Source organism: Sutcliffiella horikoshii (assembly GCF_021991925.1).
GTDB classification, from domain to species: domain Bacteria; phylum Bacillota; class Bacilli; order Bacillales; family Bacillaceae_I; genus Sutcliffiella_A; species Sutcliffiella_A horikoshii_F.
Window position 1 is genome coordinate 112,462 of sequence record NZ_RXZI01000007.1, and the last position, 57,671, is coordinate 170,132.

The following is a 57,671-nucleotide window of genomic DNA, read 5'->3' on the forward strand; positions in this document are numbered from 1 at the left end:
CTTTTAAGTGGCTGACATAGATGAGGGACTCTGGGTTGTTTGATTTCGGCAGTGCGATGTCAGAGCTTGTACATGCGGATAATACAGCTACCAATAATGCCGCCATTATAATAAAAGGATTCTTCATCCGTGACACTCCTAAACAGAAATAGTAACCCTTATTTTACTCCAAAATTGTGAATAAAGTGTGAGTAAAGGAAGGTTATTGTAGTTTTTTAAAAGCCAATTTTCGGTGGTATGCTGAATGTAATTGATGTGGTAGGTGTTGCTTTGGAAGGTCTGGTCCAAATGTCCGAAGATTTTGGGGTTTTGACCGAAGATTCTGCTTACTTTTCCAAAGATTTTCATAAGTTGTCCATAGTTTCGCGATCTTTGTCCGAACCTAAATTTACAATGTCCAAACACCTGTTAAAAGTTGTCCGGAACCCTCCCTTACTTTGTCCGAATCCCTCTTGATTACATCGTTATTATATCCGAAGAACGAAGAAATGTGTCCGAACCATATTTTCACCAGCAAAAATACAGGATAATCCCCTTAATAAACCTCAAAAAAGTGATCCTATCATTAGAATCACCATGTAGATGTCTGTCATTCAACTGTATCACGAATATAAATGAAAACCCTCCTTTCAACTACCATATTTATTCCGATAATTCCCCAAAGTTTGCAGAGGCCATATATACTTATAGCTATGATAATGGATATAGTATCCGCCGGGAATCGCAGCGCCTGTGGGATATTCGGTTCTCCAATCAGATGCTTCCATCAAACCTGTTAATGCATGTATCCCTTTTTCTATCTGGGGAGTTGGTTTTTCCGAACTGGCAATCAATGCATCCAATGCCCAGGCTGTTTGAGAAGGGGTGCTATGATGAAGTGGGACATAATGATTCCGAATATCACTTGAGCAGGATTCTCCCCAGCCGCCATCTCTATTCTGAATGGAGAGGAGCCAGTTTACCGCATTGCCGACCATTGGATCTGTACTTGGCACACCTACTGCCTTCAATCCGGTCACAGCCGCCCAAGTCCCATAGATATAACAGTTTCCCCAACGGCCGTACCAGGAGCCATCTTCTTGTTGATGATGTTCTAGCCACTTAATTGCTTCTCTGATCTTTTCGGAATCCTTTGACATGGTGGTGTACTTACCAAGGAAGTATAGGGTTCTGCCAGTTAGGTCTGCGGTGGATGGATCAAAAAGCACTCTATCCTCGTAGCGGAATGGAATAAGGGAGAGGAGGTAGTTATCTGTATTCTTTTCAAATGCCGACCAGCCTCCGTCATCATTTTGCATGGAAAGGAGCCACCGCACTCCCTTGTTCCAGGCTTCTCTATACCGTCCATCAGATTGCGCTAAGACTGTGACAACCCTTAAAGCCGCCGTTGTATCATCTATATCTGGAACGATGGTGTTGATATCGGAGAATCCCCATCCACCTGGTGGGACATCGGGATTATTCACCGCCCAGTCTCCATACTTATCATGTTGCCTGGAAAGAAGATATGCACCGGCTTTGGTGATGGCATCATTATGTACCGGAACTCCGGCATTGATTATTGCTCCTGTCAAAAGTGCTGTATCCCAAACAGTGGAAGGGGAATTCTGAACAAAGATGGGGTCGCCGGCGCCGGATAGATTTCTACATAGATAGGACTTCATTCCCCAAAAAGCATTTTTAATTATCGGGTGGTCCTTATCGTAACCAAGTGCCATTAAGGAATAAATCATAAAAAAGCTTGCACTAAAATAACTGTACAGGGTACCATTTTCCTCGATTCTATCCAACATGTAGTTCTCGGCATTTTTGAAGGCTTTTCTTTGAAGTTCTCTAGGAGTGGAGGCAAGTTTCTTTACGCTATTTTTTACATAGTGATGGAGGATTTTCAAACCATCTAGCAACCGATGATCCTCTTCTTTCTCTTCCCTTGATGGAAGATGAGACAGTTTCGGAGTCTGTTCATGCACAACGGATGTGTCCAAATTACTGCAAACGATGATAGGTATCCAGTGTGCCCTTGCATAACCAACAAGGTTATAGATATTGATGGGAGCCCATTTGGGGATGATCATAATTTCTATCGGTATGCTCTTCACAATCGTAGGCCATTTTATCTGCCCATTCAATGCCAGCATCATTTTTGTCAGCCAATCACTTTTAGCAAGTCCACCATGATCCAAGATGAAACGTTCCGCCTTAAGCATATTGGCATCGTCTTTTGTAACGTAGCCTGAATACAATAAGGAAAAATACGCCTCTATTGTGGCACTTAGATTGCTTTCCTTTTCATCTGTGTAAACCTTCCACGATCCATTTGGCGCTTGCTTGGATCTGATTCGTTCGACAAGAGCCATGACAAGCTTTTCCTCATTTGTCCATTTAAGCGTTCTTATCAAGATGATCATATAAGCATCTGTCATGATGCTGCTTCCCTCAAAGCAAAATTCCCATGAACCATTATCCGATTGCTTCCTAAGAAGGTCACCTATACAGTCATTTAGCGAGGCGTTTACTTTATCAATCGTCTTCATATTCCCCTCCAGATGTATACGTTTTTATACACCATATGTAGGTTTAAAGAATTTAGAAGGGTATTCAAAAGGCTATATTAACGGGAAACTTCCACGAATTTTTCCTGTACTCTTATTTGCTTCTAGAATCAGTTGGTCGATTTCCCTATTTATCGTTATCAGTCTCTCATGTAATCTGTGGATATCTTCTCCCCTTTTTAAATTTTCAAGCCTTTTCATTTCTCTTTCCAAATGTACCATTTTCAATTTCGTATCAGATATCGAATTTTTAAAGTTCATTTTCCGTCCCCTCCTGTTATTACCAACTTTGCTCCTAATTTGTTCGGAAAACAACTTTTAATGTGTTGTGGGTATTTAAGAAAAATACGATTGAAATGAGTCACCCATTCCGTTATAATTTGTTTGGGAAATTGAATAATAAAATGTTACATGTGGATTTTTCTAGAGATCACTCTATTTTCGCCACACGACTGTCTTCGGACAGTCGTGTGGCTTTTTTGTATGTAGACATCATGAAAGCGGGAGTGAGGAAACAGTATGAAGACTTGGCATTATGCGTTGATTGTATTTTTAGGTGGCTGTTGCCTGGGGATCCTGTCTACATTTGTGAAGCTTGCATATGCTGCAGGTTATTCCATGGTCGAGGTCACAGGTAGCCAGGTGTTGGTGGGTACCATCATTATTTGGGTTGTCAGTTTCTTAAGTCGAAAGAAAAAACTCCATGTCATACAAACACTTAAGCTTGTGTTGGCAGGGATACCGATGGGACTAACAGGATTGCTTTACTATCAATCCTTGCAAACACTTGAAGCTTCCCTGGCTATCATTTGTTTGTTTCAATTTATTTGGATTGGGACATTGATTGAGTGGATCTTTTATAAGAAGCGTCCTTCATCAGGGAAGGTTTTCTCTATTATGATCTTACTTTCAGGATCTGTTTTAGCAGCCGGAGTTTTTTGGGGAAGTGTTGTATCCATTTCATGGCAGGGAGTTTTGTGGGGAGTATTTGCTGCATTGACTTTTGCCATATTTATCTTTTTGAGCGGGATCATAGGCAAAGATACCCCTGCGATTCAAAAAAGTGCCCTTCTTTCCACCGGAGGCTTGATGGTTACTTTTACCTTGTTTCCCCCTTTATTTTTATTAGATTTACAAACTGTAATAGGAATGGCTCCTTATGGATTAATTCTGGGTATATTTGGGGTGGTACTTCCCCCATTACTATTTTCCATCGGGATGCCGCATGTGGGACCAGGACTTGGAACGATCCTTACAGCCTCTGAACTCCCTGTAGCAGTGACCATGTCGGCCCTTGTATTATCCGAACATATTAGTGGGTATCAATGGTTGGGAGTTATGCTTATTCTAGGCGGGATCATGATTGGGAATATGAAACAGAAGCTCCCTCAAACAAATATGTCTTATGTAAGGCGCGATTAAATTATGTGGAAGGAACAATAACAGATGACACCTGGTAACAGGTAGTTCATTGAACTCCTCCTGGTGTTTGCTTTTGTTTTTCAAGTAGCGATTTCTCGAGACTTACAATGTATTTGTAGAATCGTAATAGAATCAAAAGCAAGATTACATCTTCCACCATTGAATAATGCAACTTCCACCAACCATAGTTAAAATATCCATATGGTTCAGGTAGCAAAGCAATAATTTCATAAATAATAATGGCGAAAACCCAGGCACAGAAATAGAGAATTTGTTTGGAAACCTTCTCTTTAAAAGGAAAAAAGTTAAGGAACAAGATATTTACCGGGGGAATTAATACGATATGAGCCAATAGCCCTGCCCAATCAATTCCCTTATTGAAATACCAATATCCCCCCAACTTAAATTCCACAATCAAATCATGTACTAACTGAAAAGAAATCGTAAACAACCAAATGTGTACCATTTGGTTCCGAGATAATTTCTTATTTACTTTCCATGCAATAAAATTAAATAATAAAATGGCGAGAATTAGTCCTATCATGATTTGTCCTTTTCATGGAAACTTAGTATGGATGTATGAAAAAAAATAGTCCTTATATGTATTTTCTTGGTTCCTCCTTGAAATTATTCATACGACAAACAAAAATCAAAAAAAAGAAACTTATCATTATCCGGATAAGTTTCTTTTTAGATGAGACTTGGAGTATTAATCACCACTATCTCTGGTTGACCTCTGGTAAATAGGCGATTTGTTGAATAACCCCTTCTGACCTGTTGTTTCTATTTCAATATCTACTTTTACATTAAATAAGGCTTCTTTAAACCCTTTTTCATTCCATTCCAACGATTCAAAAAAGGGTTGATCTTTTATCCATATCCTATGTCCTAACAACCATGGTTCCACATTTGCCTTCTTCATTTTCTCAATCGTTTGTTCTATATCCGTTTTTATTTCTTGATTTAATTGAGCTTCTAGCTTTTCAATAAAATCTTTAGATGTTTCCCCTGCGGAAAGCTCAACAATGTTTCCCTCTCCTGTTACATGAATGTCGAATGAAACAGGAGAGGTCATTGTTAACTCTACATCACTTTCCAGCATGATCCTAGATAATGAAACTGATACCTCTTTTTCACTAGATTCCAGATGAGTGATATAGTTCATTTCTTCTACTTTCTCACCTTTTATCAACTGGCTTGCCGCAACCTCATTCCCCAGTAATTTTTCTACCAATTTATCTTCCTTTAATACGCCCATGTCCGCAATGATTATTTCACTGTCTATGGTTTGAGCAAGGGGTATCACCGCGGCTGCTGAGACCGTGTTTCGATCCCTTCTATATTGGAAAACCTTAATTGGCTGTGTACGAGAAAGCTTTTTATCAGCGAGGAAGAATCGGTTAACATATAGTGCCGGTAACTTAATCAGTGAGGACTCTGATTTTAAAAATTTGCTAGCATCCTCGTCCTTGCTTATGATAAGAAAGACCTTGTTCCCTATGTCGGGTATTCTGTCCACCAAGTCCAACGAACCGTTGATACTTGATGCCGCAATCTTCTCTGAAATCACAATAACCTTTAGGTGGCCAAAAAATAATACATTGGGTGTCTTGGATTCCAAATTGGTGAGTGCTTCCCATACAGTATCTCCTTCACTCCTCAACACCTCAAACTGCCCTGACTTAGCAGGACCTCCCCCTCCGTTTTCCCCTTCCCCTAGAATAGGTAACTGGATGCTGATTTTATACTTTTTTTGCTCTCCTTGATCAATAGATATCCCTAATACCATTCCTCTTTGGTCAATTTCACGCATATCATTGCAACCGCTCAGACATAACATTAACAGGATGGCCAACCATAATGAATTTTTCCCCTTCATGAAACCATCTCCCGAGAGTTTCGATGTCTTAGGATGACAAAGAGCAATAGTAGACTAGGAACTAGCAAAGAAGCTACTAAGACATTAACATTATAAATTTGCCATCCTTCCATGAAGTGAAAAGGGACCCAATTCGCATATAAAAAAAATAAAGGAGTAATGGATGCTATTAATAGCCACCTCTTCACCTTTGGAAATAATTGCTCTAACAAATAGATCGAAAACCAAAATAGGATGCAGGAGACCTTTATAAAAGAGATGACCCAAAATCCTAAAAATAAGAGGTCCATCCGTTCTAGCAACCCAGTACTGGGTGTAATCGATTGAACCAACGTAATGATAGGTGAGATGAGATGGATTGCTTCTTCATAACCGAAAACTCCTAATACAACCAAACTCAGAGATACATAAATTAACATGATACATAATAATCCTGCACTCATTGCACGTAACGCTTTTTCCTCCCGTTTTACATATTGAATAAAGCCAAGGAGGGTAACTATTCCTCCGTACCGAGCAGCATCTGATATAGAACTCTTTAGAAAAATAGGTAATTCTACATTCATAACCGGTGGAATGAGTATCCAATTGAAATATTCACTAAAAAACCCCCAAGTCAAAAATGTCCCAAGTAATATTATTTCTGCGACTACAAAAAACGAAACAAACCTAACGATTGTCAATAATCCATAATGAACAGCAATAGAGATAAGCAGAATAAAAGGTAATATGATAAAAAATGTAGGGGTGGTTTTTAACATAAATGTTCGTACCAGAAAAGTTAGATCTTGAGTTACTTTCATCGTGCTGAAAATGGAACTGAGTATCAAGTAGGGCAAACTGATGAAATATACGAGAGAGCCTGCTTGTTTTCTCAATATCTTGAAAAAGTCGCTATTATCATATAACCGGAAGTATCTGGATATCAGCCATATCAAAAAAAAGTAGGGGATGGATGTAAGAATCAGCTTTAACCAGGCACTTCTGATTTCCCCATCTGCCACGTAAGGTAAAAAGGCTACTCCCATCGTTACGGTGGATGAAAACGTAAAGGCAAACAAATCAAAGGCTCGAAATTGATGAATAGTACCACGCAAAACTACCATCCTCCTTTCACTTTGTTTTAGAGAATTGGTTATTTCTTAATCTAGAAAAAATATTCAATAATTCTTTCGGATTAAGAGGGGTTGCTGGAGATAAATAGGGTTTACCAAAAGAACTAAGGTTACAAAGATGAAATGTAAGATACGCTATACCAATGGTCAAGCCGAATATTCCTAATAATGCAGACAGGATTAGTAATAGATACCTGGATATCCTCCACGAAGAAATCAGGTGCCAAGTTGGAAGTGTAAACGATGTTATGGCAGTGGAGGCACTGACGATAATCATTGTTGTACTAACTAAGCCAGCATCTACAGCTGCCTGACCAACAACAAGCCCCCCTACAATACCAATGGTTTGTCCTACAAAACTAGGTAGCCTAAGACTTGCCTCTACTAAAACATCCAATGCAAAGATCATCATGATCGCTTCCAAGTAAATAGGAAATGGAATGTTATTTCTGGAATCAGCGATTGTTAAGGCCAGTGTGGTTGGAAGTAGTTCTGGATGATATCCGACTAATGACACATATAGCGCTGGAAGAATGGTCGCTACTAGTATGGACACGATCCTTAGCATGCGGATAAAGGTATTATCCAATGCCATTCGGAAGTTATCTGGACTTATTTCAATTAGATTAAATAAGGTAGCTGGCAGTACGACACTGAAGGTAGAATTATCCACTACCAACACAATCTTTCCCTGTCCTAATGCAATGGAGATATAATCTGGGCGCTCTGTTTCATATACCTGTGGGAACACAGACATAGGATGATCCACTATCTTTTTGGCAAGCTCCCCACCATCATTCAATTGCTCCATTTTTACATTTTCCAATCTGCTAGTTACCATTTCCAACAGTTCAGGGTCTACATATTCATCTAAATATAATAATCCAACGTGGGTGTGACTTAAGGATCCCACTGTAAATTCTTTTAACTTCAGCCTTGGATCCTTAATCAGCTTACGAATTAAGGATATATTTGTTCTGCTATCTTCAATAAAACCGATTTTGGGTCCATATACTTGAAACTGCGTCGTCGGTTCTGTTAAGTTCCGTTGTTCTTTTTTTTCATAGTTCAGCAAGAAAGGTGCTTCACCGGGGAAATGAAGGATTACATGCCCTTCCAAGCATCCTTGAATACATGACTTCCAAGATTGCGCCTGATAGTAATCATAGTTTTCTATATTACCTTTCACTTCTTCCACTTTAAATTTATCTATAAGTAGAAGCTGTTCTTCCAATTTTGTAACATCCGTTATTCCTGATATGTAATAAACATATATACCGGATTGTTCGTTAGCAGGGATAAATCTAGTTTGAAAATCACCTACATCTTCAAAAACAAGTTCTATTGTTTCCCGAAAAGACTTTTGGTCTCTTGAATGGCTGAAATCATCTACTTGTATTTTCTTTTTTAAGTACTCATCATAGTTTGGTGAGTTTGAATGCTGTTTATTGTTCTTGGATGGTCTGCTATTAAACACATGATTACCTCATTTTTTGTAAGGGCTACAGGTTAGATTTTCCGATTAAATGTTCTAAGCAGTATTATTTTACTTATCTCTTTTTTTATTCAGGTAAAGAATATATTAAAAGGGGAATACCCAATGGAAGGAAATTGCTTAGGGAAGGTTAATTGGAATGAAAGCACCACAATAATAGTGCCTTTAACTAAAAAACAGAAGGGCTGGTCCCTTCTGTCCGTGGCTAGACAAAGTAAAATTCATAGCAGTTTTTAAGTTGATCGTAGTGGAAGGCGCGAAGAAAATATTCTACTAATTCTTCACAACTATATCCTTTGTAAATCATCCCTTATTTCCACTATTTTTATGATCTCCTGAATTACTTCTTCCTCCTGACTATTATCCTTTATGATAAATAGTCGATCTCCTTCCCTTTCTTCTGGATCCGTCACCTCTTCAAGAAGGGATTCTTCTTGTTGTCGAATGAGTACTTGCTTGAAATGAGAAGCTCCTCTGAATATATTGGTGTTTCTAGTGCTTTTCTCTACGCGTTCGTGGAGGACTTCATCGGGGATATCAAAATGAACTAGAATACGGTAAAATTCCTTCTCTGGAAAGAACTTTGCAAGGAGATCCTTGCGACCTTTTCTATTTCTATTTGCATTGGAAATGATTAGATGCAGGTTTGTCTGTTCTATCGAGTATCTTACAATCAATTCTGAAACGGCATGCTTGAGTGTATTCGGGCCATCTGTGGGCTGCAGTTTTTGATAGTGGGTGTTGATGAATGCAGCATGGTTATCCTGATCCATTACCATGGAGTTTTGCAAGGCTTGCTCAAGTTTCTTGGCAAAGGTTGTCTTTCCGCTATGTGTTTTTCCCACCGTCATGATCAGTAGTCTTTTGGATGTTCCCATTCCCTGATTCATTATTTAAAATTACCCCATCTCAAACTCTCTACATCCTCTAAACCCCTTACTTCCTTCCTAAACCACTCCATATTCCCTGCAAACCTCTCCGAACACTCAAACTCTATTTTCGCCGCTTTCTGACCTTGAACACAGCGCACGCTCGCAATGAACTTTTGCTTTCCCTTGGGCTTGTCAAGACTTACAGAAATATAGGGAAGTATCTCATAGTGATACTCTGCATTTAGGCTATCGAAATGATTCTTTTTTATAATATCTTTAATATTTATATAATCTACCTCATCGAGCCCCCATCTGATCATACATTTCCCATCTGGAAGGGTGACTTCAAGTTGAAGATGGCTTCCAAGCGTGTCCCTTGAAGCCTTTAAGACCTTCATATTCTCATGGTTAACAATCATGTCCGCATCCATATCAGTTTGACCCTCCACTATCGCTTCCGCCACCGTGGTTATTGAATTGATTAAACTGATACCTGGTTGTTTCCGCTTCAATATTTTGATTGCCTCTGTTCACATCTGGAGGTTGATTCATGCCTTTGTTCTTTTTATCCATATAGACGGTGATTCCGATAAGCAGCAAGATAGGTATGATGACAAATAGCCAGATCATTTAAACTCCCCCTAATAAATATAGTCGTATATATCTTTCTTATTGACTTACCTCTTACTCTTCATCCAGCACTTTGCTTCTATACTTGAAAACACTGTATAAGATATACAGGAACAACCCAACAAATAATAGGAGTCCATACAAGCCATTAAATATGGTCGACATCAACACAATCGAAATGAAGAAGAAGCCGATAACAGATGCAAAACGGGTTAACCACAGTGCCTCATCTGTAAAATCAGGTTCGTCCTTGTACTTCCACCTTTGACCAAACAACATTCCTTCTCTCGGGTTGAAATAGGTCCAAATTAATACAATATATAATGGCACTGCAATGATAACCCCTATTGCTTGATCCATGGAATCCCTCCTAGATTGCTTTCAACTAATATATACGAGTCTAGTGAGTTAAAGTTTCACATAATTCAGTTAATTTTACTTTTTCTTGAAACTTCTTATTCTTTTCAACGTAAGTAAACTAAGGGGGGCGTTCAAAATGAAAAATTACGAAAAGCGGCATTATTTTATGGTGGCTGCCATGGCTTTGGTTATTTTTTCTCCATTGATCATATGGCTATTACCATATATGATTCACAAAGTTCTCCATGATGGCAGTACTGTTTGGATAGTAGAAACTCCTTTGATGACATATATTTACTTCGCCGTTGCGCTCTTGGTGCTCATTACCGGTGCTGTATTATCCTTTTTCTATTACCGATTAAAAGTCGCAGTGAGTTTGATTTGCTTCTTTGTAGCCATTTCAACAATGTTTATAGGAATAAAGCCGGTCACTGTCGTCGACTTTGGAGGGATGGCCACGGTAGCTGGTGTTTTTTCCGATGAACAACGATACGGATGGGAAGATATCGAAAAAGTATATTTGGTGATAAATGATGAAACAAAAGAGCAGAGCTTGGAAATTCATTTCAAAGATAAAGAGATAAAAACGTTTGACCGCAGAGACGAAGTGCAAAATTTAAGAATTCAGATGTTGGAGTTAAGTAGAACGTATGGATTTGAGTTTACGAGTAAAGAGTAGGTCTGTGCTCTCCCTAAAAGAGACAGAGGCGATTCCAATAAGGAATGCCCCTTTATTAATTTTTGTTTCTATTAACCAGTTCAACAAGTTTCATGGCGATTTGGGTTTAAAGAGCTAGCCAGCCTTTCTAAGCATTAACCCCAAAGAGTACTGACACACCAAAAATCCCCTAAGTAACTATTTCCCATTGCTCCTTTGGGACAGGGTATGTTTTACTCTTCCATGATAACTATAAGGTGCTGTCATTATGGGGAATCCCTTAACTCCCTCTGGTAAGTTTAAATACTTTTCAGCCTCTTGGACATCCATCCAAACGACCTCTTCAATCTCTTCAGGTAAGGTTATCTCTATTTCTCCACCAATCACTTCACCTTTGAAAACAAAAAAAATAGCGTGATGCCCCTTCACCTCAAAGAATGCTTCCATGACTGACTGGATGCCGTTCACCTCCACATCCAGTCCAGTTTCCTCTTTCACTTCACGAACAGCCGCCTGCTGTAAGGTTTCACCCGGCTCCACCGCTCCACCTGGCAACGTATAATAGGACCCTATTGGACCAGTATTTTTCACCATAAGGATTTTTTCATTAACTTCATCGAACAGTAAAACGTATGAAACGTCCACTCTTTTCATATAGATGCCACCTTTATAGAAAGATACTCAATTCGTCTATTCCAATTCACCCGACTGCACTGGCCCCATAAAGATGACATAATTCCCCGAGTAGGAGCCACCGCCACCGCTACGATGTGTATGTTCTAGACGTATCTCTTCGTCGTTATCATTAAGAGCCTGATATTGATACGTAAAATAATGACTGGAAGATAAAATTCCGTTATCGGAAGGGCTGACGTCGAAAGAACTTGTTAGCTCCTTCCATTGAGAGGGTAGCTTGGCATAGCCATAGCTTTTTTCTCCTAACTCAATCACATGTTTCACTTGTATTTGTGGGTAATAAACCTCCCTGCGGTCAGAAGTAACGGAATTAGTGATGGAATAATTCCTTCTGGAGGTTACATAAATCTCGACTTTTTGAGCAACATCATCTGGGTGCAAATGCCAGTAAACATAAGAGTTTCCATTATTATGGAGGATTTGAGGACCTGTGGAAGATGAAGATCCAACGTTATCCCACTTCCCCATTCTCCAAACCCAAATACTTGATCCGGATTTATCACCAAAAGACTTGTGAGGTACAATATAGGTTTTTTCATCCAGTTGAACAATGTCTATGATTTGGAATTTCATTTCTGACGTTACATGATAATGATCTTCAAGCAACTCTTCTTTTGTATAAAATTCTTTTGGGACTGAAAAGAAATAAAATCCCCCAATACCCAATGCTATAATTCCCCCAAGAATAAGAACGGCTAAAAGCTTTTTCTTCACTGTGCACTCCCCCTTTTTTCAAGAAAGGATGCGGAATCAGAACGATAGTAGTATTGATTGTTCTTTGTTGTTACTAATAGGCCTTTCCCGTCCATTTCTACATAAACTGTTATTTTTTCTCCCGTTTTTGGTTTAACACCTGTTAGTAAATAAGGGAATCTTTCCTGAACCTTCTCAGATGTCCTGTTGTCCTCTATAGCCCATTGCTGTTCCCTTATTTCTTCAAACCATTGAATAACATCTGAACGGGTTTGTTCAAATGAATGGAGGTTCTCTTCCAGTTTTACCTTATTTACAATAACTTCTTCTCCAGATGGATGGGTGATCAATATTTCAGCTGAATCGACATCTGCAAGGAACGTCTCTACTTCATCCTTGGGGTAAAATACACTCGATAAACCAATTGCCAATAAAGCTGTTAGCAAAAAAATGTAATTTCCAGTAAATCCAATCCAAGCATATTTCCGATATGCTCCCCAACGTTTTTTCCCTATAAATGCATACAACACCAAAACACCAAGAGGAAGAATGGCTAAGGAGTGCAATTCGTCCGCAAAAGGTATATTAAAAGAAAAAGATAACAGGCCTATCCAAACCGTTATTACGATTCTCCAAATCCTGGGCCGCTCTTCCTTATCTTGCTCACGATAGTTCTTCAATCCCCAAAAAGTAATCAGTGTCCATCCAAGGAGGGTACACATTATCCCTACGATATTCCATTCAAAGTTCCAAAAAAAGTTCAATAAGCACACCCCCATTTACCATAAAAATTTCCACTACCATTCTACCATTCTAGGAAATAAAACCCAACAACAGGAAAAAGAAAATCAGTCAAATAATTTATGACAACAATCTGGGCGTTCTTCATACAATATGGTGGGGTGAGATAAATGGCAAGAGTAAAATATACAGATTCAGACCTGGCTTTAGTGGCCAGGATGATACGTGCAGAAGCCGAGGGCGAGGGTCAGCAAGGAATGCTATATGTTGGTAATGTCATCGTTAACCGGGCTATAGCGGATTGTCTGGATTTCAAAGAAGTAAGAACCATTCCACAGGTCATATACCAGGTCCAAGGTGGAAATTACTCTTTTGAAGCAGTTCAAAAAGGAAATGTATTTTATAACAGAGCCAGAGGCGTGGAAAAAAGACTAGCAAAGAAAACATTGGACTATTGGAGGGAACACCCAGCTAAATTTGCGCTATGGTATTTTAATCCTTATGCTCCATGTCCTCCTACATGGTACGATCAGCCTTTTGCGGGGCAATTTAAACAGCATTGTTATTATGAGCCGATCGCCAATACATGTGACAGCGTCTATAGCGGATAAGGTTATAAAGGGAAAGGAGCTTACCTCTTGGTAAGCTCCCTGCTTTTATCCTAGATCCCTTTCCCTTCCTTCATCACAATCCCCTTCTCCTCCAACATGTTAACGATGCGGTCCACCTTGAACTGGTGGTCTTTTGCTCCGCTTTTTGGCAAAAGAAATCGATCCTCTTGCCCTTTTCCTTTGCCTACATAGAACAGATAGTTATTTTCCGTTGTATAAATTGTCAGGGATTGATCAACCGGGACTTTACGCTTTTCTTTTCCAACTATGATCGCATCAAAGCGAGGGTCGTATCCAATTTGGTAGGTAGGGTTTGTTCCATAGTAAAGATGATAAAGCTTCTGGCTTCTTTTTTCGATTACTTTCCGGAAAAACGTCTTTGTTAGAAAAAGAATGACAAAGTATAATACTAATCCGATGCCCACCGTTACAATATTTAGGATTAAGAATTCCACCCCATCTGCAGCAATTTGCAGGTTAGCGATGATATTGTACAAGCAAAAAAGAAAAAGTGCTATCACATTCCCTGCTAATGCAAGCTTGAAAATAGATTTAAAATAAGGCATATATCGAAATAACTCCGTGTAATCTTTTTGATGAAGCGGAAACTGTAGTGATAAGGTCTTTTTCAAGGGTGTACCTCCTGGTGTGATAATTTTAGTTCATTCCTGAAATCTCTAATTCTTGATCCATGATAATCCCTTGCTTCACGTAACTGATCAACTTAGCTGACTCTGCTTCCACCCTTTGTCTGCCATATGGATTGAGAAACCAGTTATCCTCCCTTGTCGACTTGTCGTTAACCGGACACAGGGAATAGTCGATCCAATCGGGCATATATGTGCGGAGCGTAAGGTTAATCCGCCTCATATGGTAGTGGCTTGTCACCACTAGAAGGCGGCTGATTCTATGAAGATAAAATGCTCTGTCTAATACTAATAGGGATGCGAGTACGTTCTCCTTGGTATGAAGGGACTGATTTTCCATAAGGATATCTTGTGCCGGTACCCCGAGCTCAATGGCTTTGTCTGCAAGCATTTGGGCTTCTGTTAAGCCAGAACCATCCCACACGACTCCACCAGAAAATAATATCTTCTCCGCTCGTCCATCTTGATATAGCTGGACCGCTGGCGGCAACCGATACTCCACGGCCTTGCTGCTGCCCGCCACAAAGATGCAGTCACCACTTTTGTTGTCGTCCTTTATATTACCGAAAAGCAGATCGGTCATCTGTTGGTCTGTCAGTTTGCTAGAATCCAGTCGTGAAATAGGTATTTTCATGGCTTTCCTCCCATGGTGACTGTTATCGGAACCCTTTTACTTACATTATACATGGAACTATGGATTGCTTTGCCGATAATTTATAGATTTTCAAAAAAGGTTTTATATTTTTCAAAAAAAGTGATCCAGATTCTGAACCGCTCCGTTAGGTAAGTGAAACCAACTAAAAAGGAGTGCTTAGAACATGAACTGGAAAAAAGCAATCGTAGCAGTACCACTCAGCGTAGGATTATTAGTACCGACTTTTCAAGTAGCAAGTGCACACGATGGAGAACATCATCATCCACACGCATCTGTATCAACCCCGGCATCTGACCTGAGAGCTTCCTTGGATGCATTATTATCAGAGCATGCTTTCTTGGCAGTCGTAGCAATGCAAAAAGGTATGGACGGAGCAGAAGACTTCGATCAAGCAGCTGGCGCATTGAATGCGAATACAGATGATTTATCCGCAGCAGTCTCTTCTGTCTATGGGGAAGAAGGCGGTGCAGCATTTAAAGAAATCTGGAGCAGCCATATTGGTTACTTCGTGGATTATGTAACGGCAACTGCGGAAGACAATGAAGAAGGCAGACAACAGGCGTTAGCCGAACTGGATGAATATACAGCAGAACAAGCAGCGTTTCTTGACACAGCAACAGAAGGTCGCCTTAAAGCAAGCGATCTTGAAGCTGGTTTGAAAATGCATGTGGAGCAACTAGTTTGGGCATTTGACAACTATGTCGCTGGGGACTTTGAAAAAGCATACGAAAACGTGCGTCACGCAATTGACCACATGTATGAGCCAGGAAAAGGATTATCCTGGGCGATCACCGACCAATTCCCAGACAACTTCGAGAATACTAGTGTTGACACGCCAGCAGCGGACCTACGCGCTGACTTAAACCATCTTTTCGCAGAACATGCCGCACTAGCAGTACTTGCTATGCAAAAAGGTATTGATGGCGCTGGAGACTATGAAAATGCGGCAGGTGCTTTAAATGAAAACACCGCTGACCTTTCTGCTGCCGTAGGGTCCGTTTACGGTGAAGAAGGCGGAGCAGCATTCGAAGAGATTTGGAGCAGCCATATCGGATACTTCGTAGACTATGTCGTTGCCACTGGTGAAGAAAATGAAGAAGGCCGTGAAGCAGCAATCGCTGAATTGGAAGAGTATAAAGTAGAACAAGCTGCATTCCTTGATACAGCTACAGAAGGCCGTCTGAAAGCCGCTGATCTTGAAGAAGGACTGCAAATGCACATTGATGAGCTACTTCTTGCTTTCAACAGCTATAATGAAGCTGACTATGAAACTACGTATAACACAATCCGTGAGTCTTATGCCCACATGTTCGGTGTAGGCGAAATGATGTCGGGGGCCATTGTGGACCAATTCCCAGAGAACTTTGAGAAAGACATGCCAACTGACATGCCTGCAGCAGGTATGGGTGGTGCAGCGGAAAATAGAATGAACGCTGCTATCGCTTGGACGGTTGCCGGATTAATCTCCGCAATTGTCTTAACGCAAGTAATTGCTTATAGAAGAAAAGCTACACAAGAATAATAGTTTGAATTAAGAAGAGAGGGATCACTCCCTCTCTTTCCTACTATCATTTTCTAAAGGAGAAGAACTATGAAACTACTAACCGCTTTATCCATTATGCTTCTTTTGCTAGTTGCCAGATGTAGTTCGGAGAATACGGCGGGGAGTGAACAGGCTTCTGAAATGGTAGCACCAAACGAAGCAACCGCATCAAGTGAAGCTGAAACCCCTACCAACAAAAAAACTCCGATCCCGACCCGTACACAAACCACAAACGAAAACGGGAAAGTCATTAAAGATGAATTCATTAGCATCGAGCCCCACCGAATTGAAATCCCCTCCATTGAAGTCGGTGCACTTGTGGAACAAGTAGGCGTTATCGAAAACGGTCAAATGGGAGTACCCGAATCTTTCGAGACCGTCGGCTGGTACAATGAAGGCCCCATGCCAGGAGAGCGTGGAAACTCCGTCATCTCCGGACATGTCGACAGCCGTAACGGCCCTGCTGTATTTTTTGACCTAAAGAATCTTGAAGCCGGTGATGAGATCATTGTTTCAAATAAAGCAGGTGAATCCTTAACCTATGTGGTGGACAGGATAGAAACCTATCCAGAGGATGACTCACCCGTGGAAGCAATTTTTGATTATTCGTTTCAAAGCAATCTAATCCTGATTACCTGCACAGGGACGTTCAATCGGGAAAGCCGGAACTATTCCGATCGGTTGGTTGTGTATAGTAGTTTGAAGAAGTGAGAAAAGAGAGAGGTCTTGATCAGCTTTGTTAAGACCTCTGTGACCTCGATTCTCGCCAACAGAAGTCTTCATAACACCTATCAAGACCTCCCTGACTTCAATTCTTGCCAACAGAGGGCTTCATACCATCTATCAAGACTTCTCTGACTCCGATTCTCCCCAACTGAGGTCTTCATACTTCCTTACCTTACCGAGCCACACTCCTCGCCTTCACCTTATAAACAACCTGCTTCCCTTTCCATTCAGGATGAACTTTACGGATGACAGAAGTTCTCATCATGCTTACCGTGATAATGATCAGCATCGCTGCAGAGAGGAGCAACACCCATTGAGCTGGAAAGATGTCATACAGAACACCATAGATTACCATACCAAGAGGAGTAAGCGCCATGGACATTGTTTCGACGATGGAAAATACCCTTCCCTTGTAATCATCATCAATAGTTTTTTGAAACATGACATGAAGCGGTGTGTTCACTGTAATAATCAATATGCCGAAGCAGAACATTAGAACCAAGTAGTAACCAAACATCGTCCAATAAACCATAGGTAGGAGTAGTGGCAGCGCAATAAACCCAATTATTGCTCCAAGTCCCACAATCCCCCTCTTGGATACTATCAGAGGAAATTTCACTTCCTTGCGCGCTGAAAAATAAACCGACATTAATAACATCCCAAGTGAAAATGCACCTTGTGTAAACCCAAAATGCTGGGATTGCATTTTTAAGTTTTCTATTAGTATATAAGAATATCCTACCTCAAACGCTCCGAAAAAAAAGTTGATAAGCAGACTGATCCAAAGGATAACCAAGATCGTCGATTGTACTCGCAAATAGCGGATTCCCGCTTTCATGCTTTGCCACATTGTTTCCTTCTGTTCTTCTATTTTATTTACTACCGCAAAAAGGCGGAAATTCATGGTGGATTCTAAAATGACAGCAATAATGGATGCAAGGATAAAAATGATAAGGAAAACGGGAATGGAGACGGTACCATACAATAGCCCTCCGACAGCAGGACTACCTATTGCTGCAAAAGAAATTGCCATTTGATTCATGGCAGTTGCCTTTTGTATTCTCGGTTGATCGATGAGTCCCGTTATGGATGAAGTAAAAGCAATTCCAGAAAACATGGATGTAAGAGACAATATGCTGGTTGTCGTGTAGATAGCGATAAGGGAGAGACCTGATGTAAGGGTGTAGATGAGAAGTCCTGTGATGGCAAGTGTGGTCGCGATTTGTGAGACAATAACAATCATTTTCCTAGAATACCTGTCAGTAATAGCCCCGGCAAATGGTCCTGCAAGTGTTCGTGGGAGAATATTACATAGAAGATTAGTTGCAAAGCTTGTTGCAGATCCAGTAAGTTGCAAAATATAAAAACTAATGGCAAATGCATAAACCTGCGATCCAAAAGTGGAGATTAATTTACTGATCATAAAGGTGTACAGATGATATGTTGCTCTTTTCAACTTTAAGCTTTCCTCCATTAAAAACACCCCGTTTTCAAAAGTTTAATTTAATTAAACAAATCGTACCATATTAAGGTATTCCAATTCAAGGTAAAGTTTAATATAATTAAACAAAATATTTCTTTTCAAGGAGTGCACACCTAAATGCTCGGAGATCGGATAAGAAAATTAAGAAAACAAAAGAAGATGACCTTGGAAGCAGTTGCGGGCAGTGAGCTCACAAAGGGGATGCTCAGCCTTATTGAAAATAACAAAGCCAACCCTTCCATGGAAAGTCTTACATATATTGCCCGTCAGCTTGGAGTGGAAATGGGAGATCTCTTGGGAGAGGTTAGTTCCGAGGAATTGAGGGAAACTTTGGAACGCGCCGAAAAGATTTTTAACATTCCATTCAGGAACCAGGACTCTCTAGATAAATATAGCCGGCTAATTGAACTGATTGAGCCCCACATCGGGAAGCTTTCCAATGGGTATGAAAGTGCAAGGTTAATGGAGATATACAGCTACGCTCTTCAAAACGAGAAAAAGCCAGGATGGGAAAGCCTTCTAGCTACAGCGGCGGACATGTTCGATCAGATGAATATCTCTTCCAATCGTACTACCATTGGAATATTTCGTTCCAACATCGCTTTTTTTGAGCACAACTATCATGAAGCGCTTCATATCTTAATGGCCGAACGAAGAGAAATTGAAGCTAAACACACATACATTGAACCAATGGCAAGGCTAGACCTTGATTACAGTGAAGCGATTTCTTTATATGCAGTAGGGAATTCGGAGGCTGCTATCGAAACCATGGAAAAGGCACTTGCCTACTCCAAAGAGAAGAGGATATTTTATCTGATTGATGACCTATACCGCCTTGCAGCCGCACATGCAATGATGGAGGGGAATAAGAAGGAAAAGGATTATTACCTATTGAAATTAAAGCAATACGGGGAATTTGCAGACCATATCTCCTCCATCTACTTTTGTGAACTGTTCGAAATAATTGAATTGATTTCGGAAAGTAAAGAATATACTAAAGCACTTGAAAAAGTTGAGGTATGCCTCTCTTCAGAAAATTTATTGGAGTTTTATACCCCGTGGTTCATTCTCGAAAAAGCCAAAGCACTCTACTATCTCGGCAAGTTTGAGGAGGCACTTCAATCTATTGAAAAGGTGGTTATTCCCGACATTCATCACCCCATTGACCTTTCCAATTTCTATTTAAAGGAATCTTATCAGGCTCTCATTCTCGTGGAGCTTGGTAGAACAGATGAAGCTGTGAATTCCGCCCAAAAAGCTGTCGAAAACTTCGAGCCCCTCTTAGATTCTAAAATGAAAGACTTCAGTAGACAAGTGTTTGAGAAAGTTAGTGGGTAACAGGGACAGGCACTGCGGCCCACAATAATACTTTTAAAAATATTCTGACATCTGATAAAATGAGACTTAATACATTCCACTGAGATTGGGGTTTTCAAGATGGAAAACTTTTTTCTATTTGTTGTTATGAGTATTTTACTTATCATTCTACCTGGCCCTGACACCGCCATCGCCACCAAAAATACCTTATCTGCAGGAAGAGGCGGCGGATTCAATACCATTTTAGGTACCTTTTGTGCCATCCTCATCCATACTATCGCAGCCGTCGTCGGTCTATCCGCCATTATTGTTAAATCCGCATTTCTGTTCTCTTTTTTTAAATATGTTGGTGCCGTTTACCTTGTCTACCTGGGGGTTAAAACGATTTGGGCACTTCGCAACAAGAAAGCGGAATTTCCAAAGGACAGCAACGTAGCTAATAAATATAAAAATCAATCCCACTTCAAACAAGGTTTCCTGACTAATATGTTAAATCCAAAGGTGGCCGTCTTCTTCCTGACTTTCCTGCCACAATTTGTTGACCCAGGAACAAGCACTATCGGGCCGTTCCTACTAATGGGAGTTACCTACGCAATCCTGACCGCCATTTGGTTTGTCCTTTATATCTATCTTGTTGATCAAATTAGTGCATTTATGAAAAGGCCACGGACCACGACGGTCATTGAATCCATTACCGGAGTCGTATTGATAGGATTTGGAGTGAAGTTGGCTTTGGAGAAGAGCTCGCAATAACGGTAGGCTATTAGACTTGGACCCTAATGGGTGGAAGTCCTGCCTTTCTCCCCACCCCCATGTTATAATAGGAACGGATGCAAAGATAAGCCTCCGCAAAGTGATAAATATAGAGGTGTAAAAAATGAACAAACGATGGACGATTGGAAAAATAAATGAATTTGTGGAGAAGAATTCAGATAGTAAGCTGTTATCGACTGAGTACCATGGCTTCTCGCAAAAATTAATATTTAAATGTGCTTGTGGCAGCAATTTTGAAAAGACTTTTACAAAATTCAAGAATAATAATCAACGCAAATGTGATGTGTGCCAGCCGCCAAAGACTTCCCGATAATAGATACGATAATAAGTGCCAATTTCTTTTTGGCACTTTTTTATTTTGCCTTCCATTGTTAAATAAACCATCCGGTGGCAGGAACACCTAATTGTTTTATCGAAGTAGGTGTTATCGAATAAGCTTAAGGAGGAAATTAGATTTGGCCTCTACATATACCGTCATGTCCTTTAATTTACGGGTTATCGTTCCCTCTGATCCATTCAACTGGGAAAACCGTAAACACTGGATTGTAAAAACCATTCATACATACATGCCCGATGTCATCGGTACACAGGAAGCAACCATTCCGATGCTGGAATGGCTAAAAGATAGATTGATAGATACCTATGACGTGTACGCCGTCAATCGCACTGTCTCCACAGACGTTGGGGAATTCAGTGCCGTATTTGTTAAAAAGTCTAGTTTCAACATAGGCTCGAAAGGATCCTTTATGCTATCAGAAACTCCAGATATTATCGGAAGTATGGGCTGGGATGCACACTGCGAAAGAATTTGTTCTTGGGTGGAGCTTATTCCAACAGGAGAAACCGATCCAGTACTGCGCTTTTTCAATACGCACTTGGATCATATGGGTAAGCTTGCTAGGAAGGAAGGCTTGAGGTTAATTCAAAATGTCATTCTTCATAAAGAAAACGAGAAAAGTCTGCCAGTTATTTTGACCGGTGATTTTAATGATGTACCTGATAGTGAAGCATTAGAGGAAATTTCTACTATGAAAAGCTGTTACGCTTGTTATACAGCTGAAGAAATGAAGAACAGTCTTACCTTTCATGCATTCGAGGGAGGAACGGAAGGCTCTCCAATTGATTACATATTCTGCTCCCATGGGGCAGATATACTTTCTACCACCATCATCAGGGACCGCATAGAAGGTGGATTTCCATCCGACCATTATCCCATGATGGCTACCATTCAACTAAAAGGAGAGACAAATGAAAAGTAAAATTCATGTTTTACTACTGACCCTCACCATCCTATCTACCATTTTACTTATTTGGGCAGGATTCTCTGGGAAAAATGATATATTCCCCTTACTGCTCACCTTAGTTGTTACGCTATCCATGGCGAATCTAATGCTACAGAATCGCCAAAATAAAGCATTCCAACTATATCGGGTAGCCTTTGGTTTTGCCATTGTATCCTTAGTCTTAAGTGTAACGTTGTTTGTTGTAGGATAATTTGCTTTTGGGACCGGCTAAAGCGTAACTGAAAAATATATAGAATAGGAGAAAAGTTATGACCACAAAAATCACCTTACATATCAAATCTCTATCTAACTATGAACCTGAGATCGGACGGTCTCTATGGTGCTTGGAAGATGTGCGCCAAAATCTAACGAAAAGATTAACAGGAATCAGCCAAACTCTGTTAGACAAAAAAATGGGAGATCGACAGTCCATCGGCTCCCTTTTGTATCATATTGCTTATGTAGAAGCAGGATGGTTGTATGGCGAGATCATGGAAAAAGAGGCTTGGGACCCAGAAATAGAAGCACTTTTTCCTTTAGAGGGTTGGCCTGATGGAAAGTTGATCCATGTGGAAGGTGACACGTTGGAAGACCATCTTCACCGCTTACATACAGTCAGGGAGAAACTTCTGTCTCACTTCAGCAGTATGGATATAGAAGACTGGCGCAGACCGAGGGTACTTGAGGAATATGATGTGACACCAGAATGGGTGATCTATCACCTGGTGGAGCATGAAGCCCATCATCGGGGACAGATATTTCAGATGATAAGAGAGTTTCGCAGTCAAGAAAGGTGACCCTATGGCCAGGGCTTGGGACTAGACCGCTCTGGCCTTTCTGCTTATTGGTAACTGATAACCGCCAATGGTAAACCTCACTCCTATTTCGACTTAACGGTTCTGAACATACCCAGCTAACAGAGCTAACACTGGAAATAGTACAATTACGAGGATACTTTGAGCAAATGTAATGCCCAAATCTTTTTTCCAACTGTTTTTTGGATAGCGCACTGTTGCTCTCTGGAAAACCAAAAGAATCGCCCACCAGAAAAGGAAAGTTCCTAATGTCATCCCTATTGATCCATAATAGAACACGTCTCTCCCCTCCTCTTTAAATATAAAGTAGTAAACCTACTACCCCTAACGAAACCAATCCTACTAAACCAGAATATATCCCTACCTTTGATCTAAAATCTCTATGATCTTTAGTCTCAGAATGGTAATTTGCTCTTTGTTCTTGTCCGCTCGTCCAGACTCCTAGAAAAACACCTGAAATTCCAATTGCAACAATACCGATTATAAGGAAAGTTTGTATCATACTTATCACCCTTTCATTATACGCAGCCTAATTTTAAGTATTTCTAGATATCTACGTTTCGGTGTTATGAAAGGTTCCTTATTTATACTAATAGAATTCCAAACTGCTAATTACAGCTAGACTACCTACAATGATGAAGACGTCAGAGAGGTCTTCATCCTTAATGACAATCTCGCTTCGTTTTTAAAGTCAGGATTGTCTTTATCCACCCTATAATGACAATCTCACTTCCATTTTCAACTCAGGATTGTCTTTATCCACTCTATAATGACAATCTCGCATCGATTTTAAAGTCAGAATTGTCTTTATCCACCCCATAATGACAATCTCGCATCAATTTTAAAGTCAGGATTGTCTTTATCCACCCTATAATGACAATCTCACTTCCATTTTCAACTCAGGATTGTCTTTATCCACCCCATAATGACAATCTCGCATCGATTTTAAAGTCAGGATTGTCTTCTTTTAATCTCCCACCAAATACCCCCTCCCGAAATGCAGAGAAGTAAAAATATCACAGAATAGCACTTTCTTACTGCCTATTAATAGGAAAATTATCCCTTACACCAATAATATATTTTAACTATTATTAATATTAATATAATTCAAATTATTACATAGGAGGAATTTCATTGAAAAAGAAAAATAGACTACTTACTGCTGCACTTGCTACGACTTTGACTTTTGGCGCATTCAGTGTACAAACTTACGCACAGCCAACTGTTATTGCAGAACAACAATATAGTGTGGTTAACGCTCTGGATAATAAGGTTCTCAACCAAATCAACGTCGAGAACATTTACAACATCATTGCACATCTGGAACAAACTCCGCGTGTTGCGGCATCTCCTGAAGAGTACGCTGCTGTTCAATACATAAAACAACAATTTGAATCCTATGGATATGAAGCGGAAGTTCAGCCATTTGAATTCTTTGGTTTCACCGCCCCTCATACCGTTGAGTTAAGTGTCGATGGGACAAGCCTTAGTCCTGGTGCTTTCACTTATACGCCAAGCGGTGAGGTGACTGCTCCTTTGGAATACGTTGGTTTAGGCACACCTGCAGCTTTAGCTGGAAAGGATCTTACAGGTAAGATTGCCCTCATTCAACGTGGGGAAATTAGCTTTGGAGAAAAAGTTCTTAATGCTGCCAGGAGTGGTGCGGAAGGAGTTATCATTTTTAACAATGCTGCAGGCGCATTAAATGGTACATTAAGTGAAGCCAATGATGAATATGTTCCTGCTGTTTCCATCTCACAGGCAGAAGGGAATCAGCTAGTTTCCAAGCTTAATAACGGTGAAGCAGTTGAGGCATCATTAACTGTACTTGGTGCTTCTTCTGGAATCCGCACATCTCACAATGTAATCGCATCTAAAAAAGCTACCAATAAAAACAAAGATAACGGAAATGTTATCGTATTAACTTCTCATCATGACTCTGTTCCGGGTGCGCCAGGAGCAAACGATAATGCTAGCGGTACGGCAATGGTACTTGAACTTGCCCGAGTAATGAAGGATCTTCCGACAGATACAGAGATTCGATTTGCCACATTTGGGGCTGAAGAAATTGGGCTTATTGGGTCCAGACACTATGTGAATACGTTACCGGAAAACGAGCTTAATAGAATTGTAGCAAACTTTAACTTGGACATGGTCGGTAGCCGTGATGCTGGTGACCTTGTAATGAGGACTGTAGATGGACAAGCGAATCTTGTGACAAAGCTTGCTCAGTCAACTAGCTCCAGATTAAATGGAGAACCGACTCCGTTCGCTCGAGGTGGAAGCAGTGATCACGTTCCATTTGGTGAAAAAGGAATTCCTGCAGCACTGTTTATCCACAGCCCACTTGAGCCATGGTACCACACACCGGAAGATACACTAGATAAAATCAGCAAAGAAAAGCTTCAGGATGTGGCAGAAATCGTAGGCACGGCTATCTATGATTACGCCCGCTTCGACAACCAAGGACCTAAGCCAAAGAAAAGAGAAAAAGTAGATAACCTACCTAAGCAAATGTATTTTGAAGAAGATGTGCAGTAAATGAAAAATAAGGGACGGCCCCGTTGCTTCGTAAGCAATCGGGCCGTCCCTTTCATTTATTCATTTTATGCTGGAATGAACCACATTCCCTAACTTCTGAATACCTTTTAAGATGTTTTCCTCACTCTCATAGCTGAAGGAAAGACGGAGATATTCTGTCCCTTCTGTCTGATCAAGGAAAAAGTATTTACCCGGAAGGAAGGATACCCCTTCCTCTGTTGCCTTTGCTAGTAGTTCCTCTGTATCTACTCCCGGGATCTTCACCCAAACAAAATAACCACCTTCTGGTACAAACCAAGATGCCACTTCTGGCAAGTACTTTTCAAGGGCGGCCAGCATAACTTGGCATTTGCCCTGATATGTTTTAGATAAAGCTTCTAGCCTTCCAATAAAATCCGTGTTTTCCAAAAGTGTGGCCATGGTTGCTTGTGCGAAAGGATGCTCCAGATCTTTTTTGAACCAGAACAAGGCTTGGATAAATTTATCTGTAGCATGTACCCAGCCAATTCGCATGCCAGGCGCGACCACTTTTGACAAAGACCCGACATAAAGAACTCTGTCCTCCGTATCCAAAGACTTAATCGTCTTCGGATTGTTGATGAATCCAAGCTCACCATATGCATCGTCTTCTAGTACCAAGAAGTCGTATTCCTCTGCAAGTTCTAGTACATGCCTTCTCCGCTCTTCGGTCATCGTTGTCCCAGTTGGGTTATGAAAGGTGGGGATGGTATATAAAAAGCTTGGCTTCGTTAGTCCTTTTTCTTTTCTATTCGCAAGCATCTCGGCTAACTTTTCTGTTTGGAGTCCGTCTTGATCAATCGGAACAGTTATAATCTGATCTGTATAGTTTTGAAAAATCTCGAGTGCCTCCATGTAGGTTGGTGATTCGACTACCACTACAGCATCCTTATCAAGAAAGATACGAGCAATGAGATCTATAGCTTGGCATGCGCCTGCTGTGATTAAAATCTCCTCATCATTAGATGGCATAGCTCGCACTTCCTGTCTCATCCGGACCCATTCTTTCAACTTATCTATTCTCGGACTTCCTATGTAATGCAATGGAAGGTCACTTTCTTCATCAAGTAATTGAGCAACTGCTTCCTTTAATTCCTTGGACGGTACTAATAAAGGGGCCGGATATCCAGAATGCAATCGTATTGCATTAGCTGGAACGGACGGGATCCATTCACCGGGAGGGTTATTTTGCAGGGCTGCTTTGATGCTTTTTGGAAAAAAGGATTCCTTGTTCATGGTTACCAGACACCTTTCCTATTTATAAGTTCCTTCTATTTTAAACCTACATTCACTTTATAAACAATAGAGCAAACCCGGTTTCCGGGCTTGCTCTATGCATTTTTTCTTGCCCTTAATTTTTCGGTACGTCAAGCGCTTGGTAATCTGTTTGATACTTTCCGCCTTCCGCCACTTCGGAGTGATAGAGAGCCTTAAGGGCAAAGTTTTTCTCGAGGCCGTGCTCGTCCATCAACTTTCTTAAGCGTTCCTGCAATTCGTCATTGTCTTTAATGAGTTGCTTCATCTGTGATTTAAAAAATTTCATGGGTGCAATCCCCCTTCGATTATAAAGTGATAGCTATCAACTTAGTATACATGATAGATGGATAATTATTTTCCCCGACAATAAAAAATGGAGAGCCCCAGAATGAAACAAATAAAGGACAATAAGAAACGGTTCTATTACTTATGAAGCAATAGAACCGTCCCCATTCCATTAAACCCATTGATTGAAAGAAATGCGAGCGACGATAGTATATCCCCTTCCCCTACCTCTCGGTTCCACGATTACCGTCCCCATATCAGGAATATCTCCTAATCCATCCCCTCTTGGAAAATTATGCCCGATGATGACTTGATTGTTCCTAAATGATGGTTTGGTTTCTAACATGCCTCCTAATGCATTTAAAATAATTTCTCGCTCGAACTCACTTAACACTCCGCTTAACCGATACAACTGAAACAAGAAAGGCGAAATCTGTACATTTTCAGCTCCGAAAGCCAAGTTCGCCGTTTCTATAGCTCTACAAAATGGACTAGCTAAAACGGGGTATGCAATTGGAATGGAATGACGGCGAAGGTATTCTCCAAACATCATAGCCTGCATTCTTCCATTGTTTGAAAGGTTCCGTTGAGTCAAGCAATTTCCAAAAGAAAAACCAGGTAAATCCTCTCCAACATTTGCTTCTGCATGCCTAACATACAAGATGTACCCGCCATTCCTAAGTCCATCCAAGTCATATACCCCCTATGCTAGAAATCATCAATTTAACCTGAAATCCCCTGAAGTTGTTCGCACTTTCAACGAATACTCTCCATGTCCGACCTTCCCTTTTATTTTCCTTACACTATTTTCTTCATATTGCATACCGTCTAAGTCTAACGTTCCTTTTCCTGACTGCCCTTTGTAATCGACCGCAAGTGAGGAAGGTGCTTCGTCAAACTGTACATTAACATCTCCGCTCGTTACCTCCACCAAGATATTGCCAGTCAACCGTTTATTTTCTATATCGATATCCCCAGAAGTAGTTCTAACGTCAATGTTCCCCTCAACATTCCAAACAAGAATGTCCCCTGAGGTCGTAACCAATTGAATATCCCCGAGAACTTCCTTGAACGTGATATCACCGCTTGTTCCTTCCATAGCTATTACCTTGGCTTCCGTGTTTTCAATTCGCACATCACCACTTGTCAGTTCTATAGAATACCTATCCGTTATGGTGACGCCTTCCACTGAAATATCCCCGGAAGTCAATTCTGTCCTCAAAGAATCCAATGTCAAACTATTAATTTCAATATCGCTGGATGTGGAGTAAGTGGATAGCTCAGTATAAGTCTTTTTCGGCACTTCCACTTCCAGTTTCAAGCTATTGATGTTAGTACCGATTTGAAATTCCATTTTAGGTTGATCGACTTCTATATATACGCTTCCGCCGACTTCCTTAACTATTAGTTTATATTTATCCTTGTTTTTCTCACTGACATCTCCCGATAATTTTGCAGAGATATCTTCCCTATCCGCAGAAACCACCTTGATATTAGCGGATGTGGCATGAATCTCTATCGTTTTTGCATCATTGCCACTTACTGTTTCTTCCTGTTCTATAGTAGTGGTGTTGAAATTAGTACGGAAGGTTTCTTTTAAGTTTCCAAAAACCATTGTTGCCCCAATCGCTAATAAGATAAGTACAAATAGGAAGGATAATATCTTTTTCATTGCATGTCCCCCTCTTTATTTTTCAACCTGACACTATAGTGACTGATGGATTTCGGGATTCCTTTTATTTCAAAATGACCTTCAAAAGCTAGGGTGCGCAGGCGATACTCCAAAATCGCGGTATTGACTCTCCCTTCAAGTTGACCGTATATTTCACCGATAATTCGTCCTGTTTTTACGAACCCGTTTTCTGCAAATTCCTTCTGGGCTTCTTTTGCAAAAAAAATTAATTCTTGATCAAAATAACTTTCGTTTACACCCTGTACCTTCCCCTCTTTCCAAATACGAAGCAGACCTGGCGTTTCTTTTAACTTTATCCATTCGTCGACGTATTGCTTTTTCGCTTCAGGAGATAAAGGTTCTCCCAATTTTTTGAAAAGGATGTTCTTCAACTGTTCCGGTTTCAACTCACCAGAATGGGATAAATAATGTTTAGAAAATGCTAGGTGGGAAAGTTCAAGTTCTCGGTATGCGACTGAAGCATTGATTAAATAAACAGTATTCTCACTTTCTCGAAGATGGTGAAGGATATACCTGTGGAAAATCTGTTCATGAGCGTTGTTTGCTGTCCACAGTATTACTGGGCAATGTGGAGGAATGCGGTTCAAATCGACCAACGCCTGATTGAATTTAGTGCCGAGCTCTTCTTCAATAGAATGTTCATATATATTAATATTGGTCTGTAGCCATTCATGGCGTGTCTTTCTATCGGATAATGGACCGATATCTAACATTTCCCAAAATCCTATTATTCTATGGTTCCTCTCCAGACCAACTCTTAGTGATCCTGCAGTGGATTCACTCCCCACAATATGCACTGTGTCATAATCTGTTCGAGGGGGAGGCTGTTGGTTAATTGGTTGTAATATATGCTCGATCTCTTCCAACATTTCTTCTTTAGGAATATCTATTTTTGTTAATTGCTCTAATCGAAGCATGGTTAAGTATAGCCAAGTTTTAGCGTCCCTTTCGGATAGTTGTTCAATGGTTCCCTTCAACTTTTCTAACATAGTGTGACCTCCAAGGAATATTTTACCTAACACTAAATATAGCATCTTCAAATGGATAATTCTACCACAACTCCACAATATTCCTTCTATTCAAAGATTTCCAGTTTAATAGTAAGATAGTATTAGAAACTTTTCAGTTGGGAGCCACGTACATATTACATAGAGACATTGATAATAGCGAGAGCTTTAATTTAGAAGCGGAAGAAGTACCTAAAGGAGGACTCATATGACAAAAAAACAATATATGTCAGCTTTACTTTTAAGTAGCTGCCTGGTTTTATCTGCATGTACCGATAAAGATGTGGTCGGGAAAAACAATGATGGCGGTGTTCAAGCAGAGCAAGAGGCAAAGGATCAGTATGAACAACTTGTGGATGAAAAAAATGATGGGTTGGAACTGGAGCCGCTCGAACTTACATCTTATGCAGCAGAGGTAAACGCCTCCATCAGCTCCCCTTTACATAAGGAGTTCAGTGCAAACGGGCAGGTAGAAATTGCAGGTACTGTTGAAAAGCATGCTGATTTAAAAGGTGAGTTTGTTTGGATCAAGGTGCGTTCAGTGGAGGACGGACCAACCGGAAATCAGAAGGAATATTATGCGCCAATTAGAGACGGAGCTTTTAGCCAATATATTTCCTTCTTCAATGGAGAGGGAGAGTATCAGGTCACCGTCCAATTACCGGACACGGAACGAGAAAACTATTATTATGACACTGCCAAGTTTACCGTTCATAATGTGAACCCGGGGGCACAGCATGATATCGCATTAACTCCTTACGGTCATCTTGCAGGGCTTCAAATGGATGTGGAATCAGGCTTTTTAGAAGAAAACGAGATATTCTCTTTTGGTGGTAAAGCAGGGCACTTATCAGATGGGGATACCATCATGCTTCATCTGAAAAAGGATTCTGACATTTGGAAGCATATGATAACAGTGGAGGACGGACAATTTTCGCTTGATATACCTTTGTTTTACGGAAAAGGAATTCACCAGCTTGAGGTGATGGTCCCGGATAAAGAGCGTGAAAATTACTACCAGCTTGCGACAACCCTCTATATTGACAATGACTCGGAACGAATGATGCAGCCGTTAGAATATTTTACTGCTTATAAAGAGCGCGGAGTAACGCTAGAATCCCCTCAATATGGAGGCGACGAGGCAGAGGGTACTTATTCAGTAAAAGGACGAATAGATCCAGAGGCTGAATTTGGACCTGAAACTACCCACATTTTTATCACAACAAAAAAAGGGGAAGACGAGGCGCTCGATGTGATACCTGTGGAAAACTATGAATTTGATGGTTCCTTTTATTTGCGGTTCGGGCCTGGTGAGTATGAAATAACCTTGAGCGTCCCTGAAATCAAAGAGGAGAACAGCAACTATTTCCGTTATTATGGTTTTGCAAAATTTGAGGTGACGGCGTCTGCAGATGATAAGCGCGATTTGCTTCCTTCCCGCGGCGTACAATCGGACGCACCCGAGATCATCAAGCTTGCTGAGGAGCTGACGGCCGGAAAAGATTCAACCCGCGACAAAGCAAAAGCCATTTACGACTATGTCGCAAAAAATGTTAGCTATGATGTGAAAAAGTATAGAAACAACGAGTTTGAGTGGGACGATAGCGCATTGAAGACTTTGGGTTCGATGACTGGCGTCTGCCAAGATTATGCTTACCTTTCCATTGCCCTTATGCGGGCGAGCGGTGTGGAAGCGAGATATGTGGAAGGGCGGGCCGGTTCACCATGGCCAGGCAACCATGCTTGGGTTGAGGCCAACTTGGATGGTACATGGGTTGAGATGGATCCTACTTGGGGCTCTGGCTATCTTGACCGTGATGATAATTTTGTACCTGCTTATAATGAGGATTATTTTGATCCAGATCCGGAAGAGTTTAAAAAGACACATACTCGGACAGGGATTAAGTATTAGTATTTGTGCAACAATAAAGCACCGTTCCAAAGGGAGGAACGGTGCTTTGTTATTTAAAATTAGGGGCTAAAAAATCAACCTAATTGCTTTACTACTTCTTTTGCCACACTGATAGTGGATTGTGGATTCTGACCGGTAATCAATTTACCGTCCGCTTGCATATGGTCTGCCCAATTATCCTTCGCAATGAACTCCGCTCCAAGCTCGCGAAGGCGAGTTTCCAAAAGGAATGGCATATACTTGTCCAAAGTTGTTTCTCTTTCTTCCTCATCTGTGAAAGCAGTCAATGTTTTGCCTGCCACTAGTGGAGTTCCATCTGAAAGCTTCACCCCTACCAGACCCGCTGGTCCGTGGCAGACCGCTGCAACAAGTTTGTCCGCTTCATAGATGTCACGTATAAGCTGGTGCAATTTTTGGTTATCAGGTAGATCAAACATCGTACCATGTCCACCTGGAAGAAAGATGGCATCATATTTCGATGCATCTGTGATTTCGTCCAATTTAATTGTGTCCTCTAGGTATTTAGCTGTGTCCAAAATCTCTTGAGGTGTTTCTCCACCTTCTAAGCTTCTTTCATCAATAGGAGATTTTCCCCCAAGTGGGCTAGCAACCGTAACCTCATAACCTTGGTTCGTGAATTCTACATATGCTTCACCGAATTCCGAAAGCCAGATTCCTGTCTCATGCCCATCCTTCATTTTATCTGCAGTCGTAACAACCATTAATATATGTTTAGTCATCATATATTCCTCCTAAATTCTATTTAGTTCTCTTGTTACAAGTTTTTTAGTTACTTGTAACTGAAAGGGAATTAACGCACCCTCTACTTACCATACCCGGAATCTACCATTCTTAAAATCAATCCATGAAGATAGAAATTAAAAAACAAGCCCTGAAGCATCTAATTATGCATCAGGGCTTGTTACTATTAATTTACCTTCTTCTTGAAGAACTTCTATAAGTGCATTTACTACCTCAGGATCATATTGGGATGGGGAAAGCCTCTGCAACTCATCTATTGCAAACTCCGGAGTAAAAGCATTACGATATGCACGGTCTTCCGTCATGGCGTCGAAGGTGTCGCTGACTGCTATAATGCGGGCTTCTAGAACGATTTCCTCTCCAATAAGTCCCTTCGGATATCCACAACCGTTTAACCGTTCATGGTGCTGTTCGATGATTGTTGCAATTGTATCATCATAATATAACTCTTTTACCATTTCCGCACCATCTTCAGGGTGTTTCTTAATCAATGCAAATTCCTCGTTAGTAAGTTTGGCAGGTTTATTAAGAATTTCAGAAGGAATATTTATCTTGCCGATATCGTGAAGAATTGCTGAAATATATAATCTTTCTAGATATGATTTAGATAGAGCTAACTTTTTTGCAATTTTAATAGAATATCTGGCGACTCTTTCATTATGTTTGTATGTATAAGGGTCACGTTCTTCAACCCTATCCACAACATTTGTTAGTTCTTTTATACTTGCACTAAGTTGATAAAATGTAGGCTCATTTATCGCCCATAAATATTTTATGTCAGTTAAAGCAGTGAAATGAACTGTTTCTTCTAAATCGCTACAGGTAAAATAGTCATTAGGACCTAACTCTAATTTTTCTCCATTTATTTCACAGAGAATCCTACCTTCGAGAATGTAAAAAAACTCCATTACTTTAGGGCTTTCCGCAGGATAAATATAGAAAATATTATCTTTTAAAACTGTTTGAATCATAACCTCCATTCCATCACCTTTAGAAAGAAGACTTAATTCAAACGTTTCCATACTTACCTTCTCAATATTTGTACCTTTCCTTCCTATATTAAAGACCACCTTATGCTCACCTCTTATGTTTTAAAAGCAAGAATTCAAAGATTGAATTTTTACTTTTATACCAAACTACTAGTATCCAACCACTCGTACCGGATCAATCCAAGCCCAACGATCAGCAAATCTTACATACTTCCAATAGCACTCTGCAATTACTCCATATTCTGCCACTTCATCAATGGTATCTTGAGTCATTTGAAGGGTAATGTCAAAAACGTAGCTGATGATTTCGTCAACCTCTTGGTCAAATTGTGCGGTTCTTTGATCCATACGCTCTACTAAACTAGCTTTTTCTAGTTGAAAGTTAGCTAGTAATTCATTTAATTCTTCTTGTTGAGAAGCCTCCGTAGAATTTGTTAAAGCCAGTTCAACTTCTGCAATTTGTTGATCAAGGTTTGCCAGTTCATTTTTCATTACTTCTAATTCTTCCAGGTAAATGGCCCATAGGTTATCAGCGTCTTGAACACCAGTTTCAATAATAAGATCCATTTCCGCATTTGCTGCATCAATAATTTCAAGTGCTTTTTCGATGTCCGCCTCACTTGCTGCATGTGCATTAGATGATAATCCAAACGAAACGCCTAAAAACAGTAGTGTAAAGAAAGCAAGCATACCTAACTTTTTCATTGATAAATCCCCCTATGTTTTAGTATTTTCTTCTACTCTCGCTGTCATTGTGTAAGAATTTCTCCTGTAGTTACGTTATGTAATTTCGTGCTTTTTTCCTATATATCACCATAATTATACAAGTTACAAACAGTTAAATCTATATTTATTTGTAATATTTTGTTTCTTCCTACATGCCCTAACTTTAATATCGGCTGAATTTATTTTTATTCAATTGTTACACCACTTGCTTTCAAAAAAAACATAAGAATTTATCAAATGTGTTAGCCTCCCAGCATGGTTTGGCAAACTCATAAAAAAGGGTGATTTTCATGATGTATTGAGAAGTTTCCCGCCTTTGCCCGAACACCTTTAGTTTTGCATCAAAGGAAAAAAAAAAGACCAGCCCCTTCAATTACGGGACTGGTCAATATATTTCTTTATACTTCAGGCTTCATTTCCGCCGTTGAAACTCTATTTTGTACCATTTTCTTTGCTTCTCTGAACGTTACGAAGTTTTTGGTCTTTTCATCCCACAAACGGAACTTGAGAGACTTCAAACTTGTTGCAAGCGTAATCGTCGGAACGTGTTGAAGTGGTGGTGTGCTGTGATGGCACTTTTCCAGTTCATAGTTCGGCACCCTTGGACTTAAATGATGAATATGATGGTAACCGATGTTACCAGTCAGGAATTGAAGTACTTTTGGTAACTTGTAGTAGGAACTTCCTTCTACAGCAGCCAATACATATTCCCAATCTTTATCCATTTCAAAGTAGGAATCCTCAAACGTATGTTGTACATAAAATAACCAAATTCCAACACTACCTGCAATCATGAAGATCGTACCGTGTACAATCAGGAATGCCTGCCAACCGATTGCTAAGCTTAACAATACAGCTACAGCAACGATCAGTACGTTTGTCAGGTATAAGTTGTTGCGTTCTTTCTGTCTTGCTTCTTTACGATTGAAACGGTTTCTGATTAGGAAAGTGTAGATGGGACCTAATCCGAACATCACCAATGGGTTGCGATATAGACGGTAGGACAGACGAGTCTTGAAAGATGCTGCTTTGTACTCTTCCACTGTTAGTGTCCAGATATCCCCAACACCGCGCTTGTCCAAGTTCCCGCTCGTTGCATGGTGGACGGAGTGGTCATGTCCCCATTGATCGAATGGGAATAATGTTAGTACACCCGTCACGGTCCCTACTGCACGGTTCCATTTTCGACTTTTGAAAAAGGAGTGGTGCGTGCAATCATGGAAAATAATGAAGATACGTGTCATGAATCCTGCAGCAAAAATGGCTGGTACCAACGCCAACCAGTAAGAAACAGATAGGCTTATATAAGTGAGATACCATAACAGGAAAAATGGCGTTAGCGTATTGATCAGCTGCCAGATACTCTTTTTAGTTTGCGATTTTTCGAAAGGAGCAACTTGTTTTTTAAGGTTTTTCATTTCATTTTGAATTGACATTTTATTAAATCCCTTCGTTGTTGACTTGATAAAACTTATTATATCCAATCCAAAAAAATAAGTTAGTAGCAGGTGTCATATGCAGAGTATGACAAATGTCATATAGTTTTTGTAAAGGATTGTCAGACCTCTTGAAATCCCTTGGGGGACGTGACGTTTTTTATTTTGGAAAACTTAAAAAAAATTATTCAAAAAAGAAAAAAAGAGTGAATCCAAATGGATGTTCACTCTTTAGGCAGCCAGTCGCTTCGGCCTTACTCTTTTTTTTGTGAAAAAACTATGCAGGAGCATGCCAATGATGATGATGAACAGACCGAGCATCCCCACTTCATTTGGTAACGGCGTGGAAAGGAGCATCACCTCTCCAATCAATACAAACAACACCTGAGTGGATTGTGTGGCTTCTACAGCTGCAAGCTTCTCCTGGCTGTTGCGGACCATGTCTGTCGCGATAAAGAACAAGGTTGTTGCGATCACTCCGGAAGAAATCGCAACAATGAATGTTTGCAGCACTTGTTCCTGCGAAGGCGCTCCAACCGAGAAATAACCGGCTGCGGCAACACCTATCCATACCGGAATGGTAGCAAGCGTCATCCCAAGCACCCGTTGGAATGTGTCCAGCCTGCCTCCGCACACCTCCATCATCTTGCGGTTACCGAGTGGATAGGCAAAGGCCGCGACCGCAACAGGGAGGATTCCATAGAGTATCATGGATAAAGTAAGTCCTCTACCCTGTTGTGTTTGAATCAACAGGACGCCAGCAAAAATGACAAAAGATATCATAAGTCCACGCAATGGAATCCGTTCGCGCACCTTCTCTCCATGAATTATTTTATAGAAAAAAGGACCTAAAAGGACACCCGCAATAATGGTGAGTTGCCATGTTCCGGCGACAAGCCAACCTGGTCCGTATGCTGCAGCAAAAGTAATCGGACCGTAGAAAAGGACAAAACCGGTGAAGCTCCATATACCCCAACCGAATGGGTTGGTTTTAATTTCAAGAAACAAAGGGCCGAGGTTTCCCCTCATCCATACAATGAAGAACAAAAACGGCACCATAAAGAAGAAACGCAGAGACGAACTCCAAAGCCAGCTACCACCTGAAAGTTCCATGGAGCGGTTCAAAATAAAAGTGACGGCAAAAAACATAGAAGCTACTATGCCAATCAGAATGGCCTTCACGGAAATACCTCCCCTCTAAAGATATATTTTCATCATTATAATATAGAAAGAGCAGAAATATTTCGAATTTCGAAAATTATGATAAAATAAATGAAAATAAGATGCAAAGGGATGGATGAAGTTGAAGCGGATGCTTGCCATTAGTGATATCCATGGGGATTTGGATAAATTCGAAAGACTTCTTGAAATGATTCAATATGACAACAAACGGGACCAGCTCTTGTTACTTGGGGATTATGTGGATCGGGGGCCTAAGTCACGTGCAGTTTTGGACAAGGTGATCCAGTTGACTTCTGAAGGAGCCATCACTTTGATGGGAAATCACGACAAAATGATGATTGATGCATTTGAGAATCCCGAAGACCCTCTTCATTTAAAAAGGTGGTACTACAACGGAGGTATCAAAACACTACAGAACTATGGGTACGAGATTGAGAAAGATGACGCAAAATATTGGTACCATACGGATGAAATGCCAGAGCCTCTAGTAATTAATGAACAGATACGCCCACACCTGGAGTTTCTCAAAACTCTTTCCTTCTACCACGAGACAGATACACATATATTCGTTCATGCAGGTGTCCATCCAAACACAACTTTAGAACGTACAGATTCCCACACCTTAGTGTGGATAAGGGAAGAGTTCCACAAAGGATACACTGGTGAGAAGACCGTTATCTTCGGCCATACACCAACGAAGCATCTACATAAAAAGCCAGAAGTATACTTTGGTGAAAACAATATCATCGGGATTGATGGTGGTTGTGCTTACGGTGGGAGGCTGTATTGCTTTGAGGCTGCGCAAAAGAGAGTGTATTATACAGAATAGCAAAAATCTCAGGGCTTCTCTTAACAGGGTGCCTCTGAGATTTCTTCAAAGAGTATTATCTTTTATTCCCTGCATACACATCTTCTTCCAAATGAAATCCATCCGCAATCACTGTTTCATCGATATTTTCCTTATTCACGGCTATCGGCGAAAGTAACACGGATGACACTTCCACTTTTCCATTGTTAACTTTACGTTCGGTGTCGATATATTCTCCCCTAGCCATAGCCACAGCAAGCCTTGCCGCTTCCTCCGCAAGAGTGGGGATCGGTTTATACACAGTCATTGTCTGGGTTCCTTCGACAATCCTTTGGGCGGCAGCAAGCTCTGCATCCTGCCCTGCAACCGGAACATCTCCTGCAATCCCCGCTTCCATGAGGACTTGAATGGCCATCCCCGCTGTTGCATCGTTTGCTGCAATGACTGCATCTATCTTCCCACCATTGGCTTTCAAGGCTTCCTGCATGTTGGCATATGCATTGCTTGGCAACCAATTTTTAGTCCACTGATCATATACGACCGTAATATCACCATTATCAATGAAAGGCTGAAGGACGTTGAATACTCCCTTTTTGAACAGGTGAGCATTGTTATCCGTATCCGCACCGCCAATGTAGACATATTTGCCTTTGGGGACAAGTTTTGTAATGGACTCTGCCTGCAGTTCCCCTACACGTTCATTGTCAAAAGAAACATAGAGGTCGATATCAGCATTTTTAATAAGTCTGTCATAGGAGAGCACTTTTATTCCTGCAAGGTGTGCCTTCTTGACGATGGTCGCTGCAGCTTCTGCGTTGTGCGGGACCACTACAAGGAGGTCGACACCTTGACTGATCAATGTTTCCGCTTGTAGGACCTGCAGGGCGTCATCTCCGTTTGCTGCGAGTATTTCAACTTCTGCGCCAAGGTTTTCAACTGCTGTCTTGAATAGGTCACGGTCTCTGAGCCATCTTTCCTCTTCCAAGGTGTCCATGGAAAAACCAATTTTTATTCCATCCTTATTAGGAACTGCTTCTTTTGCCGGCAGTAGGTCAATGTTCTCGACAGATTTCACTTCCGGTTGCAAGGTCCTATCTACCTTTTCACAGCCCGAGGCTACAAAAAACAGAGCAAGTGACACAAACAGCGTTAGTACTCTACCTATTCTAAGCTCCATTCCCTCCACCCTCTCTGCCTATTAAACTTTATTTCGGAGCAGTGTTTTACGATACTCTTTTGGTGAAACGTTGGTCATTTTTTTAAATACCTTGCTGAAATAGTTTGGATCATGGTAGCCGACTTCAAAGGTAATTTCCTTGATACTCTTGTCCAAATCGCTCATGAGCCGCTTCGCTTTTTCCATCCTGCATTCCGTCAGGAAGTCGATATAGTTGATGCCCTGCTTTTCCTTGAACATCTTACTAATATAAATAGGGCTTAATCCAACTTTTCGGGCCAATGTATCGAGCGATATATCCTGATGTGAATGGTCCATGATATACTGTTTTATCTGCTGGATGGTATCTGCCTCCAAGTGGTTGTAGTGGTCGTCAAAAGATTGTTTCATCACCTCAAGGAGTTGCCTTGTTTCCGAACGAAGCTGGCGATAATTTGTTGTTTGTACGGAATAGAGTGGCGTAGCAGTCTCCACTCCCATTTCATTCATCAAGTGTGAAATAATCCAGAGTACCTCAAGCATCCGTTGCTGGCTGTGCAGTAAGTTGGCTCCTTCATTTTCATAGCATTGAAAAGTGCTCATGACATTCTTATACACATCATCCCATTGGCCAAGTCGGATGAGGTCGGCATATTCCTTTTGATGATTTTTGTCCAAGTGGCCATTTCGTACATCCGGATTACTATGGATATCTGTATAAAAACGGTAGTTGGTCATAGCTTTTGAATCCATTGTAGCCATGAGGGCGTCCTGATAGGATTGGCGAACCTGGTCCAGAGAGCTGCAAACCTCCCCTATTCCGATGAACCAATCAGTACTATATCCTTTTTTTGCAATAGATAGAATTTCTCGCGCAAGTGTACTAGCCTGGGATCGATAGGTCTTATCTGGCTGCCGAAACACAATGATTGGTAGCTGATTTCCATATAGTGCTCCTACCCACCCGCTTTTTGACTGCCTTACCTTTTTCTTGATCATGGAATAATTCGATTCAGATCCTGATGGCAATAGGACTATCATGGCAAACATCTCATTGGTCGAAGGGATATCAAGCATCTCCACTAGCATGTCCACATGAACTTCATGCACGTGGTCGAACAGCAGCTGTGTTACGACATCCGTCTCAACGAGGGTCAGCGTTTTTTCTAATGCCGCTTCCTGAAGCTGGTTCTTAGCTTGCTGGGCCTTCTCCTGCTCAATCTGCTCCAGTACTTTCCCGACTGTCGATTTAATTTCGCTAATTTTGCTAGGCTTTAGAATATAATCTTTGACACCAAGCTTGATAGCCGCCTTGACATAGCCGAATGTATCATATGCGGTGACCATGATGAATTTTGTCTTTGGGTGTTTGGCACTGATTTGTTCCACTGCTTCTAATCCGTTCATCCCGGGCATCTTGATATCCATCAGAATTAAGTCAGGGAGGAAGTCAGCGGCCATTTCCACTGCCATTTTTCCGTTTTTGGCCTGTTTGATTTGTAGGTCAGGAAAGTTTCTTTCCAGTATGGTTTGCATGCCTTCGCGTTCAATTTGTTCATCATCTACTATGAGGAGTTCAATCATCCAATTCGACTCCTTTCATTTTTGATATTCTATTTCATTCCTGCAGATTTTCGTTCCAGGTGTTCGCTTATCCAAGGGACGGTGCTTGAGTCTCACACTTTGCACTACCATCAATAGGAAGCATTCAGAAATTACGCTTTTATTTTCAAAATTATCTTAGTACCTTGGCCTTGTATACCTTTAATATCAATGACATCGTCATATCCATAAAATAGCCGCAGACGTTTCACGACATTGCTGAACCCGAGACCGGTTGAGTGTCCTTCTGTAGGTGGAGGGGATTCTTCATTCAGGATCTGCTGGATTTTCTGTTGTGGCATGCCCATTCCATCGTCCTCTATTTCTATCTGCACCTGGCTTCCTGTATGTTTAACCCGGAACCAGATGTTTCCTCCATCTTCCTTCGGTTCCACCGCATGGATGACGGCATTTTCGATGATGGGTTGGAGGGTCAGGGCTGGAATTTTCAAGTCTAGGCACGATTCATCTATATCCATATTCAACTGTAGCCGATCGGTAAAACGTGCCTTCTGTATCTCCATGTATTGTTTCAATACTTGGATCTCATCGTGGAGCGTCACCGAACGGTCTTGCCTCTTTAAATTGTAGCGAAGTATTCCCGCCACACTTACAAGTAGATCACTCGTTTCCTCCGACCCTTCCAGATAGGCTTTTTTCGAAAGGGTATTAAGGGTGTTGAAAAGAAAGTGCGGGTTGATTTGACTCTGCAGACTTCTAAACTGGCTTTCTTGCAAAAGAAGCTTACTTTCCTGAAGCTCCCGCTCAAGTGCAGCTTTCTGCTTGATTTCCGAAATCAGGTTGTTGATATTAATTCGCATCCGGTCGAACGTCCTTGCCAAAAAGGCGATTTCATCATTGGTCTCCACTTTCACCTGCTGATCAAAATTCCCTTTGGACAGTTCATTGGCCGCTTTTGTCAGCTGAAATACAGGCCGGGTGATTGTAAGCGAGAACCAGTAGGTGACAAGTAGCAGTAAACAGGTGATCAGTAGCAGGATCCATATCCCAAGCTTGATCACTTCGCCTGATTGTTCAATGATTCCCCTATAAAATCGGTCGAAAGTATTCAGTTCTATGTCAATCAAAGTCAATGTCATTTCTGAGATATAGGTGGTGAGACGGGTCGCCTCTGCGAATTCCTGAGCCGCTGCCTCCGTATCATTTTCCGATTGAAACATGATAGACCTGTCCGTTGTTTCCACTAGACTATCGATTAGATTCATATAGTTGGTTAAGGTAAAATCATTTTCTGTATTTCTCAAATGTTGAACACCGTATTTTGCCTGCTGTACCTGGTTCTTGCTTTCTGTCAGATGGTCCAAACTTTCTTGAGTTGGATCAATGGTATAATTATTAAGGTCCGTAACAAGCTGTTGACTTGCCTTTGTCACTTCATTCATGCTCAAGTACCGTTGCAGGATATCGTTATACTGTTTATGGGTTTTGTGGTTATAATATGTAAGCGCTATCCAAATTGCCGACATGATGACCAATACTACTGTAGTAAGAGTAAGAATTTTCTTTTGGATACTTGTCATCGAACATCCGCTGCTTTCCTGATTCTGATATCTGTCAAGTACCCGTCTTTATCAAGTGGAACGGTTTCCCCATTTAACCATTCCTTCATTAGCTGGACACTTTTTCTTCCCATTTCTTCCGGGGATTGTTCTATGACCCCGTCCAACTTCCCTTGCATTAAAAGGGACAACGACTCAGGTCCATCGTCAAAAGTATAGATATGATACGGTTCCACCTGTGATCGCTTACTTATCTCCCCGATCATTGCACCGGCAACATTGGCATTGATGGCAATGAATGCGTCTATATCCGGCTCTTTGTTCATCACATCTTGAGTGGCGGCAATAACCTGCTCCCTCGTGTCATCGGTAGTGGCATGAATCATACGGATGTCATGGTAGAATTTCAGCATATCCCGAATTCCGTCCATCCGTTGCTTTTGGTAATATTCCTGGTTTGTGTCATACATTAGTACGACATTCCCTTCTCTTCCCATATCCTTCAATATTTGACTTGCAATCATTTTACCTGCTTCATATTGATTGGAGCCGACATAGGTGCGCCGGATACTTTCCCCCATGGGCACATCATTGGCCACCGTTATGATAGGTATGCCATGAAAGGCGGCCTTCACCTTCGTCAATTCCTTGAATTCATCTGTATCCAGCCCCTGGATGATGATGCCATCCACTTTGGACTGTATGGCAACCTCTATATTTTTCAGGAAGTCCTCCTGATTCTTTCCGTAGCTTCCCCACACTTCAAGGCTCACTTTACTTTGTTTCGCCTGTTTACTGGCACCTTCACTCACCTTATCCCAGAACGGTGTTTCCATATCCTGCGTTATCAGAACCAGACGATGTTCCTCTCTACTCGAACTTAGCGCTTGGGGCAACTGCCAATCGGATTGGAAGACTTTTTGTGCGGATAAGAAAGTAAGGTGACATAGTAGAATAATAATGATACAAATTGCTAGAATCCCAGTTTTCCGCAAGTGTGATATCCCCTTCCCCCGATTGGGTGTACTAATTTCATCATAGCACCTAATGAAAATAGTACAATCCCTGTTGGTTTAAAAGGAACCAACAGGGATAGCCAGTTATTGATACTATCATTATCTTTTTTTACGGGTCATGACATCAAAGATTACCGCTCCAGCGAGTACTCCCCCGCGGATCATATACTGATAAGATATTCCAACGCCAAGCAAATTCATCCCATTGGATAGAGAAGCCATTACGATTGCGCCGATAATGGCACCTGTCACTTTCCCCACTCCTCCAGCAGAAGAAACTCCCCCCACATAAGCAGCAGCTATAGCATCAAGCTCGAAAAGTGTTCCTGCAGTTGTTGTAGCAGATTGCAGACGTGCCGTGAACAGAATACCTGAAAGTGCAGCAAGCATCCCCATCGAACCGAATACAATATAGGTAATCTTTTTTACATTAATCCCGCTCAAGTGTGCAGCTTCCGGATTGCTTCCAACCGCATAGATATGACGGCCGAGTACCGTTTTGGTTGTTAGGAAGTGATAGACGACAACCACCAATAATATGATAATTACTGTCCAAGAGAATCCATTATAACCTGCGAGTATCCAAGTGATGTAACCAATGATTCCTGAGACAAAGATAAGCTTCAGTGCAAATATAGGTTTTGACACCACTTCAAAATCATATTTGATTTTGTTTTTCCGGGTGGAAATTTCACTAAAAATGTATAGTAGAATACCAACCAACCCTACTAAAAGGGAAAGCAGGTGCAAACCATTCACTTCCACAAGGGATGGAATGTATCCATTTCCGATTGCATTGAAGGTATCATCTTGGATGATGATTGTACCAGTCTTTTCTGTCACTTGCAGCAGAGCACCACGGAATATAAGCATTCCGGCAAGTGTGGCAACGAAGGATGGTATCCCAATCTGGGCAATGAGCACCCCATTGAAAAGACCGACCGCAATCCCTAGAAGTAAAATAATTGGAATTGTCAGCCAGACGGATACCCCAGCTTGGGTAAGGAGGATTGCCGCAATCGCTCCAAGGAATCCTGCCGCATATCCGACGGACAAGTCGATATGCCGAATGACGATCACAAGCGTCATCCCTACTGCTAGTACTGCGATATAGCCGGCAGAGTCCAGTAGATTACTAATGTTACGCGACGACATGAACAAGCCGTCTGTCATAAATGTAAAGGTTAGAATGATAACAAATAGTGCGATATACATCCCGTAGTCACGGATGTTTTCATGAATCAATGTTCTGGCTTCCTGGAAAACATTCATTGTAATAACCCCCTATTGCGTAGCAAGCTCCATGATTTTTTCTTGGTCTGCTTCTTCTATTTTTAGCTCACCCTTTATTTCTCCCTGGGCCATGACATAGACTCTGTCGCTCATGCCAAGCACCTCGCCAAGCTCGGAGGAGATCATCACGATGCTGAGCCCTTCCTCAATCAGCTTGTTCATCACCGTGTAAATCTCAAATTTCGCCCCAACATCTATTCCCCGTGTCGGTTCATCCAAAATTAGCAACTTGGGTCCGACAAACAGCCATTTACCGATGGATACCTTCTGCTGGTTCCCCCCGCTGAGATTACCAACAAGTTGCTCCAAGGAGGAAGCTTTAATGTGAAGGGATTGTTTGTACTGCTCTGCGACCTTGATTTCCTCGTTATCGTTGATAACTCCTTGTGAAGCGATTCCTTTCAGGTTTGCTGCAGAGATATTGCTCTTAATATCCTGCAGGAGAAAGAGTCCGTCGTCTTTGCGATCCTCTGTGACATACGCAATGCCAGCCTTAATTGCATCACTTGTATGCTTGAGTCTAGTAAGCGAGTCATTCCACATCATGTCGCCTTCGAGTTTGTAGGTCTTGGCATTCCCGAAAATGCTGAGTGCAAGCTCTGTTCTCCCCGATCCCATCAGCCCGGCAATCCCGACTATTTCTCCCTTTTTCACATGAAGATTGACGTCCTTTACCACTTGTCTTCCTAGCTGTGGATCATAGGCAGACCAGTTATGGAGCTCAAGGATTTTTTTCCCCTCCTCCTTTTTCACCCTTTTGGGATAGATGTCTTCAATTTCTCGTCCCACCATGTTCTTGATGATGACACTTTCTGTGATTTCTCCTTTGGTTGCATCTAATGTACAGATCGTTTTACCATCCCGTATGACAGTCGCTTTGTCGGCAATGCTGATTACTTCTTTGAGCTTATGGGAGATCATAATGCAAGTGATTCCCTGGTTCTTCAGTTCTTTTAACAGTTCAAGAAGGTTCTCGCTATCGTCTTCATTAAGCGCAGCAGTCGGTTCATCTAGTATGAGGAGCTTTACCTCTTTACTTAATGCCTTGGCAATCTCCACAAGCTGGCGTTTCCCGACACTCAAATCCTTTACGAGTGTGTCTGGATTGACGTGAAGCTTTACCTTCCGCAGCAGTCTCTTTGCTTCGACAATCGTCCTGTTCCAATCGATGATCCCGCCTATCTTCACTTCATTACCTGCAAAAATATTCTCATACACGGTCAGGTCCGGAAATAACGCAAGCTCCTGATAGATGATTGCAATGCCGGTACTTACGCTGTCACTGATTTTGTTAAATTGCTGAACATTCCCTTCAAATACGATGTCCCCATCATACGTTCCATAAGGATACACACCGCTCAGCACCTTCATCAGCGTGGATTTACCTGCTCCATTCTCCCCGATCAAGCAGTGAATCTCGCCTTCCTCCACTTTGAAGTTTACATTGCTCAGCGCCTTGACTCCTGTAAATTCCTTGGAGATATCATTCATCTCCAATATATATCTGCTCATCCTTTTACCCCCTTAACAAAAGCAATGACAATGGCGAAATAGTGATAGGTAGTTGCTACCACTATTTCGCGAAGTACCTTTGGTGATGAATTCGTTGAATTTTGAGGCTCTGTTACTGCGCCTAATGTCAGCTTTCAATCCCTTCACAACTGGCTACAATCCCAGCATATCTCCCATTAATACCATCATAAGCTTCAAACAGAAGTTTTCTTCCATTCGTAGCTTTTTATAAAGAACGCTTTATATAGATATTTTTTAAAGTCCAGTGAATTCGCTTGCTTCGTAGTATTCAGAGTCGATCAGTTCTTGTTTTACATTTTCTTCGTCCACTACGATGACGTCTGTTTGTTTCGCTTTTACTTCTACTTCACCATTATCGTAAGAACCGGTTGTTTCCGGCGTTTTACCGTCCAGGATTTCTACTGCAATTCCCATTGCATCCGTAACTAGCGTGCGAACGTCTTTGAAGACAGTCATCGATTGCTTTCCATCGATGATGTATTGGATGGACGCTTTTTCTGCATCCTGACCTGTCACAAGATAACTTGTCACTTCGCCGTCAGATGCAAATACATCTGCAATAGAACGGGCTGTACCATCATTGGGAGCAAGCACCGCCACATCACCTTTCAAATCTGCACCTACTGCAGTAAGATGTGTTTGCGCTTTGTTTTTTGCTTCATTCGGATCCCAGTTTGTTGTTACCTGCCCTAGGATTTTACTCATTTGGTCACGAGTCAGTTCCGCTGTATCTTTTAAAGCTTCCGCTTCGCTGGAGTTGGCAATTTTGAAGGTGCCATCTGCAATTTTTGGTTGTAACGTTTTCCATGCCCCTTCAAAGAAAAGGAAAGCGTTATTGTCGGAAGCTGCACCAGCATATAAGTAAAGCGGTACGCCTGAACCTTGTACATTATCAATCAGGTATTGACCTTGTGCTGCACCAACTGCGACACTGTCGAATGTTACGTAGTAATCAACTGCATCCGTGTTTGTGATTAAACGGTCGTACGAGATAACCGTAATTCCTTCTTTTTTTGCCGCTTCCACCGCTGATGCTGCTGCGTCCCCATCTTGAGGAGTGATGATTAGTACTTCGATCCCTTTGTTAATCAATGTTTCCACGTTCTCTTTTTCCTTAGCGGAAGAACCTTGGCTGAATAAAATTTCCGTAGTATAATCAGAATCCTTCAATGCATCTTTGAAACGTTGCTCGTCCTGTACCCATCTTGGCTCATCTTTTGTTGGCAAAACGATCCCCACACTTACACTACCGCTTCCCCCTGTCGTGCTGTTACAAGCTGCAAGCATTGCTGTAAAAAGCATAAGAACCAATAATAATGACGTTGCTTTCCATGTCTTCTTCATGTGTTACTCCCCCTTTGTTTTGGCTTGTTTCATGATTTCACCTTAATTATATGGCGGGGATAAATATGTTGTAAGCGCTATCACTAGCACTCTTTTGGTATTGTCTGTACTTTTTTAATAATTGGCACTATTTAATAGAGAGGTTCCGACAGATGTGGGGGGAAGCATCTTCTACTAATCTTTCATAAAAAAACATGAAATCCCCTGTGAGATTTCATGTCCATGTGTAGAGAAAGTTGAATAATTACCTTGTAATAGTTTGTCAACAGTCTGATGGGAGTAGCACACTCTGCTACTCCCAAAATCCAACAGAAGGATGAAGACTTCTTATTTCTCCAAAGCCCCTTCTTTATTATTCAATCCCAATGAAGTCCTCTTCACTCTGAACTTCTTCTTTTTATGCTTAAAGCTTTGCAGGTACTCCGCATATTTGGCATGCCAGTTTTTCAATGCCGCGACGTATAAGACTGCGGTAGTCACAACGATAATGGCAGTACTTGGCCAGAACCATGGGGAGACGATCCCAGATTGATAGGCCAGTCCGATTGGTGAGAATACGATATAAACAAGAATAATGGATGCTATGAGAGTAATGGAAACAGGGATTGCATATTTCCATGGCACCATTCTTTCTTCTGACACGGTATAGGAAAATGGTTGAACCTGCTTGATCGGCTTAACTTTGGCCATGAGGAGCATAAATGCCACTTCCACTACAAGCAATATACCGTATATATGGATAAAGTTGATCCCAAGCTCCACATTGAAAATTTGCTTTGTACCCCAAACAAGGAAATAGTAGGCAAATACATGAAATATGATAACGACTTTGGCTGCAAGTGCAGGAATCTTCCGGAAAAGCATTCCCATCAATACAATAACCAAAATTGGAATGTTAAAGAACCCTGTGAATTGTCGGATCAAATTCCAAAGACCGTCCGGTGCATACATCAGTAAAGGAGCCACTATAAAGGAGATGAGCGCCACTACCACACTGAACAGCTTGCTGACCTTGATAAGCTTCTGGTCATCGGCATCCGGTGCGAATTTTGGTTTATAAATATCCAATACAAATAGGGTGGAAATACTGTTAAGCAGCGAATTGAATGAACTAAAGACCGCTCCGAGCAGTACCGCCAGGAAGAATCCCATCAGCCATACTGGTAAAAGGTCCGCAATCAAGCTCGGATATGCCAGGTCAGAATTTGAGACACTGCTGCCATACAAGTGAAATCCGATAACACCTGGTATAAGCATGAAAATTGGAACCAGTAGCTTCAGAAACCCTGTCATCAAAACACCTTTCTGACCCTCTGCTAGATTTTTTGCCCCTAATACACGCTGAATGACATATTGATTCAGCGCCCAATAGAAAAGGTTCGCAAAAAGAATACCTGTGAATATGGAGAAAAATGGCACAGAATCCTCTTTACCTCCAATGGCATTCAGTTTTTCCGGAGAGGTGGTGGCAATCTGTTTCATACCGGCCACTATGTTGCCGTCTCCAAGAGCGATAAAACCCAGTATCGGAACCAGAAATCCGATTAGTACCAGACCGATTCCATTAATGGTGTCTGATACAGCAACTGCGCGTAGTCCACCAAAGATAGCATATATACCCCCGATGATCCCGACAAACCAGATGACCATCCATAAAGCTTGAGTGTAGGAAACACCGAAGAGTGCTGGGACATCAAATAGCTGCAGGACTGCAATGGACCCGGAATACAGCATAGAAGGAATCGTGACACACATATATCCGAGTAAAAACAGCAGGACCGTCATCCTGCGCACATCTTCATCATAACGTTTACTCAAGAATTCCGGGATGGTAGAAATACCGATTCCCAATAACTTGGGCAACAGATAGATGGCCATGATGATGGCAGCCAGTCCAGCCGTCACCTCCCAGGCCATGCTCGACATGTTGCCGCTGAACGCTTGCCCATTCAGACCGATGAGTTGTTCGGCAGACAGGTTGGTCAAAAGCAGGGAACCGGCGATGAAAATCCCCGTCAGTCCTCTTCCCGCAAGGAAGTATTCATTTGCACTTCCAACTCTTCCCTTTGTCATTTGATACGATATGTAGGCCACAAGTGCCATTAAAATAGAGCAACTGACCAATATGAAAACTATTTCACCTAAACCCATTTCATCACTCTTTCCCATATTATTTCATATTTAAATATCCTTATATATAAAAATAAAACATGGTATTTTGATATAACAGTTTCCTCTTGCTAAAATAAACCGTTTACATGTTGATTACAGAGGGGTTTGTGATAAATGATAAAATTTTTTCTAAAAAGCTAACGTCACGATTACTAAAACCATATCCAAAGAGAACATAGTTCTTTTTTCTCAGGGATCATTCCACCTCTAGTGTATTGGATTTACTTTCTCACATTTTAAACAAAATTATCTTCTCCTCAACTTAGTTTGTTCATTAGACAAACTATTTACTTTTTGCTATAATTCAACTAATATTTCAATATTGTTTTATTATCCTTAATAGAATAGGAGGGAGAGGGCAAATAATACCACCTTTGAAAACGCTTTACTTTTTTGTAAGCGTTTAATCAGCAAAGGTTATATGCCTACAGTTTATGAAAAAGACAAATAGTTCCTTATACATTATTTCCATTACCCTTGTAGCCACTTTGGGAGGCTTGCTTTTCGGGTATGACACTGCTGTGATTTCTGGTGCTGAAAAATCAATTGAAGCTTATTTGATAGATGGATTAGGGCTTAGCTCCTTCATCCATGGAGCCACCATTTCCAGTGCCTTGATCGGTTGTATAGTAGGTGGTGTAATATCTGGATTCTTTTCCTCGACTTTTGGTCGCAAAAAAACGTTAATTTTAGCTTCCATTCTATTTTTATTTTCGGCAATAGGATCTGCCTATCCGGAAATCTTCTTCTTTACTAAGGGAGAGCCTACTGTAGCATTACTTCTAGCTTTTAATTTCTACAGAATCATCGGGGGTATTGGTGTTGGATTGGCCTCCGCTATCGTACCCATGTACATTGGAGAAATTGCTCCTGCAAAGATTCGTGGGAGACTTGTCTCATATAACCAGTTTGCCATCATCTTCGGAATGCTTGTCGTTTATTTTGTTAACTGGGGAATTGCCCGCGGAAAAACCCTAGAATGGATCAATGATATTGGGTGGAGATACATGTTTGCGTCTGAAGCAATCCCAGCTCTATTGTTCTGTGTCTTTTTATTCTTTGTTCCTGAGACACCTCGATACTTGGCATTAAAAAATAAGGATGAAAATGCTTTAGCAATATTAACAAAGATAAATGGGATTAAAACTGCCAAGATTATATTAAGAGATATTAAAAAGACAATGTCTGCTTCTGCCGAGAAAATTTCTCCTTTCGCTTTTGGAAAAACGGTCATTGTTGTTGGGATAATGCTTTCTTTATTCCAACAATTCGTAGGAATAAATGTCGCGCTTTATTATGCTCCCCGTATCTTTGAAAGCATGGGAGCGGCAAAAGATGCATCCATGCTACAAACGATTGTAATGGGTCTTGTAAACGTTATCTTTACAGTCATCGCCATAATGAAAGTGGATGAATGGGGACGCAAACCTCTTTTGATCATAGGTTCCATCGGGATGGCTATCGGGATGTTCGGTGTAGCGGGCTTGGCATTTTTTAACATCATCGGGGTAAGTACCTTGTTATTCATTATTTTATATACTGCTTCTTTCATGATGTCTTGGGGACCAATCTGCTGGGTACTCATCTCAGAAATCTTTCCTAACAGGATTCGTGGACAGGCAGTCGCTATCGCAGTGGCAGCACAATGGGCAGCAAACTATTTAGTCTCCTCCACCTATCCGATGATGATGGAGATCAGTGGTGGTTTAACCTATGGACTGTACGGGGTAATGAGTGTACTTTCCGTACTCTTTGTTTGGAGATTTGTCCCAGAAACCAAAGGTGCTTCACTTGAAGAGTTAGAAAACATATGGAAAAAACCTCCTCACAGCAGAAAAGTGACTGCATTATAATTAGAAACAAAAGAAGACATCTTTTAGATGTCTCAGTGTGTAGACAAAGTTATTTTAATCTTCAAGGCATGTAATAACTATATTGATCGTAGTGGAAGGCGCGCAGACTCCTGCGGGAGGAAGGGACATGGGAGACCCCGCAGGGCGTAGCCCGAGGAGGCTCCCGGACCGCCCGCGGAAAGCGAAGCGCCTGGAACGAAGATCAACAAGTATAATGCAAATCTAAAGATAATTAGGGTTTGTCACCAGTCTGAGACATCTTTTAGGTGTCTTATTTTAAGGAGAGTTGAAGTTGAAAATAGAGACGTTAGAATTAGCGAACGGTTGGAAGCAGTTTAACTTATATAATGATAATGGAATGGTCGTAAGTTTAATGGACTATGGCGGGATTCTTCTAAAAATTGATACTCCTGATAAAGAAGGCAACTATGAAAATGTGATTGTGGGGTATAAGAATCATTCAACTTATAAACAGAACCCCCATTTTTTTGGAGCCTTGATTGGACGAGTTGCAGGCAGAATTCAGGGAGCGACATTTGAAATTAATGGGGAAGTTTATAAGCTGGAAAAAAATGATCACGGAAATCATTTACATGGAGGTTCACTTGGATTCCATCAAGTGGTTTGGAATAGCGAAATAATTAAACGGGAGGATGGAATAGGTGTGAAGCTTTCCCATTTCAGTAAAGATGGGGAAAGTAGTTATCCTGGAAACATCGAAGTATCTGTCCTATATCTGTTGAACAATGATAACGAGCTAATACTTGAATACACTGCTTCTACTGATAAACTCACTCCTTTTGCAATGACTAATCACTCCTATTTCAATCTGGGTGGAAATGCGAAAGATAGTATTCTTCATCACTCATTAATAGTGGAAAGCGACCGATTTGTTGAATTGGATACTGACCTTATCCCGACTGGTAAAATTTCAACCGTAGACAATACTCCGTTTGATTTTAGGAAGGAAAAGTCGTTCACTAGCGGTTTAAACGAGTGTCATGAACAAAATCAAGTTGCCGGATATGGTTATGATCATTACTTTTTATTTCGCCAAACAGACAGTGAAAAAGTTGTATTGAAGGATGGTAAAAGTGGCAGAGTTCTTTCCATCCAAACGGATCAGCCTGGTATGGTGCTTTATACAGCTAATAATCTTGACTGCAAACCTACTTTTAACGAACCATCCTTTTCCCGGTATTCAGGGGTTTGCTTCGAAACACAAGGTTCCCCAGCTTCCCTCCATCATGGAGGTTTTCCAGGAATACTATTACACCCCGATGAGACATATAGTCACCGTACTGTTTACCGCTTCTCCATTGATAAATAAACCGGAGATAGATAGCCTGAGCACAGAAAAAAAGACCTTGCATTTGCAGGTCTTTTCTTACTATTTTCGATATTGTATTAATTTCCTGTTTATTTCCTTCGTGCTTTCATAAATCCCCTGATAGACAGAAAATAGTTCCTCATACTTTTCCACATTTTCTTCAATGGGCAGAAACTCTTTTTCCACACGCAAAAATTCATCCGCGCATTCCTCTAATGAGCTATACCAGCCACAACCATATGCTGCAAGCATTGCCGCTCCCATCCCTGGCCCTTGCTCACTTGAAAGCTTTATTATTCTTGCATTGAAAACATCCGCTTGCATTTGTAACCAAGTATTATTTTTTGTGCCGCCGCCAGTAGAAACAATCGTTTCAATGGATTTGCCTTTTTTACGGAAAATAGCGATGGATTCGTTCAACGAGTAAGTGATTCCTTCCATCACAGCCCGCACAAAGTCCCTTCTTTCATGCGAAGTGTCCATCCCGATAAAGCTTCCACGAATGGTTGCATCGGCATGCGGGGTCCGTTCACCTGCCACATATGGGGTAAACATCAATCCATTTGATCCTACAGGGACGGAATCAACTCCCTGGACAAGGTCCTCAAACGTTTCTGTATCTGCAAAAACATTCTTAAACCAGCTCAAACTGTATCCAGCTGCAAGGGTCACGCCCATCGTATAGTAGGAATCCGGTACTCCATGATTAAAATAATGGACTTTCCCCTCAAAATTCTTATCACTGGTAGTTTCATAGGATAACACCACACCGGAAGTTCCAATACTGCATAAGGTGATACCTTCTTTTAGAATTCCTGAGCCGATTGCTCCACAGGCATTGTCAGCTCCTCCGGCTATGATGGAAGTGAGGGGAGATAACCCTGTAACTTCAGCCATTTCATTTGTGATTACTCCAACCTTATCATGAGAATGAACTAAAGTGGGACAAATGTCTTCTGGAATATCTAATAGATTTAAGATTTCTTTACTCCATTTCTTTTCACTTATATCCAGAAGTAATGTTCCAGCGGCATCCGAAAAGTCCATGTTCAATTCACCGGATAGCCTATATCGAAGATAGTCTTTAGGCAACACAAACGTTTTTATTTTGGAGAAAATCTCAGGCTCATGTTTCTTCACCCATAATATTTTGGGAAGCGTAAACCCCTCCAATGCAGGGTTTTTGGTTACATTCAGCAGATGCTCTTTTCCGACTACGTCATATATCTCCCGGCATTCCTCTGTTGTACGTGTATCATTCCAAAGAATGGCGTTTCGAAGGACTTTATTATTTTCATCAAGGAGCACCAGTCCATGCATCTGTCCGGAAAAGCTTATTCCTTCAATGGTTTCAGGATCTTCTGGAAAATCATCAAGTATTTCTGACAATCCTGCAATCGTCTGAGTTACCCAAACCTCTGGTTCTTGTTCACTATATCCGCTTTTCTCGTGCAGGAGTGGGTAGTTTTTAGAAACTTCTTTCACTACCCCTCCCGATTGGTTGACCAATAGGACCTTCACTGCACTTGTGCCTAAATCGATGCCAATTACATACTTCATGATTACACCCCATCTAAGTAGCTTTATTCTCCTGCGTATGCTCTTAATAGGTATTGATTGATGGTTGCTTTAACTTTTTCCAGGCGTCCGGATTGATGTTTAACTTCCCCTAGATTTAATGCGTGCTGTTCTAATTCATGGAAGTTGGTTTTTCCTTCCACGATGTCCAGCCCAATCCCATCTGTAAAACTCTTATAACGGTTATCCAAAATATCTTCAAGAACTCTATCCTCTATTAGTTTACTTGCAACTTTTAAGCCTACTGCAAAACTGTCCATTCCTGCAATGTGGGCATGGAATAAGTCTTCCTGCTCAAACGATCCCCTTCTCACTTTCGCATCGAAGTTAAGACCGCCACGTCCAAGTCCACCATTTTTGAGAATTTCATACATTGCCAATGTGGTAGAGTATAAATCTGTCGGAAACTCATCCGTATCCCATCCCAATAATGGATCACCCTGATTCGCATCCACAGAACCAAGCATATTGTGAACACGTGCATATCGTAACTCATGTTCAAATGTATGACCTGCTAATGTAGCATGGTTTGCTTCGATATTAAATTTAAAATGATCTTGGAGATTATAATGTTGTAAAAATGCATAACCGGTGGCAACATCAAAATCATATTGATGAGTTGTCGGCTCCTTTGGTTTTGGCTCTATAAGGAATTGTGCATCAAACCCTATCTCTTTTGCATAATCAACAGCCATTTGTAAGAAACGTCCTAAGTTATCCATTTCAAGTTTCATATTTGTATTTAATAGTGTTTCATACCCTTCACGTCCACCCCAGAATACATAGTTCTCCGCACCGAGCTCTTTACCAACTTCCAAGCCTTTTTTCACTTTTGCTGCAGAATAAGCAAAGATATCCGCACTATTGGAAGTAGCAGCGCCATGGATGAACCGAGGATGAGTAAAGTTGTTTGCTGTGTTCCAGAGAAGCTTGGTCTTGCTTGTTTTCATGTAGTCTTTTACCATACTTACAATCGTATCAAGATTCTGGTTTGTCTCTTTTAAACTATCTCCCTCTGGAGCAATATCAACATCGTGAAAGCAGAAAAAAGGAACATCCAATTTTTCAAAGAATTCAAAAGCTGCTTCCACACGTGCCTTAGCAAGGTCCATTCCTTTATATTTATCCCAAGAACGAATCATTGTTCCACTACCAAATGGATCAGAGCCATCCATTGTAAAGGTATGCCAGTATGCGACTCCAAAACGAAGAATTTCCTCCATCGTTTTCCCGTTTATTTCTTCTTTTGGGTTATAAAATTTAAATGCAAACGGGTTTGAAGATCCTGCTCCTTCGTAATTTATTTTGCTAATCGTATCAAAATAAGTCATTATGGGTTCCTCCTCCGATTTATACCATGTTGTGGAAATATGTTTCTCTATCTAATGTAAATGCTTACAAAATAATTATAGCAACTCAATGTTAGTTTGTCTATTGAATAAACAAAGTTTCTATAAACTACTGTCAATTACATGATTATCAAGTATAATAGGGGAAAATCTATTACTTTATTATTCCACTAGACTACTGGGGTGTACTTTCATGCATAATATGAATACTAAACTATACAGTATTTTTGAATGGATAACACGGGTTGCTTATTTAAATGTAATTTGGATTCTACTCTCTTTAACTGGTGGCATAGTTTTAGGAATATTCCCTGCCACCGTTTCTATGTTTACCATTATTCGTAAGTGGCTGAGAGGAGATACAAACTTCCCTTTATTCCGGACATTTTTACACCATTATAAAGAAGAATTCTGGAAGAGCAATAGATTGGGATTCATTATTGGTGGTCTGTTCGTAATTTTCATACTCGACTATTGGTATTTATATCATTATTCCCCCGAGGTGGTTTGGGGTCAAATTCTACTTTTGGCATTATCATTATTATTTCTACTCTTTCTATTTTATTTGTTTCCAACTTATGTCCACTATGATTTAAAAATAGTAGCCATAATAAAACAGGCTTTCCTACTAATGCTCATTCACCCACTTCATACATTTTTCATTATTGTTTGTCTTGCTTCTTTGTTCTTTGTTTTCTATTTATTGCCGGCTACTGCCTTTATTTTTGGCGGAAGTGGCTATGCCTTCATAACGATGTGGCTATGCATGAATGCTTTTCAAAAGCTACATAACACAAAAACACCTTCCTAGTCGGTTGGTGTTTTCGTGTTATGGAATGTCATCCTTTGACCGCACTTGAAGAAATCCCCTCGACTACCTTGTTGCTGAAGAAAAGAAAAGCGAGAAGAATCGGTAATACACTAATGATTAAAGTGGCACCTATAGCACCCCAATCCGTCATATACTGACCGATAAAATTCTGGATTCCAACGGTGAGCGTTTTATATTTGTCTGAGCTGATGAAGGTATTCACAAAGACAAACTCATTCCAATTATAAATCATATTGATGATGACAGTCGTCGACATGACAGGGATAGTCATAGGTAGAATAATCCGGAAGAACATCCTATGAACCGAGCATCCATCTATGATTGCCGCTTCTTCTATCTCTCTTGGAAGCGTATAATAAAAACCCAACAATATCATCATGGTTATTGGTAAATTATATGCAGTATAAGTGATAACGATGGACCATGGGTTATCAATTAGATTGACATTTAGGAACATGCTGAACAAAGGGATGATCGCAGAGTGGATGGGGATCATTAAACCGACCATGAAAAGCCCCAATACTAATTTACTCCACTTCCATTGCATCCTTGTAATAACAAAAGTAGCCATGCTTGCTAATATCACGGTTAAAACAATAGCCACTCCAGTTATCCAGATGCTGTTCCAAAAATAAATGCCTATTCCGCCTTCCCACACCTTTAAGTAATTTTCCCATCTGAACTCGGTTGGCAGGGCAAAAGGGGATTTCGAGAATATCTCCTGGTTATTCTTCAGGGAGAACAGAAATAACCAGACAATCGGAAACACCTGAAATATTGCGACTGCTGCCAGACATAAATATAGAAAGAAATATCCTATGCGTCCCACCCAAAGCACTCCTTTTAATACTGAATTTCTTCTTTCGTTGCTGTTGCTTTTCTAATAATCAAGGTCACGATTAAAGTGATGATCAATAACAGGAAACCAATGGCACTACCATAACCGAAGTTGTTGGTGGAAAAGGCCAATTTATACATATAGGATGCCATAACTTCACTTGCTCCATTTGGCCCTCCTCCTGTCATTACATAGATCAGGTCAAAATATTTTAATGAACCGACAACAGCTAGAACAATGGTCACTTTGACAACACCCATAATTAATGGAAGTTTTATCTTATAAGCAATCTCAATGGGTGAAGCCCCATCAATCTTGGCCGCCTCTATGATAGATTCTGGGATATTCTTTAAAGCTGCATAGTAAATAAGGATGTAGAATCCGGCATATTGCCAAAGTATTGGAATGAATATCGCGTACAAAACAAGGGAAGGCTCGGCAAGCCATGCAGGGGGATTTTCGACTCCAATTGCCATCAGCAAACTGTTTATCATCCCGTTTGAAGGATTGTATATTTTCACCCATAGCTGAGCAATTGCTACAGAAGAGAGTAGCATAGGAATTAAATAGATCTTCCTTAATAGGTCAGCCCCTTTTATCTTGGATGCTAAAATCAACGAGATTGCTAGATAGATAAAAAGGCTTAATGTGGAAAAAACAGCAAGTAAAAAG

57 protein-coding genes (2 of these 57 only partly in view) are annotated in these 57,671 nt (G+C 40.9%); 17 read left to right on the forward strand and 40 right to left on the reverse strand.

Annotated elements, in window-relative coordinates; translation table 11 throughout:
- The 3 genes from EKQ44_RS16865 to EKQ44_RS16875 all read right to left on the reverse strand — a co-directional run.
- Positions 1-127, reverse strand: the beginning of a protein-coding gene (locus EKQ44_RS16865; RefSeq protein ID WP_237664716.1) for a YncE family protein. Its footprint begins 851 nt before the window's first position; 127 of the gene's 978 nt are visible here — the first part of the coding sequence; it begins with the start codon at positions 125-127; its stop codon lies beyond the left edge, outside the window.
- 502 nt (positions 128-629) lie between these two features.
- Positions 630-2,534: a squalene--hopene cyclase gene (shc, locus tag EKQ44_RS16870; protein ID WP_237664717.1), complete on the reverse strand. Its 1,905-nt coding sequence runs from the start codon at positions 2,532-2,534 to the stop codon at positions 630-632.
- Between the two features lie 72 nt (positions 2,535-2,606).
- Positions 2,607-2,813, reverse strand: a complete 207-nt coding sequence (locus EKQ44_RS16875) for a hypothetical protein (RefSeq protein ID WP_237664718.1) — start codon at positions 2,811-2,813, stop codon at positions 2,607-2,609.
- A gap of 258 nt (positions 2,814-3,071) precedes the next feature.
- Between EKQ44_RS16875 and EKQ44_RS16880 the strand changes: the two genes are divergently transcribed.
- Positions 3,072-3,974, forward strand: coding sequence for an EamA family transporter (locus EKQ44_RS16880; RefSeq protein ID WP_237664719.1), 903 nt, complete (start codon positions 3,072-3,074; stop codon positions 3,972-3,974).
- A gap of 46 nt (positions 3,975-4,020) precedes the next feature.
- On the opposite strand, the gene EKQ44_RS16885 is transcribed toward EKQ44_RS16880, so the two are convergent.
- The 8 genes from EKQ44_RS16885 to EKQ44_RS16920 form a co-directional block, all read right to left on the reverse strand.
- Positions 4,021-4,518, reverse strand: coding sequence for a hypothetical protein (locus EKQ44_RS16885; protein ID WP_237664720.1), 498 nt, complete (start codon positions 4,516-4,518; stop codon positions 4,021-4,023).
- 165 nt (positions 4,519-4,683) lie between these two features.
- Positions 4,684-5,853: a Ger(x)C family spore germination protein gene (locus EKQ44_RS16890; protein ID WP_237664721.1), complete on the reverse strand. Its 1,170-nt coding sequence runs from the start codon at positions 5,851-5,853 to the stop codon at positions 4,684-4,686.
- Positions 5,850-6,950 (reverse strand): GerAB/ArcD/ProY family transporter, encoded by a 1,101-nt coding sequence (locus EKQ44_RS16895; RefSeq protein ID WP_237664722.1) that lies wholly within the window; start codon positions 6,948-6,950, stop codon positions 5,850-5,852. Before EKQ44_RS16895 ends, EKQ44_RS16890 begins: the two co-directional genes overlap by 4 nt.
- Positions 6,951-6,966: 16 nt before the next feature.
- Positions 6,967-8,445 (reverse strand): spore germination protein, encoded by a 1,479-nt coding sequence (locus tag EKQ44_RS16900; protein ID WP_237664723.1) that lies wholly within the window; start codon positions 8,443-8,445, stop codon positions 6,967-6,969.
- Positions 8,446-8,750: 305 nt separating this feature from the next.
- Positions 8,751-9,353: an AAA family ATPase gene (locus EKQ44_RS16905; protein ID WP_237664724.1), complete on the reverse strand. Its 603-nt coding sequence runs from the start codon at positions 9,351-9,353 to the stop codon at positions 8,751-8,753.
- On the reverse strand, positions 9,353-9,766 hold the full coding sequence (locus EKQ44_RS16910) for a hypothetical protein (RefSeq protein ID WP_237664725.1): 414 nt from the start codon (positions 9,764-9,766) through the stop codon (positions 9,353-9,355). Before EKQ44_RS16910 ends, EKQ44_RS16905 begins: the two co-directional genes overlap by 1 nt.
- Position 9,767: 1 nt before the next feature.
- The gene (locus EKQ44_RS16915) at positions 9,768-9,965 is read right to left on the reverse strand and encodes a hypothetical protein (RefSeq protein ID WP_237664726.1); all 198 of its coding nucleotides are present in this window, start codon (positions 9,963-9,965) and stop codon (positions 9,768-9,770) included.
- 54 nt (positions 9,966-10,019) lie between these two features.
- A complete protein-coding gene (locus EKQ44_RS16920) occupies positions 10,020-10,325 on the reverse strand; it encodes a hypothetical protein (RefSeq protein WP_237664727.1) in 306 nt (101 codons plus the stop codon).
- Between the two features lie 136 nt (positions 10,326-10,461).
- Here EKQ44_RS16920 and EKQ44_RS16925 point away from each other — a divergent pair, with 136 nt between their 5' ends.
- A complete protein-coding gene (locus tag EKQ44_RS16925; protein ID WP_237664728.1) occupies positions 10,462-11,004 on the forward strand; it encodes a hypothetical protein in 543 nt (180 codons plus the stop codon).
- 177 nt (positions 11,005-11,181) lie between these two features.
- Here the strand turns inward: EKQ44_RS16925 and EKQ44_RS16930 are convergent, their stop codons facing one another.
- The 3 genes from EKQ44_RS16930 to EKQ44_RS16940 are packed head-to-tail and all read right to left on the reverse strand — an operon-like array spanning position 11,182 to position 13,136.
- A complete protein-coding gene (locus EKQ44_RS16930; RefSeq protein ID WP_237664729.1) occupies positions 11,182-11,637 on the reverse strand; it encodes an NUDIX hydrolase in 456 nt (151 codons plus the stop codon).
- A 36-nt stretch (positions 11,638-11,673) separates the two neighbouring features.
- Positions 11,674-12,393 (reverse strand): hypothetical protein, encoded by a 720-nt coding sequence (locus EKQ44_RS16935; RefSeq protein ID WP_237664730.1) that lies wholly within the window; start codon positions 12,391-12,393, stop codon positions 11,674-11,676.
- Positions 12,390-13,136, reverse strand: a complete 747-nt coding sequence (locus tag EKQ44_RS16940) for a transporter permease (protein ID WP_237664731.1) — start codon at positions 13,134-13,136, stop codon at positions 12,390-12,392. Before EKQ44_RS16940 ends, EKQ44_RS16935 begins: the two co-directional genes overlap by 4 nt.
- Positions 13,137-13,283: 147 nt before the next feature.
- Here EKQ44_RS16940 and EKQ44_RS16945 point away from each other — a divergent pair, with 147 nt between their 5' ends.
- Complete coding sequence (locus EKQ44_RS16945; protein ID WP_237664732.1) at positions 13,284-13,724, forward strand: cell wall hydrolase; 441 nt, start codon at positions 13,284-13,286, stop codon at positions 13,722-13,724.
- A 50-nt stretch (positions 13,725-13,774) separates the two neighbouring features.
- Here EKQ44_RS16945 and EKQ44_RS16950 read toward each other — a convergent pair whose 3' ends face one another.
- Positions 13,775-14,356 carry a hypothetical protein gene (locus EKQ44_RS16950; RefSeq protein ID WP_237664733.1) on the reverse strand — a complete coding sequence of 194 codons (582 nt, stop codon included), beginning with the start codon at positions 14,354-14,356 and terminating at the stop codon, positions 13,775-13,777.
- 25 nt (positions 14,357-14,381) lie between these two features.
- The gene (locus EKQ44_RS16955) at positions 14,382-15,005 is read right to left on the reverse strand and encodes a YdcF family protein (RefSeq protein WP_237664734.1); all 624 of its coding nucleotides are present in this window, start codon (positions 15,003-15,005) and stop codon (positions 14,382-14,384) included.
- 184 nt (positions 15,006-15,189) lie between these two features.
- Here EKQ44_RS16955 and EKQ44_RS16960 point away from each other — a divergent pair, with 184 nt between their 5' ends.
- Together EKQ44_RS16960 and EKQ44_RS16965 are read left to right on the forward strand one after the other, a co-directional pair.
- On the forward strand, positions 15,190-16,548 hold the full coding sequence (locus tag EKQ44_RS16960; RefSeq protein WP_237664735.1) for a copper amine oxidase: 1,359 nt from the start codon (positions 15,190-15,192) through the stop codon (positions 16,546-16,548).
- Positions 16,549-16,617: 69 nt separating this feature from the next.
- Entirely contained in the window at positions 16,618-17,280 is a 663-nt protein-coding gene (locus EKQ44_RS16965; RefSeq protein ID WP_237664736.1) for a class F sortase, read from the forward strand.
- Between the two features lie 187 nt (positions 17,281-17,467).
- Here EKQ44_RS16965 and EKQ44_RS16970 read toward each other — a convergent pair whose 3' ends face one another.
- Entirely contained in the window at positions 17,468-18,769 is a 1,302-nt protein-coding gene (locus EKQ44_RS16970) for an MFS transporter (RefSeq protein ID WP_237664737.1), read from the reverse strand.
- A 126-nt stretch (positions 18,770-18,895) separates the two neighbouring features.
- Between EKQ44_RS16970 and EKQ44_RS16975 the strand changes: the two genes are divergently transcribed.
- From EKQ44_RS16975 to EKQ44_RS17000, 6 genes are all read left to right on the forward strand, one after another.
- Positions 18,896-20,116 carry a helix-turn-helix domain-containing protein gene (locus tag EKQ44_RS16975; protein WP_237664738.1) on the forward strand — a complete coding sequence of 407 codons (1,221 nt, stop codon included), beginning with the start codon at positions 18,896-18,898 and terminating at the stop codon, positions 20,114-20,116.
- 99 nt (positions 20,117-20,215) lie between these two features.
- Entirely contained in the window at positions 20,216-20,848 is a 633-nt protein-coding gene (locus EKQ44_RS16980; protein ID WP_237664739.1) for a LysE family translocator, read from the forward strand.
- A 124-nt stretch (positions 20,849-20,972) separates the two neighbouring features.
- On the forward strand, positions 20,973-21,182 hold the full coding sequence (locus tag EKQ44_RS16985; RefSeq protein WP_237664740.1) for a hypothetical protein: 210 nt from the start codon (positions 20,973-20,975) through the stop codon (positions 21,180-21,182).
- Positions 21,183-21,324: 142 nt separating this feature from the next.
- A complete protein-coding gene (locus tag EKQ44_RS16990; RefSeq protein WP_237664741.1) occupies positions 21,325-22,128 on the forward strand; it encodes an endonuclease/exonuclease/phosphatase family protein in 804 nt (267 codons plus the stop codon).
- On the forward strand, positions 22,118-22,363 hold the full coding sequence (locus EKQ44_RS16995) for a hypothetical protein (protein WP_237664742.1): 246 nt from the start codon (positions 22,118-22,120) through the stop codon (positions 22,361-22,363). The genes EKQ44_RS16990 and EKQ44_RS16995 overlap by 11 nt, the downstream gene beginning before the upstream one ends.
- 58 nt (positions 22,364-22,421) lie before the next feature.
- Positions 22,422-22,949 (forward strand): DinB family protein, encoded by a 528-nt coding sequence (locus tag EKQ44_RS17000; RefSeq protein ID WP_237664743.1) that lies wholly within the window; start codon positions 22,422-22,424, stop codon positions 22,947-22,949.
- A 313-nt stretch (positions 22,950-23,262) separates the two neighbouring features.
- Here EKQ44_RS17000 and EKQ44_RS21640 read toward each other — a convergent pair whose 3' ends face one another.
- On the reverse strand, positions 23,263-23,469 hold the full coding sequence (locus EKQ44_RS21640; RefSeq protein ID WP_414491341.1) for a DUF5316 family protein: 207 nt from the start codon (positions 23,467-23,469) through the stop codon (positions 23,263-23,265).
- 632 nt (positions 23,470-24,101) lie between these two features.
- Between EKQ44_RS21640 and EKQ44_RS17005 the strand changes: the two genes are divergently transcribed.
- Entirely contained in the window at positions 24,102-25,508 is a 1,407-nt protein-coding gene (locus EKQ44_RS17005; RefSeq protein WP_237664744.1) for a DUF4910 domain-containing protein, read from the forward strand.
- 60 nt (positions 25,509-25,568) lie between these two features.
- On the opposite strand, the gene EKQ44_RS17010 is transcribed toward EKQ44_RS17005, so the two are convergent.
- The 5 genes from EKQ44_RS17010 to EKQ44_RS17030 all read right to left on the reverse strand — a co-directional run bounded on the left by EKQ44_RS17010 (position 25,569) and on the right by EKQ44_RS17030 (position 29,750).
- Complete coding sequence (locus EKQ44_RS17010) at positions 25,569-26,762, reverse strand: aminotransferase-like domain-containing protein (protein ID WP_237664745.1); 1,194 nt, start codon at positions 26,760-26,762, stop codon at positions 25,569-25,571.
- 115 nt (positions 26,763-26,877) lie between these two features.
- The gene (locus tag EKQ44_RS17015; RefSeq protein ID WP_237664746.1) at positions 26,878-27,069 is read right to left on the reverse strand and encodes a hypothetical protein; all 192 of its coding nucleotides are present in this window, start codon (positions 27,067-27,069) and stop codon (positions 26,878-26,880) included.
- 171 nt (positions 27,070-27,240) lie between these two features.
- On the reverse strand, positions 27,241-27,759 hold the full coding sequence (locus EKQ44_RS17020) for a histidine phosphatase family protein (protein WP_237664747.1): 519 nt from the start codon (positions 27,757-27,759) through the stop codon (positions 27,241-27,243).
- A gap of 27 nt (positions 27,760-27,786) precedes the next feature.
- Positions 27,787-28,740: a DUF4097 family beta strand repeat-containing protein gene (locus EKQ44_RS17025; RefSeq protein ID WP_237664748.1), complete on the reverse strand. Its 954-nt coding sequence runs from the start codon at positions 28,738-28,740 to the stop codon at positions 27,787-27,789.
- Positions 28,737-29,750: a DUF1835 domain-containing protein gene (locus EKQ44_RS17030; RefSeq protein ID WP_237664749.1), complete on the reverse strand. Its 1,014-nt coding sequence runs from the start codon at positions 29,748-29,750 to the stop codon at positions 28,737-28,739. Before EKQ44_RS17030 ends, EKQ44_RS17025 begins: the two co-directional genes overlap by 4 nt.
- 226 nt (positions 29,751-29,976) lie before the next feature.
- Between EKQ44_RS17030 and EKQ44_RS17035 the strand changes: the two genes are divergently transcribed.
- Positions 29,977-31,680, forward strand: a complete 1,704-nt coding sequence (locus tag EKQ44_RS17035) for a transglutaminase domain-containing protein (protein WP_237664750.1) — start codon at positions 29,977-29,979, stop codon at positions 31,678-31,680.
- A 74-nt stretch (positions 31,681-31,754) separates the two neighbouring features.
- On the opposite strand, the gene EKQ44_RS17040 is transcribed toward EKQ44_RS17035, so the two are convergent.
- The 5 genes from EKQ44_RS17040 to EKQ44_RS17060 form a co-directional block, all read right to left on the reverse strand.
- Positions 31,755-32,420, reverse strand: coding sequence for a type 1 glutamine amidotransferase domain-containing protein (locus tag EKQ44_RS17040; protein WP_237664820.1), 666 nt, complete (start codon positions 32,418-32,420; stop codon positions 31,755-31,757).
- A gap of 165 nt (positions 32,421-32,585) precedes the next feature.
- Positions 32,586-33,464 (reverse strand): HD domain-containing phosphohydrolase, encoded by an 879-nt coding sequence (locus EKQ44_RS17045; RefSeq protein ID WP_237664751.1) that lies wholly within the window; start codon positions 33,462-33,464, stop codon positions 32,586-32,588.
- Positions 33,465-33,581: 117 nt separating this feature from the next.
- The gene (locus EKQ44_RS17050) at positions 33,582-34,136 is read right to left on the reverse strand and encodes a hypothetical protein (RefSeq protein WP_237664752.1); all 555 of its coding nucleotides are present in this window, start codon (positions 34,134-34,136) and stop codon (positions 33,582-33,584) included.
- A 419-nt stretch (positions 34,137-34,555) separates the two neighbouring features.
- Complete coding sequence (desA, locus tag EKQ44_RS17055; RefSeq protein WP_237664753.1) at positions 34,556-35,593, reverse strand: Delta(5) desaturase DesA; 1,038 nt, start codon at positions 35,591-35,593, stop codon at positions 34,556-34,558.
- Between the two features lie 231 nt (positions 35,594-35,824).
- The gene (locus tag EKQ44_RS17060) at positions 35,825-36,775 is read right to left on the reverse strand and encodes a DMT family transporter (protein ID WP_237664754.1); all 951 of its coding nucleotides are present in this window, start codon (positions 36,773-36,775) and stop codon (positions 35,825-35,827) included.
- Positions 36,776-36,896: 121 nt separating this feature from the next.
- On the opposite strand from EKQ44_RS17060, the gene EKQ44_RS17065 reads away from it, so the two are divergent.
- Positions 36,897-37,604, forward strand: a complete 708-nt coding sequence (locus EKQ44_RS17065) for a metallophosphoesterase family protein (protein WP_237664821.1) — start codon at positions 36,897-36,899, stop codon at positions 37,602-37,604.
- A 55-nt stretch (positions 37,605-37,659) separates the two neighbouring features.
- Here EKQ44_RS17065 and EKQ44_RS17070 read toward each other — a convergent pair whose 3' ends face one another.
- From EKQ44_RS17070 to EKQ44_RS17105, 8 genes are all read right to left on the reverse strand, one after another.
- Complete coding sequence (locus EKQ44_RS17070) at positions 37,660-38,760, reverse strand: sugar ABC transporter substrate-binding protein (protein ID WP_237664755.1); 1,101 nt, start codon at positions 38,758-38,760, stop codon at positions 37,660-37,662.
- 21 nt (positions 38,761-38,781) lie between these two features.
- On the reverse strand, positions 38,782-40,323 hold the full coding sequence (locus EKQ44_RS17075; RefSeq protein WP_237664756.1) for a response regulator: 1,542 nt from the start codon (positions 40,321-40,323) through the stop codon (positions 38,782-38,784).
- A gap of 131 nt (positions 40,324-40,454) precedes the next feature.
- The gene (locus EKQ44_RS17080) at positions 40,455-41,882 is read right to left on the reverse strand and encodes a sensor histidine kinase (RefSeq protein WP_237664757.1); all 1,428 of its coding nucleotides are present in this window, start codon (positions 41,880-41,882) and stop codon (positions 40,455-40,457) included.
- Positions 41,879-42,856 (reverse strand): sugar ABC transporter substrate-binding protein, encoded by a 978-nt coding sequence (locus EKQ44_RS17085; RefSeq protein WP_237664758.1) that lies wholly within the window; start codon positions 42,854-42,856, stop codon positions 41,879-41,881. The genes EKQ44_RS17080 and EKQ44_RS17085 overlap by 4 nt, the downstream gene beginning before the upstream one ends.
- Before the next feature lie 120 nt (positions 42,857-42,976).
- On the reverse strand, positions 42,977-44,149 hold the full coding sequence (locus EKQ44_RS17090; protein ID WP_237664759.1) for a sugar ABC transporter permease: 1,173 nt from the start codon (positions 44,147-44,149) through the stop codon (positions 42,977-42,979).
- A gap of 12 nt (positions 44,150-44,161) precedes the next feature.
- The gene (locus tag EKQ44_RS17095) at positions 44,162-45,682 is read right to left on the reverse strand and encodes a sugar ABC transporter ATP-binding protein (RefSeq protein ID WP_237664760.1); all 1,521 of its coding nucleotides are present in this window, start codon (positions 45,680-45,682) and stop codon (positions 44,162-44,164) included.
- 255 nt (positions 45,683-45,937) lie between these two features.
- Positions 45,938-47,047: a sugar ABC transporter substrate-binding protein gene (locus EKQ44_RS17100; protein WP_237664761.1), complete on the reverse strand. Its 1,110-nt coding sequence runs from the start codon at positions 47,045-47,047 to the stop codon at positions 45,938-45,940.
- Positions 47,048-47,374: 327 nt separating this feature from the next.
- Entirely contained in the window at positions 47,375-49,198 is a 1,824-nt protein-coding gene (locus tag EKQ44_RS17105; RefSeq protein WP_237664762.1) for a solute:sodium symporter family transporter, read from the reverse strand.
- Between the two features lie 440 nt (positions 49,199-49,638).
- On the opposite strand from EKQ44_RS17105, the gene xylE reads away from it, so the two are divergent.
- Positions 49,639-51,072, forward strand: a complete 1,434-nt coding sequence (gene xylE / locus EKQ44_RS17110) for a D-xylose transporter XylE (RefSeq protein WP_331254667.1) — start codon at positions 49,639-49,641, stop codon at positions 51,070-51,072.
- A 292-nt stretch (positions 51,073-51,364) separates the two neighbouring features.
- Positions 51,365-52,402: an aldose epimerase family protein gene (locus tag EKQ44_RS17115; protein ID WP_237664764.1), complete on the forward strand. Its 1,038-nt coding sequence runs from the start codon at positions 51,365-51,367 to the stop codon at positions 52,400-52,402.
- Positions 52,403-52,462: 60 nt separating this feature from the next.
- Here EKQ44_RS17115 and xylB read toward each other — a convergent pair whose 3' ends face one another.
- Positions 52,463-53,962, reverse strand: a complete 1,500-nt coding sequence (gene xylB, locus EKQ44_RS17120) for a xylulokinase (protein ID WP_237664765.1) — start codon at positions 53,960-53,962, stop codon at positions 52,463-52,465.
- A gap of 23 nt (positions 53,963-53,985) precedes the next feature.
- Positions 53,986-55,311, reverse strand: a complete 1,326-nt coding sequence (xylA, locus tag EKQ44_RS17125) for a xylose isomerase (protein ID WP_237664766.1) — start codon at positions 55,309-55,311, stop codon at positions 53,986-53,988.
- A gap of 211 nt (positions 55,312-55,522) precedes the next feature.
- Here xylA and EKQ44_RS17130 point away from each other — a divergent pair, with 211 nt between their 5' ends.
- The gene (locus EKQ44_RS17130; protein ID WP_237664767.1) at positions 55,523-56,140 is read left to right on the forward strand and encodes a YesL family protein; all 618 of its coding nucleotides are present in this window, start codon (positions 55,523-55,525) and stop codon (positions 56,138-56,140) included.
- Between the two features lie 28 nt (positions 56,141-56,168).
- Here EKQ44_RS17130 and EKQ44_RS17135 read toward each other — a convergent pair whose 3' ends face one another.
- A complete protein-coding gene (locus EKQ44_RS17135; protein ID WP_237664768.1) occupies positions 56,169-56,990 on the reverse strand; it encodes a carbohydrate ABC transporter permease in 822 nt (273 codons plus the stop codon).
- A 14-nt stretch (positions 56,991-57,004) separates the two neighbouring features.
- Positions 57,005-57,671, reverse strand: partial view of a carbohydrate ABC transporter permease gene (locus tag EKQ44_RS17140; RefSeq protein WP_237664769.1) — the 3' portion only. It continues 212 nt past the right edge of the window; only the last 667 of its 879 coding nucleotides appear in the window; its start codon lies off the right edge, out of view; it ends in the stop codon at positions 57,005-57,007.

Bases quoted from the DNA above. Each gene is read 5' to 3' on its own strand.
- EKQ44_RS17080 (WP_237664757.1), bottom strand. From the start codon at position 41,882: ATGACAAGTATCCAAAAGAAAATTCTTACTCTTACTACAGTAGTATTG.
- EKQ44_RS16985 (WP_237664740.1), top strand. From the start codon at position 20,973: ATGAACAAACGATGGACGATTGGAAAAATAAATGAATTTGTGGAGAAG.
- EKQ44_RS16980 (WP_237664739.1), top strand. From the start codon at position 20,216: ATGGAAAACTTTTTTCTATTTGTTGTTATGAGTATTTTACTTATCATT.
- xylA (WP_237664766.1), bottom strand. From the start codon at position 55,311: ATGACTTATTTTGATACGATTAGCAAAATAAATTACGAAGGAGCAGGA.
- xylB (WP_237664765.1), bottom strand. From the start codon at position 53,962: ATGAAGTATGTAATTGGCATCGATTTAGGCACAAGTGCAGTGAAGGTC.
- EKQ44_RS17050 (WP_237664752.1), bottom strand. From the start codon at position 34,136: ATGAAAAAGTTAGGTATGCTTGCTTTCTTTACACTACTGTTTTTAGGC.
- EKQ44_RS17090 (WP_237664759.1), bottom strand. From the start codon at position 44,149: ATGAATGTTTTCCAGGAAGCCAGAACATTGATTCATGAAAACATCCGT.
- EKQ44_RS17040 (WP_237664820.1), bottom strand. From the start codon at position 32,420: ATGACTAAACATATATTAATGGTTGTTACGACTGCAGATAAAATGAAG.
- EKQ44_RS17070 (WP_237664755.1), bottom strand. From the start codon at position 38,760: ATGGAGCTTAGAATAGGTAGAGTACTAACGCTGTTTGTGTCACTTGCT.
- EKQ44_RS17015 (WP_237664746.1), bottom strand. From the start codon at position 27,069: ATGAAATTTTTTAAATCACAGATGAAGCAACTCATTAAAGACAATGAC.
- EKQ44_RS21640 (WP_414491341.1), bottom strand. From the start codon at position 23,469: ATGATACAAACTTTCCTTATAATCGGTATTGTTGCAATTGGAATTTCA.
- EKQ44_RS17030 (WP_237664749.1), bottom strand. From the start codon at position 29,750: ATGTTAGAAAAGTTGAAGGGAACCATTGAACAACTATCCGAAAGGGAC.
- EKQ44_RS16970 (WP_237664737.1), bottom strand. From the start codon at position 18,769: ATGGAGGAAAGCTTAAAGTTGAAAAGAGCAACATATCATCTGTACACC.
- EKQ44_RS16955 (WP_237664734.1), bottom strand. From the start codon at position 15,005: ATGAAAATACCTATTTCACGACTGGATTCTAGCAAACTGACAGACCAA.
- EKQ44_RS17095 (WP_237664760.1), bottom strand. From the start codon at position 45,682: ATGAGCAGATATATATTGGAGATGAATGATATCTCCAAGGAATTTACA.
- EKQ44_RS16905 (WP_237664724.1), bottom strand. From the start codon at position 9,353: ATGAATCAGGGAATGGGAACATCCAAAAGACTACTGATCATGACGGTG.
- EKQ44_RS16925 (WP_237664728.1), top strand. From the start codon at position 10,462: ATGAAAAATTACGAAAAGCGGCATTATTTTATGGTGGCTGCCATGGCT.
- EKQ44_RS17000 (WP_237664743.1), top strand. From the start codon at position 22,422: ATGACCACAAAAATCACCTTACATATCAAATCTCTATCTAACTATGAA.
- EKQ44_RS16890 (WP_237664721.1), bottom strand. From the start codon at position 5,853: ATGAAGGGGAAAAATTCATTATGGTTGGCCATCCTGTTAATGTTATGT.
- EKQ44_RS17045 (WP_237664751.1), bottom strand. From the start codon at position 33,464: ATGGAAACGTTTGAATTAAGTCTTCTTTCTAAAGGTGATGGAATGGAG.
- EKQ44_RS17010 (WP_237664745.1), bottom strand. From the start codon at position 26,762: ATGAACAAGGAATCCTTTTTTCCAAAAAGCATCAAAGCAGCCCTGCAA.
- EKQ44_RS17035 (WP_237664750.1), top strand. From the start codon at position 29,977: ATGACAAAAAAACAATATATGTCAGCTTTACTTTTAAGTAGCTGCCTG.
- EKQ44_RS17025 (WP_237664748.1), bottom strand. From the start codon at position 28,740: ATGAAAAAGATATTATCCTTCCTATTTGTACTTATCTTATTAGCGATT.
- EKQ44_RS16965 (WP_237664736.1), top strand. From the start codon at position 16,618: ATGAAACTACTAACCGCTTTATCCATTATGCTTCTTTTGCTAGTTGCC.
- EKQ44_RS16875 (WP_237664718.1), bottom strand. From the start codon at position 2,813: ATGAACTTTAAAAATTCGATATCTGATACGAAATTGAAAATGGTACAT.
- EKQ44_RS16945 (WP_237664732.1), top strand. From the start codon at position 13,284: ATGGCAAGAGTAAAATATACAGATTCAGACCTGGCTTTAGTGGCCAGG.
- EKQ44_RS16975 (WP_237664738.1), top strand. From the start codon at position 18,896: ATGCTCGGAGATCGGATAAGAAAATTAAGAAAACAAAAGAAGATGACC.
- EKQ44_RS17105 (WP_237664762.1), bottom strand. From the start codon at position 49,198: ATGGGTTTAGGTGAAATAGTTTTCATATTGGTCAGTTGCTCTATTTTA.
- desA (WP_237664753.1), bottom strand. From the start codon at position 35,593: ATGTCAATTCAAAATGAAATGAAAAACCTTAAAAAACAAGTTGCTCCT.
- EKQ44_RS16885 (WP_237664720.1), bottom strand. From the start codon at position 4,518: ATGATAGGACTAATTCTCGCCATTTTATTATTTAATTTTATTGCATGG.
- EKQ44_RS16920 (WP_237664727.1), bottom strand. From the start codon at position 10,325: ATGGATCAAGCAATAGGGGTTATCATTGCAGTGCCATTATATATTGTA.
- EKQ44_RS17075 (WP_237664756.1), bottom strand. From the start codon at position 40,323: ATGATTGAACTCCTCATAGTAGATGATGAACAAATTGAACGCGAAGGC.
- EKQ44_RS17100 (WP_237664761.1), bottom strand. From the start codon at position 47,047: ATGAAGAAGACATGGAAAGCAACGTCATTATTATTGGTTCTTATGCTT.
- EKQ44_RS16995 (WP_237664742.1), top strand. From the start codon at position 22,118: ATGAAAAGTAAAATTCATGTTTTACTACTGACCCTCACCATCCTATCT.
- EKQ44_RS16960 (WP_237664735.1), top strand. From the start codon at position 15,190: ATGAACTGGAAAAAAGCAATCGTAGCAGTACCACTCAGCGTAGGATTA.
- EKQ44_RS16930 (WP_237664729.1), bottom strand. From the start codon at position 11,637: ATGAAAAGAGTGGACGTTTCATACGTTTTACTGTTCGATGAAGTTAAT.
- EKQ44_RS16915 (WP_237664726.1), bottom strand. From the start codon at position 9,965: ATGATCTGGCTATTTGTCATCATACCTATCTTGCTGCTTATCGGAATC.
- EKQ44_RS17130 (WP_237664767.1), top strand. From the start codon at position 55,523: ATGCATAATATGAATACTAAACTATACAGTATTTTTGAATGGATAACA.
- EKQ44_RS16910 (WP_237664725.1), bottom strand. From the start codon at position 9,766: ATGGATGCGGACATGATTGTTAACCATGAGAATATGAAGGTCTTAAAG.
- shc (WP_237664717.1), bottom strand. From the start codon at position 2,534: ATGAAGACGATTGATAAAGTAAACGCCTCGCTAAATGACTGTATAGGT.
- EKQ44_RS16880 (WP_237664719.1), top strand. From the start codon at position 3,072: ATGAAGACTTGGCATTATGCGTTGATTGTATTTTTAGGTGGCTGTTGC.